Origin of the sequence: Prevotella sp. P6B4 (assembly GCF_000619985.1) — a bacterium.
Lineage (GTDB): Bacteria > Bacteroidota > Bacteroidia > Bacteroidales > Bacteroidaceae > Prevotella.
On sequence record NZ_JHVE01000011.1, the window covers coordinates 1 to 56,819 of the forward strand.

At 46.8% G+C, this 56,819-nt stretch carries 56 protein-coding genes and 2 pseudogenes (1 of these 58 running past the window's edge); 38 read left to right on the forward strand and 20 right to left on the reverse strand.

Annotated elements, in window-relative coordinates; genetic code table 11:
• Window positions 1–733 precede the first annotated feature (733 nt).
• The 4 genes from T491_RS0108440 to T491_RS0108455 are packed head-to-tail and all read left to right on the forward strand — an operon-like array spanning window position 734 to window position 6,315.
• Entirely contained in the window at window positions 734–2,668 is a 1,935-nt protein-coding gene (locus tag T491_RS0108440; protein ID WP_028903505.1) for a PAS domain-containing sensor histidine kinase, read from the forward strand.
• 19 nt (window positions 2,669–2,687) lie between these two features.
• Window positions 2,688–4,607, forward strand: a complete 1,920-nt coding sequence (locus T491_RS17030; RefSeq protein ID WP_051523061.1) for a PAS domain-containing sensor histidine kinase — start codon at window positions 2,688–2,690, stop codon at window positions 4,605–4,607.
• Between the two features lie 38 nt (window positions 4,608–4,645).
• Window positions 4,646–5,566, forward strand: coding sequence for a bile acid:sodium symporter family protein (locus T491_RS0108450; RefSeq protein WP_028903506.1), 921 nt, complete (start codon window positions 4,646–4,648; stop codon window positions 5,564–5,566).
• A gap of 14 nt (window positions 5,567–5,580) precedes the next feature.
• On the forward strand, window positions 5,581–6,315 hold the full coding sequence (locus T491_RS0108455; RefSeq protein WP_028903507.1) for a peptidylprolyl isomerase: 735 nt from the start codon (window positions 5,581–5,583) through the stop codon (window positions 6,313–6,315).
• A gap of 16 nt (window positions 6,316–6,331) precedes the next feature.
• Here T491_RS0108455 and T491_RS0108460 read toward each other — a convergent pair whose 3' ends face one another.
• A complete protein-coding gene (locus T491_RS0108460) occupies window positions 6,332–7,228 on the reverse strand; it encodes an AraC family transcriptional regulator (protein WP_028903508.1) in 897 nt (298 codons plus the stop codon).
• A gap of 161 nt (window positions 7,229–7,389) precedes the next feature.
• Between T491_RS0108460 and T491_RS0108465 the strand changes: the two genes are divergently transcribed.
• The 4 genes from T491_RS0108465 to T491_RS0108480 all read left to right on the forward strand — a co-directional run bounded on the left by T491_RS0108465 (window position 7,390) and on the right by T491_RS0108480 (window position 15,325).
• Window positions 7,390–8,412 (forward strand): efflux RND transporter periplasmic adaptor subunit, encoded by a 1,023-nt coding sequence (locus tag T491_RS0108465; protein ID WP_028903509.1) that lies wholly within the window; start codon window positions 7,390–7,392, stop codon window positions 8,410–8,412.
• Window positions 8,413–8,440: 28 nt separating this feature from the next.
• Complete coding sequence (locus T491_RS0108470; protein WP_028903510.1) at window positions 8,441–11,518, forward strand: efflux RND transporter permease subunit; 3,078 nt, start codon at window positions 8,441–8,443, stop codon at window positions 11,516–11,518.
• Between the two features lie 20 nt (window positions 11,519–11,538).
• Complete coding sequence (locus tag T491_RS0108475; RefSeq protein WP_231480220.1) at window positions 11,539–12,945, forward strand: TolC family protein; 1,407 nt, start codon at window positions 11,539–11,541, stop codon at window positions 12,943–12,945.
• 94 nt (window positions 12,946–13,039) lie between these two features.
• Complete coding sequence (locus T491_RS0108480) at window positions 13,040–15,325, forward strand: glycoside hydrolase family 2 TIM barrel-domain containing protein (RefSeq protein WP_051523073.1); 2,286 nt, start codon at window positions 13,040–13,042, stop codon at window positions 15,323–15,325.
• A gap of 414 nt (window positions 15,326–15,739) precedes the next feature.
• On the opposite strand, the gene T491_RS0108485 is transcribed toward T491_RS0108480, so the two are convergent.
• The 4 genes and pseudogenes from T491_RS0108485 to T491_RS18070 all read right to left on the reverse strand — a co-directional run bounded on the left by T491_RS0108485 (window position 15,740) and on the right by T491_RS18070 (window position 17,342).
• Window positions 15,740–16,078 (reverse strand): hypothetical protein, encoded by a 339-nt coding sequence (locus T491_RS0108485; RefSeq protein WP_028903513.1) that lies wholly within the window; start codon window positions 16,076–16,078, stop codon window positions 15,740–15,742.
• Window positions 16,075–16,629 carry a sugar O-acetyltransferase gene (locus tag T491_RS0108490; RefSeq protein WP_028903514.1) on the reverse strand — a complete coding sequence of 185 codons (555 nt, stop codon included), beginning with the start codon at window positions 16,627–16,629 and terminating at the stop codon, window positions 16,075–16,077. Before T491_RS0108490 ends, T491_RS0108485 begins: the two co-directional genes overlap by 4 nt.
• Window positions 16,626–16,736, reverse strand: a pseudogene (locus T491_RS17650) (nitroimidazole resistance protein NimJ); the annotation flags it as partial. The gene T491_RS0108490 and the pseudogene T491_RS17650, both read right to left, overlap by 4 nt.
• Entirely contained in the window at window positions 16,737–17,342 is a 606-nt protein-coding gene (locus T491_RS18070) for a GNAT family N-acetyltransferase (protein ID WP_028903515.1), read from the reverse strand.
• Window positions 17,343–17,432: 90 nt separating this feature from the next.
• Here T491_RS18070 and T491_RS17395 point away from each other — a divergent pair, with 90 nt between their 5' ends.
• From T491_RS17395 to T491_RS0108525, 6 genes are all read left to right on the forward strand, one after another.
• Window positions 17,433–17,573: a nitroreductase family protein gene (locus tag T491_RS17395; RefSeq protein ID WP_081773315.1), complete on the forward strand. Its 141-nt coding sequence runs from the start codon at window positions 17,433–17,435 to the stop codon at window positions 17,571–17,573.
• A 248-nt stretch (window positions 17,574–17,821) separates the two neighbouring features.
• Window positions 17,822–18,400, forward strand: a complete 579-nt coding sequence (locus T491_RS0108505) for a DapH/DapD/GlmU-related protein (protein WP_028903516.1) — start codon at window positions 17,822–17,824, stop codon at window positions 18,398–18,400.
• 10 nt (window positions 18,401–18,410) lie between these two features.
• Complete coding sequence (locus T491_RS0108510) at window positions 18,411–19,178, forward strand: GIY-YIG catalytic domain protein (RefSeq protein ID WP_028903517.1); 768 nt, start codon at window positions 18,411–18,413, stop codon at window positions 19,176–19,178.
• 25 nt (window positions 19,179–19,203) lie between these two features.
• On the forward strand, window positions 19,204–19,905 hold the full coding sequence (locus T491_RS0108515) for an acyl-[acyl-carrier-protein] thioesterase (RefSeq protein ID WP_028903518.1): 702 nt from the start codon (window positions 19,204–19,206) through the stop codon (window positions 19,903–19,905).
• A gap of 3 nt (window positions 19,906–19,908) precedes the next feature.
• Window positions 19,909–20,229 (forward strand): SEL1-like repeat protein, encoded by a 321-nt coding sequence (locus T491_RS0108520; RefSeq protein WP_028903519.1) that lies wholly within the window; start codon window positions 19,909–19,911, stop codon window positions 20,227–20,229.
• Between the two features lie 15 nt (window positions 20,230–20,244).
• Window positions 20,245–21,990 carry an alpha-L-fucosidase gene (locus T491_RS0108525; RefSeq protein ID WP_028903520.1) on the forward strand — a complete coding sequence of 582 codons (1,746 nt, stop codon included), beginning with the start codon at window positions 20,245–20,247 and terminating at the stop codon, window positions 21,988–21,990.
• On the opposite strand, the gene T491_RS16080 is transcribed toward T491_RS0108525, so the two are convergent.
• Genes T491_RS16080 through T491_RS0108540 form a run of 3 tightly spaced genes read right to left on the reverse strand, consistent with a single transcriptional unit; the run spans window position 21,987 to window position 24,685 of the window.
• Window positions 21,987–22,586 carry an N-acetyltransferase gene (locus T491_RS16080; RefSeq protein ID WP_051523063.1) on the reverse strand — a complete coding sequence of 200 codons (600 nt, stop codon included), beginning with the start codon at window positions 22,584–22,586 and terminating at the stop codon, window positions 21,987–21,989. The two genes, T491_RS0108525 and T491_RS16080, sit on opposite strands and share 4 nt — an antisense overlap.
• A 6-nt stretch (window positions 22,587–22,592) precedes the next feature.
• Window positions 22,593–23,375 (reverse strand): ZIP family metal transporter, encoded by a 783-nt coding sequence (locus tag T491_RS0108535; RefSeq protein WP_028903521.1) that lies wholly within the window; start codon window positions 23,373–23,375, stop codon window positions 22,593–22,595.
• A 23-nt stretch (window positions 23,376–23,398) separates the two neighbouring features.
• The gene (locus T491_RS0108540; RefSeq protein ID WP_028903522.1) at window positions 23,399–24,685 is read right to left on the reverse strand and encodes a M18 family aminopeptidase; all 1,287 of its coding nucleotides are present in this window, start codon (window positions 24,683–24,685) and stop codon (window positions 23,399–23,401) included.
• 161 nt (window positions 24,686–24,846) lie between these two features.
• Here T491_RS0108540 and T491_RS0108545 point away from each other — a divergent pair, with 161 nt between their 5' ends.
• Window positions 24,847–25,947 (forward strand): Fic family protein, encoded by a 1,101-nt coding sequence (locus T491_RS0108545; RefSeq protein WP_028903523.1) that lies wholly within the window; start codon window positions 24,847–24,849, stop codon window positions 25,945–25,947.
• Between the two features lie 118 nt (window positions 25,948–26,065).
• Here the strand turns inward: T491_RS0108545 and T491_RS17660 are convergent, their stop codons facing one another.
• Together T491_RS17660 and T491_RS0108550 are read right to left on the reverse strand one after the other, a co-directional pair.
• Window positions 26,066–26,167: a smalltalk protein gene (locus T491_RS17660; protein ID WP_155950080.1), complete on the reverse strand. Its 102-nt coding sequence runs from the start codon at window positions 26,165–26,167 to the stop codon at window positions 26,066–26,068.
• A gap of 57 nt (window positions 26,168–26,224) precedes the next feature.
• Window positions 26,225–26,791, reverse strand: a complete 567-nt coding sequence (locus T491_RS0108550; protein WP_028903524.1) for a DNA-binding protein — start codon at window positions 26,789–26,791, stop codon at window positions 26,225–26,227.
• 955 nt (window positions 26,792–27,746) lie between these two features.
• Here T491_RS0108550 and T491_RS0108560 point away from each other — a divergent pair.
• From T491_RS0108560 to T491_RS0108575, 4 genes are all read left to right on the forward strand, one after another.
• A complete protein-coding gene (locus T491_RS0108560) occupies window positions 27,747–31,049 on the forward strand; it encodes a helicase-related protein (protein WP_028903525.1) in 3,303 nt (1,100 codons plus the stop codon).
• A 9-nt stretch (window positions 31,050–31,058) separates the two neighbouring features.
• Window positions 31,059–34,121: an N-6 DNA methylase gene (locus tag T491_RS16085; protein WP_051523064.1), complete on the forward strand. Its 3,063-nt coding sequence runs from the start codon at window positions 31,059–31,061 to the stop codon at window positions 34,119–34,121.
• A gap of 3 nt (window positions 34,122–34,124) precedes the next feature.
• A complete protein-coding gene (locus T491_RS0108570) occupies window positions 34,125–34,460 on the forward strand; it encodes a hypothetical protein (protein ID WP_028903526.1) in 336 nt (111 codons plus the stop codon).
• Window positions 34,461–34,527: 67 nt separating this feature from the next.
• Window positions 34,528–35,136: a hypothetical protein gene (locus T491_RS0108575; RefSeq protein ID WP_231480221.1), complete on the forward strand. Its 609-nt coding sequence runs from the start codon at window positions 34,528–34,530 to the stop codon at window positions 35,134–35,136.
• Window positions 35,137–35,141: 5 nt separating this feature from the next.
• On the opposite strand, the gene T491_RS0108580 is transcribed toward T491_RS0108575, so the two are convergent.
• Window positions 35,142–35,549 (reverse strand): putative toxin-antitoxin system toxin component, PIN family, encoded by a 408-nt coding sequence (locus T491_RS0108580; protein WP_028903528.1) that lies wholly within the window; start codon window positions 35,547–35,549, stop codon window positions 35,142–35,144.
• Window positions 35,546–35,782, reverse strand: a complete 237-nt coding sequence (locus T491_RS0108585; protein WP_028903529.1) for a hypothetical protein — start codon at window positions 35,780–35,782, stop codon at window positions 35,546–35,548. Before T491_RS0108585 ends, T491_RS0108580 begins: the two co-directional genes overlap by 4 nt.
• Window positions 35,783–35,992: 210 nt before the next feature.
• Here T491_RS0108585 and T491_RS0108590 point away from each other — a divergent pair, with 210 nt between their 5' ends.
• The 8 genes from T491_RS0108590 (at window position 35,993) to T491_RS0108630 (ending at window position 42,623) form a co-directional block, all read left to right on the forward strand.
• On the forward strand, window positions 35,993–36,211 hold the full coding sequence (locus T491_RS0108590) for a hypothetical protein (RefSeq protein ID WP_028903530.1): 219 nt from the start codon (window positions 35,993–35,995) through the stop codon (window positions 36,209–36,211).
• A gap of 307 nt (window positions 36,212–36,518) precedes the next feature.
• Window positions 36,519–37,697 carry a hypothetical protein gene (locus tag T491_RS0108595; protein WP_155950081.1) on the forward strand — a complete coding sequence of 393 codons (1,179 nt, stop codon included), beginning with the start codon at window positions 36,519–36,521 and terminating at the stop codon, window positions 37,695–37,697.
• Window positions 37,698–37,928: 231 nt separating this feature from the next.
• The gene (locus T491_RS0108600) at window positions 37,929–38,204 is read left to right on the forward strand and encodes a hypothetical protein (RefSeq protein ID WP_028903532.1); all 276 of its coding nucleotides are present in this window, start codon (window positions 37,929–37,931) and stop codon (window positions 38,202–38,204) included.
• Window positions 38,205–38,291: 87 nt separating this feature from the next.
• The gene (locus T491_RS0108605; RefSeq protein ID WP_155950082.1) at window positions 38,292–38,678 is read left to right on the forward strand and encodes a hypothetical protein; all 387 of its coding nucleotides are present in this window, start codon (window positions 38,292–38,294) and stop codon (window positions 38,676–38,678) included.
• On the forward strand, window positions 38,675–41,050 hold the full coding sequence (locus tag T491_RS0108610) for a DUF3987 domain-containing protein (protein WP_028903534.1): 2,376 nt from the start codon (window positions 38,675–38,677) through the stop codon (window positions 41,048–41,050). Before T491_RS0108605 ends, T491_RS0108610 begins: the two co-directional genes overlap by 4 nt.
• A 40-nt stretch (window positions 41,051–41,090) precedes the next feature.
• Window positions 41,091–41,468 carry a hypothetical protein gene (locus tag T491_RS17035; protein WP_231480222.1) on the forward strand — a complete coding sequence of 126 codons (378 nt, stop codon included), beginning with the start codon at window positions 41,091–41,093 and terminating at the stop codon, window positions 41,466–41,468.
• A complete protein-coding gene (locus T491_RS0108620) occupies window positions 41,440–41,859 on the forward strand; it encodes a hypothetical protein (RefSeq protein WP_051523065.1) in 420 nt (139 codons plus the stop codon). Before T491_RS17035 ends, T491_RS0108620 begins: the two co-directional genes overlap by 29 nt.
• A 290-nt stretch (window positions 41,860–42,149) precedes the next feature.
• Entirely contained in the window at window positions 42,150–42,623 is a 474-nt protein-coding gene (locus T491_RS0108630; protein ID WP_051523066.1) for a methylglyoxal synthase, read from the forward strand.
• Between the two features lie 107 nt (window positions 42,624–42,730).
• Here the strand turns inward: T491_RS0108630 and T491_RS17665 are convergent, their stop codons facing one another.
• On the reverse strand, window positions 42,731–42,889 hold the full coding sequence (locus tag T491_RS17665) for a hypothetical protein (RefSeq protein WP_155993448.1): 159 nt from the start codon (window positions 42,887–42,889) through the stop codon (window positions 42,731–42,733).
• A gap of 216 nt (window positions 42,890–43,105) precedes the next feature.
• Here T491_RS17665 and T491_RS16095 point away from each other — a divergent pair, with 216 nt between their 5' ends.
• On the forward strand, window positions 43,106–43,579 hold the full coding sequence (locus T491_RS16095) for a thioredoxin family protein (RefSeq protein WP_231480223.1): 474 nt from the start codon (window positions 43,106–43,108) through the stop codon (window positions 43,577–43,579).
• A gap of 275 nt (window positions 43,580–43,854) precedes the next feature.
• Here T491_RS16095 and T491_RS0108645 read toward each other — a convergent pair whose 3' ends face one another.
• Window positions 43,855–44,061, reverse strand: coding sequence for a hypothetical protein (locus T491_RS0108645; protein ID WP_028903538.1), 207 nt, complete (start codon window positions 44,059–44,061; stop codon window positions 43,855–43,857).
• 46 nt (window positions 44,062–44,107) lie between these two features.
• The gene (locus T491_RS0108650) at window positions 44,108–44,842 is read right to left on the reverse strand and encodes a DUF1349 domain-containing protein (RefSeq protein WP_231480224.1); all 735 of its coding nucleotides are present in this window, start codon (window positions 44,840–44,842) and stop codon (window positions 44,108–44,110) included.
• A gap of 136 nt (window positions 44,843–44,978) precedes the next feature.
• Here T491_RS0108650 and T491_RS17670 point away from each other — a divergent pair.
• The 6 genes and pseudogenes from T491_RS17670 to T491_RS0108680 all read left to right on the forward strand — a co-directional run.
• Window positions 44,979–45,047 (forward strand): annotated as a pseudogene (locus tag T491_RS17670) (DUF4113 domain-containing protein); the annotation flags it as partial.
• Window positions 45,048–45,461: 414 nt separating this feature from the next.
• Window positions 45,462–46,136 (forward strand): hypothetical protein, encoded by a 675-nt coding sequence (locus T491_RS0108660; protein ID WP_028903541.1) that lies wholly within the window; start codon window positions 45,462–45,464, stop codon window positions 46,134–46,136.
• 27 nt (window positions 46,137–46,163) lie between these two features.
• Window positions 46,164–46,733, forward strand: a complete 570-nt coding sequence (locus tag T491_RS0108665; protein WP_155950084.1) for a DUF4468 domain-containing protein — start codon at window positions 46,164–46,166, stop codon at window positions 46,731–46,733.
• 159 nt (window positions 46,734–46,892) lie between these two features.
• A complete protein-coding gene (locus T491_RS18175) occupies window positions 46,893–47,021 on the forward strand; it encodes a hypothetical protein (RefSeq protein ID WP_255327033.1) in 129 nt (42 codons plus the stop codon).
• 2 nt (window positions 47,022–47,023) lie between these two features.
• Complete coding sequence (locus T491_RS0108675) at window positions 47,024–47,365, forward strand: cupin domain-containing protein (RefSeq protein WP_028903543.1); 342 nt, start codon at window positions 47,024–47,026, stop codon at window positions 47,363–47,365.
• 123 nt (window positions 47,366–47,488) lie between these two features.
• Window positions 47,489–47,782: a hypothetical protein gene (locus T491_RS0108680; protein WP_028903544.1), complete on the forward strand. Its 294-nt coding sequence runs from the start codon at window positions 47,489–47,491 to the stop codon at window positions 47,780–47,782.
• A gap of 218 nt (window positions 47,783–48,000) precedes the next feature.
• Here T491_RS0108680 and T491_RS0108685 read toward each other — a convergent pair whose 3' ends face one another.
• Complete coding sequence (locus T491_RS0108685) at window positions 48,001–48,531, reverse strand: FHA domain-containing protein (RefSeq protein ID WP_028903545.1); 531 nt, start codon at window positions 48,529–48,531, stop codon at window positions 48,001–48,003.
• Entirely contained in the window at window positions 48,532–49,626 is a 1,095-nt protein-coding gene (locus T491_RS0108690) for an SPOR domain-containing protein (protein WP_028903546.1), read from the reverse strand.
• Window positions 49,627–49,735: 109 nt separating this feature from the next.
• Between T491_RS0108690 and T491_RS0108695 the strand changes: the two genes are divergently transcribed.
• On the forward strand, window positions 49,736–51,055 hold the full coding sequence (locus T491_RS0108695) for a UDP-glucose/GDP-mannose dehydrogenase family protein (protein WP_028903547.1): 1,320 nt from the start codon (window positions 49,736–49,738) through the stop codon (window positions 51,053–51,055).
• Window positions 51,056–51,832 carry a DUF4738 domain-containing protein gene (locus T491_RS0108700; RefSeq protein WP_028903548.1) on the forward strand — a complete coding sequence of 259 codons (777 nt, stop codon included), beginning with the start codon at window positions 51,056–51,058 and terminating at the stop codon, window positions 51,830–51,832. It begins immediately after the preceding gene.
• On the opposite strand, the gene nudC is transcribed toward T491_RS0108700, so the two are convergent.
• Window positions 51,829–52,602, reverse strand: a complete 774-nt coding sequence (gene nudC, locus T491_RS0108705) for an NAD(+) diphosphatase (RefSeq protein WP_028903549.1) — start codon at window positions 52,600–52,602, stop codon at window positions 51,829–51,831. The two genes, T491_RS0108700 and nudC, sit on opposite strands and share 4 nt — an antisense overlap.
• Complete coding sequence (locus T491_RS0108710; RefSeq protein WP_028903550.1) at window positions 52,599–54,365, reverse strand: bifunctional UDP-sugar hydrolase/5'-nucleotidase; 1,767 nt, start codon at window positions 54,363–54,365, stop codon at window positions 52,599–52,601. Before T491_RS0108710 ends, nudC begins: the two co-directional genes overlap by 4 nt.
• A 132-nt stretch (window positions 54,366–54,497) precedes the next feature.
• Here T491_RS0108710 and T491_RS0108715 point away from each other — a divergent pair, with 132 nt between their 5' ends.
• Window positions 54,498–55,178, forward strand: a complete 681-nt coding sequence (locus T491_RS0108715) for a DnaJ domain-containing protein (protein WP_028903551.1) — start codon at window positions 54,498–54,500, stop codon at window positions 55,176–55,178.
• Here the strand turns inward: T491_RS0108715 and kdsB are convergent.
• The gene (gene kdsB / locus T491_RS0108720) at window positions 55,158–55,904 is read right to left on the reverse strand and encodes a 3-deoxy-manno-octulosonate cytidylyltransferase (protein WP_028903552.1); all 747 of its coding nucleotides are present in this window, start codon (window positions 55,902–55,904) and stop codon (window positions 55,158–55,160) included. The two genes, T491_RS0108715 and kdsB, sit on opposite strands and share 21 nt — an antisense overlap.
• Window positions 55,905–56,041: 137 nt before the next feature.
• On the opposite strand from kdsB, the gene T491_RS0108725 reads away from it, so the two are divergent.
• Window positions 56,042–56,819: the 5' portion of a phosphatidylinositol-4-phosphate 5-kinase gene (locus tag T491_RS0108725; RefSeq protein ID WP_028903553.1), read on the forward strand. Its footprint extends 341 nt past the window's final position; the window shows 778 of its 1,119 coding nt (coding positions 1–778); the start codon lies at window positions 56,042–56,044; its stop codon lies beyond the right edge, outside the window.

Below are 56,819 nucleotides of genomic sequence, written 5' to 3' on the forward strand. Positions count from 1 at the left end.
CATGTGTAGATACTTGCTTACACGATGCCTGTCGATACCCAAATTACGAGAAATTTGGCTATAACTTTGGCCCTTTGAAAATAATTCCTTAATTTTGTACCACATTATTAGTTTCTTTGTGGAACCGATAGTGCTGGGAGTATTCATTCTACACTTTGTTTTATTTGTCAACTACAAAGATAGTGAATACTTCCTTTTTTTGCGCTACCTAATCCCGATTTTATTACTTACCATAGTTGGTTATTTAACTTTGCCAATTTCTGGTGGTTTTAAATTACGAAAATTTGGCGGTACAAAGTTACGTATTACAAAATCGGAATCTATAGATTTAACATTCGTTCACAAATACAAGTGCTTTAAATCCCACAAATTATCACCATTAACCATAAAAATAACCATCTGCCCCCTCAAAGTGCTATCCCAAATCCCAGTATCCCAGTTATTCAGGGGCGGGGGGAGGAACTAGAAAATCGCTGCGATCTTGCGAATTTTTTCCAAGCGCGACATGAATGATTTGTCCTGCTTCATCTTCTGCATGTTCTGTTTTTATCTGTCATACAACGATGTTTGTTTGTTCTGCTGCAAAAATAGACAAAAATACTCCAAACATCCAAATGTTTTGAAAATAGGAAATGCAAATAAAACTTAAAAATGAACTCAACTTGGCAATATGTGCAGAAATTGAGCTATATTTGCAGTAAATGTAAGACTAAAAACTGCTATTACATAGCTAATGAGTGAAGAAATTGGCAATATGAAACAGAAGGCCCGTCTGGCTCTTATCATGAAAACCAGTAAGCTGCGTCTGTGGTTTTACGATACTGCGTCGCGTCATCTTTGTTACCTGTCGGAAGCAGGTAACTATGAGCGTGAATATAACCCTGCCGATTTTGCGCTGTTTTTCCATCGTGACGACGTGGATCATATGCGTGATGTGGTCTTCGCCATTTGTGAAGGCAAGATGGATACGGGCAAGGTGAGTGCACGCAGTAGGGCGGATAAGGAATCGGACTGCAGACATTACGAGATATCTTTCTCGGTGATGAGCCGAGGCGACGACGGACTGCCTACCTCGTTGATGGCTATTCAGCACGATGTGACTGAGGAGTATCTGCGACAGCAGAAAATCAATGAGTTGCTGGCGCGTTACCACACAATATTCAACTCGTCGCTGCTCGATATGCTGTACTACGACAAGAACGGCGTGCTGACCGACCTGAACGAGCGTGCTTGTAAGTCTTTTAACGTGAAAAGCCGTGAGCAGGTGCTCGATGGCAGCTTCCTCCTGAAGAACAACCCCTTCTACAGTCAGATACCGCTGAATGAGATGACGAATACGCTGACAGGCAGTATTATTGATTTTCGCGACTTCGGTCTGCCAGAATACCGTTTGGAGGAGTTCGGACTGACAGGTAAGATGTATTATGAATCGACCATCAACCCCATCCGCAACGACGAGGGGGAGCTGGAGGGTGTCTATATGTCGGGACACGACATCTCGGAGATGGTGAACTCATACCATCGCCTGCAGAACGGTCTGAAGCAACTCCAGCAGGGTACCGACAGTATCAAGCAGTATATCGCCAACATCGACTATGCCCTGAGCGTGAGCGGTGTGCAACTGGTGAACTATTATCCTCACTCTTATACGTTCGAACTCATTAACCGTGAGTCGAAAAAGAGGCTATGTATGTCGCAGTTGCGCTGTATCCGTCTGGCTACACCACGTTTCCGCAGAACGGTAAACAGTGTGCTGAACAGGATGGACCACCTGACTACACGCGGCATTGTGCAGGCCATTGAGATTGAGATACGCGACAAGAAGGGCCGACAGATATGGCTGCTCTTCAATATGGTGCCTATGCTGAATGAAAAGGGAGAGGTGGAGCGTTACTTCGGCACGTATCGTGACATTACCGATGTGGTGGAGACGGAGCAGCGATTGGTTGTTGAGACGAAGAAGGCGCAGGAGACTGAGGTGGTGAAGCAGGCCTTCCTGACAAATATGAGCTATGAGATACGTACACCGCTGAATAACATTATCGGCTATGCAGGACTCTTTACCGGCGATCATGACGAGAGCGATGAGCCTTTCTTCATCGACCAGATTAAGACTAGTACCAACGAGTTGCTACTGGTGGTGAACGATATCCTTTACATCTCGCGACTGGAAGCTAATATGGAGGAATATAAGAAGGAACCTGTAGATTTCGCCTTTGCCTTCGAGGGGTATTGCAAGAATGCTCTGGCAAGCATCAAACCTGGTGTGCAGCCTGTCATTGTGCAGCCCTACAACAAGTTGGTGGTGGACATCGACGGCAGTCATCTCGCGATGGTCATCCAGCGCCTGTGCTATTTCTCCTGCGTCATGACTGAGCACGGCTCGATTACTGTCAGCTACGAGTATCATCGTGGCGAACTGACCATCCGCATCGAAGATACAGGCTTTGGATTTACCGAAGAGGTAGCGCCCCACATCTTCGATCACAACTTCGCACGTAGTGCGAGTGGCAAGTTGATTGGCTCTGGCCTCGACCTGCCTATCGCTCAGTTGCTGACCAAGCAGATGGGTGGTACTATCGAGATACAGTCCGACTATGGTAAGGGCACGAGTGGATGGGTGTCGATACCTTGCACAGCCTCAGAGATTGATAAGAAAAGGGTATAGGAACAAAGTAATTTAAGGTATGAAGATGAATATCATGTTTGACGAGCAGCAGGTCATGATGATGGCGCTTACTATCAGCGGCAACCACGTGATGTGTCTTGACTTGAAGGACAATATTGTGTACGACCTGCATGGTAAGGCGATGTTCGGCAATAATGTGGGTATAGAGGAATGTTATACTTATATCCATCCTGACGACCGTGACAAGTTCCGTACCTTCATAGAACGCCTGAGCAACGGCACCGATAAGGTGGCCGATTGTCATTATCGCTGGGACTACAACTATACAGGAAAAGGTAAGCCTGACTGGCACGATATGTATGGTCGTGCTATTGCCGAATATGAAGACGGAAAGCCTGTGAACATCATTGCCACGCTGACGGATGAAACGGAGGTGAAGCAGAAGGAACGCGAGGTGGAGCAGCTGTCGGAGCGATACAAATCGATCTTCGAGAATTCCATCATCGGCATGTCGTTCTATTCGCCCGAAGGCTGGCTTATCGATGCCAACCGGATCATGCGTAAAATCTGTCATTTCGATAGCGATACGAGCGATGAGTTCTTCTCGAAGGTGAACCTCTTTGATATGATGCCTTTCAACGAGGTGCTGGATCGTGTGCATCCAGAAGACTATTGGGCCTGCTCGTTGAGTATCGTTCCTGAGCGCAATATGCGTGTTTTTCTGGAAATAAGTGTTCACCCCATCTATGATGAGAACGATAAACTGATGTATATCTCCGTGACGGCCAACGACGTGACTGAGGAACGTAACATGTATCTCAACGTGATGGAGAACGATGCCAGAATGAAGAAGATGAACGAGGCCATCAAGAACTACGAGGCCGAGTTGCGCTATATGCTCGAGGCATCGAAGATGCAGACGTGGCGCATCAGTCTGGAGCGTGATACCCTGGAGTTCTATAATGGTCTGAACACTGTGGCGCGTTCGTTCAACCTGCGACAGATGCAGAAGATATTCGTGGATCAGGAGCATGAGTTTGTCAAGGCCCTGTCGAACCCCTCGGAGGTCCTGAAGAAACCATTGGTATATGTAGGTCAGATGTATCCTGTAGTGACGCAGAGCTCCACTGAGAATCAGTGGGTGCAGATTAACTGTATCCCGGAATTCGACGAGCATGGAAAGCTGTTGGGAGCATTCGGCGTGTGGCGAAACATCAACGATCTGATGCGCAAGCAGGATCAGTTGCGTAGCGAGACGAATCGTGCCAGAGAGTCTGGACAGATGAAGACGCTGTTCCTGGCGAATATGACGCACGAGATACGTACTCCTATCAATGCGATTGTGGGATTTACAGAAATATTGTCGTCGCTGACAGGGGAGGAGGAGAAAAAGGAAGTCATCCAGATTGTCAAGAATAACTGCGACATGCTGCTGCGATTGATCAACGATATACTGACAGCCTCTTCGCTGGAGTCGGGACAGATGGATATCAAGCCTGTTGAGGTGGATTTCTCCAAGGCGTTTAATGAGTTGTTTGAGTCGTTGCACCCCAGAGTGCAGGAGCCTGGTGTGGAGTTCGTTAAGGATAATCCTTATGCCGCACTTCCTATCAAGGTCGATGTCGACCGTGTGTCGCAGGTCATCACCAACTTTGTGACCAATGCCGTGAAATATACCCATCAGGGGCATATCAAGTTGGGCTACCGTACGGAGACCAGAACCGTCGGGGGCAAACAGCTTGAGGGTTTGTATGTGTACTGTGAGGATACGGGTGATGGTATTGCACCAGAGTCTCAGCCCAGGATATTTGATCGTTTCTTCAAAGTCGATGATTTTGTGCAGGGTACAGGTCTCGGTCTTTCTATCTGTAAGGCCTTCACAGATGCCTGTCACGGCGATATCGGCGTGATTTCTGAAGGAAAGGGAAAAGGCTCTGTGTTCTGGATGTGGATTCCGCTTTCAGCCTCTTCGCAGTAATTGAAAAATAATATGTAATGGAAATACAGTCAGGAGAACTGAGAAAAATATGTGATTTTATAGCCCGATGGATGGGAGTGATGGTGCTGCTTGTGGCAGCAGTGGCGCTGATGGCACCAGTTTCGCTCTCATGGATCGGCACGTGGGTCATTAATCCTATGTTGGGTGTCATCATGTTTGGAATGGGATTGACACTTACTATGCAGGATTTTAAGGTAGTGTTGAGTCGCCCCAGGGATATACTCATCGGCTGTTTGACACAGTTCACGGTGATGCCTCTGCTGGCTCTCGCACTTACGTGGGCTTTCTCGCTGCCCGAGGAGTTGGCTATCGGTGTCATTCTGGTAGGCTGTTGCCCTGGTGGCACAGCATCCAATGTCATTACCTTTCTGGCAAAAGGCGACTTGGCGCTCTCTGTAGGCATGACTGCTGCCTCAACGCTGCTGGCACCCCTGTTGACGCCGCTTCTGGTTTGGGTGATGGCAGGAACGATGGTCGATGTGGATACACTGGGCATGCTTATGAGTATCGTCTATGTAGTCATTGCTCCCATCGTGTGTGGACTGCTTTGCCAGCGTTTCCTTCCTGATCTGACCAGACGTGTGAAACCTTATCTGCCTGCGTTTTCGTCGATAGTGATAGCGCTGCTGGTGGGTATTATCGTATCGCATAATGCCGACCGTCTGCTGGTGGCTGGACTGCTGGTGATGGCGGTGGTGATGATTCATAATCTCCTGGGGCTTTGCATCGGCTTCCTGACTGGTCGTCTGCTGCATCTGGCGAAACCCAAGTGTGTGGCGCTCAGCGTCGAGGTGGGTATGCAGAACTCCGGACTTGCATCATCATTGGCAGTATTGCATTTCGCAGCCTATCCTTTAGCCACCATCCCTGGCGCCGTGTTCAGCGTATGGCATAACATCAGTGGTGCCTTGGTTGCCAAATTGTATTCATCAAAGTAATTATAAGATAGTTAATGACAAAAGTAAAGATTCAGACCTCGCTGGGCGACATCGTGGTTCGCCTGTACGACGAGACTCCCATCCATCGCGACAATTTCATGAAGTTGGCGAAGGATGGTTATTATGATGGTACTTTGTTCCATCGTGTGATTAAGAACTTTATGATTCAGGGTGGTGATCCTGATTCCAAAGGCGCACCTGCAGGCAAGATGCTGGGCGTTGGTGGTCCTGACTACACCCTCGAAGCAGAGATAAAGGATGGCTTATTGCATAAGCGTGGGGCATTGGCTGCAGCACGTCAGGGCGACGAGGTGAATCCGGAGCGCCGTAGTAGCGGTTCGCAGTTCTATATTGTCTGGGGCGATGTGTACAACGAGGGCCAGCTCCGTCAGTTCGCCAAGCAGCTGAGAATGCAGAAAGTGCAGGATGTCTTTAATGCGCTGGCTGCCGAGCATCGTGCAGAGATTATGCAGATGCGCCGTGACAGGAATCGTGAAGGACTTCAGGAACTGCAGGACAAACTGGTTGCAGAAGCAGAAAGCAAAGTAGGGAAGTCGGGGTTGACTGATGAACAGATGAAAATCTACTCTACTGTTGGCGGCACGCCCCATCTTGACGGGCAATATACCGTATTTGGCGAGGTAGAGGAAGGTCTCGATGTGGTTGAAATGATTCAAAGTGCAGCTACAGGACGTGCCGACAGACCTGTAGATGATATTGAAATGAGAATGTCGGTTATTGAACAATAGTTTATCAAGGACTGCTTCAGCTATTCCTGAACATGATAGGAGTCATGCCGAAGTGGTCCTTGACATATTTGCCGAAGAACGATGGGTTGGGGAATCCCAACTGGTCGCAAATCTGCTTGATGCTGAGATCGGTCTGCTTGAGGTAATAGCGTATGTCCTCTAATACCTGTTCCGTAATCCAGTCGTTGGCTGTTTTTCCAGAATTCTTTTTGCAGATAGCGGTGAGGTATTTGGGTGAGATGCAGAGCTCGTTGGCATAGGCCTCTACCGTGCGACGTTTTACGTCGGTAGATTGTAGCAAGTCGAGAAATCGCTGGAAGTGACTTTTCCCAGTTGATAATTGATTATCGGCAATTGATAATTGGTTATCGGCTGATAGCATCCACTTCATGGCACCGCAAAGACCGAGGATGGCCGAACGGAGCAAGGCCTGGATGATTTCAGTGTGATACGGATTCTCCTTGCCTCGTTCGATGGCCAATATTATCATGTCGTAGAAGTGGGTGTAGAAGAGTATCTCATCCTCGTCCATCGTTACGATATGCTGGCGATGGATATACATCATGTCGTTCCAAACGCTGATTTTCTCGTTCAGAAAACTGCGTAGGATACGATTGGTAAGAAACAAGCCTTTCAAATCGAAGTCGGGACTGATCATCACATCGGTCACCGTCACGTTCTGCGGTATGATGCCCACCTGGTTCCTATGCAGCTCCATCTGCCTGCCGTTCATCTGCGCCTGTGCTTTGCCGCTGGTGCAGATAACAATGGCATTCATGGCCACATGAGCAGCGTTTAATTGTGTGAATTGCTGAATACCGTCAACAATGACTATCTCGTTGTCCGAATAGCCAATCTGTATGTCCTCATTGTTAGCCAATGACTGAAAGGTAATTTCTTCTTGCTGTTTCATGTGGCAAAAATAGTCATTATTTCGCATAGTTGGTGTTTTATTTAGCGTTTTTTATGTTCTATTTGGACGTTGAAGGCTGATTTGATAATAAATGTAGTGAAATAGAACATAGATAATGGTTGATTTTGCACTATCTTTGCCCCCAAATTTTACATGTTGTTATGAAGAAGAGTATTTTGATGCTGCTTTCGGTGATTGTGGTAAGCAGCTGCACAAGTAAGAAGGAGCAGAGTGCAAAGGCTCCTACGAGAGTGATGACAGAAGTGGTGTCGACAGCCCGAAGTCTGGGCGGTCAGACATACGTGGGTATGGTAGAAGAGCGCGAGGCTACCGCTGTTAGTTTTACAGGCATGGGCGTTATCAAGCGTATGCTGGTGAACGAAGGCCAGTCGGTAGCTAAGGGGCAGTTGATAGCCGAGATGGACGATACGCAGGCGCGTAACCTATTAAATGGTGCTGAGGCACAGATGACGCAGGCCAACGATGCCTTGGAGCGTTACAAGATGCTGCACGACAACGGATCGCTGCCCGAGGTGCAGTGGGTTGAGATACAGAGCAAGGTGGCTCAGGCCAAGTCGCAATTAGAGGTGGCACGTAAGAACCTCGCCGATTGCCGACTGGTGGCTCCTGTGAGTGGTATCGTAGGCAAGCGCTTGGTTGGTGCTGGCGAGACGGCATTGCCTTCGCAGGCGGTAGTCAGCATTCTCGACATATCGTCCGTAAAGGTTAAGGTAGCCATCCCCGAGGCCGAAATCAGTGGCATTGGTGCCAACACCTCTTCTAAGATTAAGGTCGAGGCTGTGAATGGCAGTTTTACTGGTGGCCGCATAGAGAAAGGTGTGCAGGCCGATGCGCTTACGCATACCTATGATATCCGTATTCTGGTGGCTAATGGCGAACGTAAGCTGCTGCCAGGTATGGTGGCTTCGGTTTCTTTTGGAAGTGAGAAGAGCGAAGTGCAGAGCGAGAAGCTTTCGGTACCTGTAACGGCTGTGCAGCGCAAGGCCGACGGCACGCTGTTCGTATGGACGGTAGCTGGCGATAGTACGGCTCATCGCACGACGGTAACTACTGGTGAGACAGCTGGCAATCGCATCGTGGTGACTACTGGCATCAGCGATGGTAATCGTGTGGTGACCGAGGGCTATCAGAAACTGAGTGAAAACACCAAGGTGGTGTACTAATGGTAAATGGTAAATTGTTAAATTGTAAATGAAGAACGTGAACTGGCTCCGATGGCCTTTGGAGCATTACTCGATATCATTGCTCATCGTGGGTATCCTGTTTGTGATGGGCATCTACGGCATGTACATCATGCCGAAGGACGAATTCCCCCATGCCACCATCCGTCAAGGGGTGGTTGTGGCTGTGTATCCTGGTGCCACCAGCGAGGAGGTTGAACAGCAGGTAGCCCGTCCGCTGGAACGCTATCTGTTTACTTATGGCGAGGTGAACCGTGTTAAAACCACCACGCAGAGTCAGAATGGCATGTGTATCGTGATGGTGAAACTGAACGATGATGTGAACAACAAGGACGAGGTGTGGAGCAAAATCAAACACGGATTGAACGGCTTTAAGGCACAGCTGCCCAGTGGTGTGCTGGCCATCGTGGTGAACGATGACTTTGGTAACACTTCGGCACTGCTCATCGCCATTGAGAGCGACCAGCGCAGCTACCGCGAACTGAAACAGTACAGCGACGACCTGAGCGATCGTCTGCGCCGTATCCCCTCGGTAGCCAACGTGAAACTGTTTGGCGAACAGAAAGAGCAGATATCGCTCTATATCGATCGCCAGCGCCTGCAGGCCTATGGCATTGGTCAGCAGATGCTCTTCTCACGCTTACAGGCCCAAGGCATCACCACCATGAGCGGCGCTATCAGCGACGACGACCAGCAGATACCTATTCACGTTGAGGTTCAGGAGAATAGCGAGGAGGAGATTGCCAACCAGATTATCTTCAGCGACCCGGCAACGGGCAAGGTGGCGCGTGTTCGCGATGTGGCGCGTGTGGTGCGCGAGTACGAACCCATGTCGAGTCGTATCGAACAGGACGGCCATCCTTGCGTGCTGCTGTCGATGGAGATGACGCCTGGCAATAATGTGGTGCAGTATGGCGAGCAGGTTGATAAAGTACTGAAGGAGTTCAGTCAGAACGAACTGCCTGAGGATGTAAAGGTGACTCGTATTGCTGATAAACCCAAAGTGGTAGCTATGAGTGTGAGCGATTTCCTACGCGACCTGCTCATCTCTATGGCTATCATTATCCTGGTCATGATGGTGCTGTTCCCCTTGCGTTCGGCCGTTGTGTCGGCTATCACCATCCCGCTGAGTACCTTCGTCAGTGTGGCTATCATGTATATGATGGGCATCGAGCTCAACATCGTAACGCTGGCTGCACTCATTGTGGTATTGGGAATGATTGTCGATAACTCGATTGTGGTCATCGATGGCTATCTGGAGTACTTGGGTAAAGGCTTTAAACCTCACGATGCTGCCATCGAGTCGGCACGTCAGTACTTTATGCCCATGCTGCTGGCCACTATCTGTATCTGCGCCATTTTCTATCCGTTCCTGATAACGATGAAGGGCATGTTCCACGACTGTCTGGAGGACTTCCCCGTTACCATCACCATCAACCTCATGGTGTCGCTGGTGCTGGCTGTGACGGTGATTCCGTTCTTAGAGACACGTATTATCAAACCGGATAAAGTGAGCGTTAATGGGAATGCGATAACTAATTGGGTTCAAAGCACTTATAATAAGGTTCTTGATTTTACTTTCGCCCATCCGTGGTTGACGATTTGGGGTGGTATTGGTGTGATTCTGCTCTCTACGTTGATAGCTCCCACGCTGAAGATTCGTCTGTTCCCATACGCCGATCGCGATCAGTTTGCCGTAGAGATATTCCTGCCCGAAGGCAATGGTTTGGCCGAGACTGAGGTTATAGCCGATTCAGTACAACATGTGCTTGAAAAGGATGAACGCATCACGAGTATCACAGGTTTCATCGGCTGCTCGTCACCACGATTCATGGATGCCTATGCTCCCCAGATGGCTGGTAATAACTATGCCCAGTTCATTGTCAATACCAAGAGTGATAAGGCTACGCTCGCCCTCTTGGCGCAATATCAGCCACAGCTGAGCGAGGCGTTCCCCAATGCCTACGTCAAGTTCAAGCGTCTGGACTATCTGGAGGTGAACGAACTGGAGTATCGCTTCTATGGCGACAATCTCGACTCGTTGCATGTGGTAGCAGAACGACTGATGGAACGCATGCGAAAGATGCCTGAACTGGAGTGGGTACATACCGACTATCTGCAGCCGTACCCCATCATCAACGTCGAACTCGATCCCGTAACTTCGGCGCAGTTGGGCATCACCCGTACTACCGCCCAGTTGGCATTGAGTGCCACTTCAAGCGACTTGCGTGTGGGGCAGATCTGGGAGGGCAACTACGAACTGCCTATCATCGTAAAAGACGATACCGATATGACCTTCTCGGATGTGGCTAACCTGGGCATCGCTTCGCCGGCTTCGCTGGTGTCGGGCGGCCTGCATAGCTCCAATTCCACAGTACCTCTGCGCCAAATAGCCAAGGTACAGCCCAAGTGGAGCGAGAGTCGCATCATGCATCGTGGTGGCGAGCGTTGTATCACCGTTACTGCCCAGTTTGCGCAGGGGGTGTTTACGGCATCTGTAGAGAAGGAGATTGCCCGTATTATGAACGAGGATATTAAGCTGCCACAGGGCGTCCGTGCCGAGGTGGGTGGCGAGATAGAATATGGCGACGAGGCTATGCCGCAGATCTATGGTGGCATCATCATTGCGATGGTCATCGTGTTTTTCTTCCTGTTGTTCAACTTCAAGAAGTACGGCATCACCACCGTTTGTATGGCAGCCTTGGGACTGATGACGCCTGGCGCGCTGATTGGGCTTGGACTGATGGACCGTGCTTTGGGACTGACCTCCATCTTCGGACTTATCACGCTGATGGGAATGATTATGCGTAATGAGATTCTTATCTTCGAGCATGCCAACGACCTGGTTAAGAAAGGTGTGCCTGTTAAGCAGGCGGCCTACGATGCTGGTAAGCGTCGCATGGTGCCTATCTTCCTCACCACGGCAACCACTGCCGTTGGTGTGGTGCCGATGATTATCGCCCAGAGTTCGTTCTGGATGCCCGTGGGTGTCACCATCTTTGCGGGTGGCATCGGCTCGCTCATCATGGTAGTCACCATGTTGCCGGTAGTTTATTGGAAGGTAAGTTTGAAAAAGGAAAAAAAGTAAAAGACTAAAAAGGTAAAAATATGAGACAGATGATTAAAATAGAAGCAAGGTGCAAATGTAAGGTATTAGGTGTTTTACTTTTTAACCTTTTTACCTTTTTGCCTTTATCTGCTCAGCGTGTATTCACGCTGCAGCAGATAAAGGATTCTGCTCTGCAAAACAACTTTGCCGTGCGCAGTGCCCGCTACGGAGTTGAGGCTGCCAAGCAGCAGCGTAAGGAAGCGTTTACCAAGTATTTCCCCAGCGTGAGTGGCACAGGCCTGTGGTTTAATGCCAATAAGGGTATGGCGCAAACCACCATGAATCCCTCTGAATTCATTCCGTCTTCATTAGCCACCTCGTTGGCTGCATCTTTGCCTGCTGAAGCACTCGCAGCCTTGGGCAATCCCGTCAGTATCTCGATGATGAAAAATGGTACCATCGGCTCGCTGATGGCTGTACAGCCGGTATTTGCTGGCGGACAGATTATCAATGGCAACAAACTTGCCAAGGTGGGCGAGGATGTCAGCCGTTTGCAGTTACAGCTCTCGGAGAACGAGGTTGAGAAGACTGCCGAACAGTATTTCTGGCAGTTGGTCTCGCTACAGGAGAAGATGAAGACTGTTGAGGCTGTCGATACCCTGTTGCGCGATATCTATAAAGATGTGGATGTAGCTGTGCGTGCTGGTGTGGCTATGCGCAACGATCTGCTGCAGGTACAGTTGCGCCAGAACGATATCCAGAGCCAGCGCCTGAAGTTGCAGAATGGCATCTCTATCGTGCGTCTGCTGTTGTCGCAATACTGCGGGCTTCGCGACACGTCGTTCACCATTTCCTTCCAAACAGGCTTGTCTGAAAAAGTTCAAAGTTCCGCTCGGTCGAAGGACGCTTGCTACCAACGGGACGCAAGAATGTTCAATGTTCAATGTTTGCAGGAGTATCAACTCCTGCAAAAGCAGGTCGAGGCTGCCAATCTGCAGAAGAAACTGGCTGTAGGTCAGAATCTGCCGACCGTTGCTGTGGGTGCTGGCTACAACTACCATAATCTGTTGGAAAACAACCACTCATTCGGGATGGTGTTCGCCACCGTTAGTGTGCCCATCAGCGATTGGTGGGGCGGCTCGCATGCCGTCAAGCGCAAGAAGATAGAGCACCAGAAAGCCGTTGAGCAACTGGAGGATCATACTCAACTGCTCATGATCCGTATGCAGAACGCGTGGAATGGGGTAGAGGAGAGCTTTCAGCAGCTGCTGTTGGCGGAACGTAGCATCGAACAAGCCACCGAGAATCTGCGACTGAACCGCAATTACTATCGTGCCGGCACCTCGAAGATGAGCGACCTGCTTGAAGCCCAGCTGCTCTACCAGCAGTCGCTTGACAAGCATACTGATGCCTTCGCCGACTACCAGAATAAGCTTCTGGAATACAGGCAGGCTACTGGTCAGTAAAGAATTTTGGGTACATTTTTCTCTTATATGTCGTTTTTATCAATTAAAAAACGTATCTTTGTGCCCAAAATTAGTAACAATGACCATAAAATATATGAAAAGGAACATTTTTCTTGCCTTGGGGCTTTGGCTCATGGCTTTTGGTGCTTCGGCACAAACACAGCGCCAGCTGTTCGATAATGGATGGAAGTTTACCCACGAGGGTAAGACCATCAGTGTAGATTTGCCCCACGATTGGGCTATATCGTATGCTTCTGATCCCACTGCCGAAGCAACCAATGGTACCGATGGCGGTTGGTATCCAGGTGGTAAGGGCGAGTATCGCAAGATGTTTGCCACCCCCAAGGGCGAGACGGTAGAACTGCACTTTGAGGGTGTGTATCAGAAGGCCGAGGTGTTTATCAACGGACACAAGGCTGCGATTGAGCGAGAGCAGAGCGATGATCACATCAGCTCAGCCGAGTGTGAGCAGGCTCGACCGAAGGTCAAAGCTGGTCAGCATGCCTATGGCTACACGCCATTCACCGTCGATATTACACCTTACTTGCACAAAGACAAGCGCCAGAATGAGGTGCTGGTAAAGGTTGATAACTCAGAGCTGCCCAACTGTCGTTGGTACACTGGCTCGGGCATCTATCGCCACGTGTGGCTGGTGACAAAAGGAAAGCAGTACATCGACGGAGAGAGCCTATGCGTTACAACGCCCGATATCCATACCGTAAACATCAAGGCCGAGGTGGTCATGAAAGATGGTTCGCGTAAACCTGTTTCGAAGACGCTGCATGTAGAGAACCCTCACCTGTGGTCGCCTGATGATCCTTACTTATATCATACTACTATCGAGGCCGAGGGCGATGTGCTGCCCGTTACATATGGCATCCGTACCATTGAGTATTCTGCCGAAAAGGGTTTTGTGCTCAATGGCAAGCCTCTGCTCCTCAATGGTGCCTGCGTGCATCACGACGATGGTGTGCTGGGTGCTATGGCCTTCGATGCTGCAGAGATACGAAAGGTGCGCCAGATGAAGGATGCTGGATTTAATCTCATCCGTACTTCGCACAATCCTACCACGCGGGCCTTCTTAGATGCCTGCGATTCTATTGGTATGCTGGTCATTGGCGAGGCTTTCGATGGCTGGCGCACAGCCAAGAAACCCTACGACTATTCTACGCTGATTGATTCTTGCTATCAGGAGGATATCCGTGCGATGGTAGTGCGCGACCGCAACCATCCCAGCATCATTTGTTGGAGCATCGGCAACGAGGTAATAGAGCGCAAGGATATCCGCGTGATACATACTGCAAAACTGTTGAAGCAGGCTATACTGAAATACGATTCTACACGTCCAGTAACTGAGGCTTTGTGTGCTTGGGACAGTGATTGGGAAATATACGATCCACACTTCGATGTACTCGATATCGGTGGTTATAATTATATGATTCATAAGCATGCCAGCGATCATCAGCGCAATCCCAAACGTGTGATGTGGCAGACCGAGAGCTTTCCGCGCGATGCTTTCAAGAACTGGAAAGTGGTTCGCGACAATCCATACGTTATGGGCGACATGGTATGGACAGGTCTCGACTACCTTGGCGAGTCGGGTATCGGTCGTAACTATTACGATGGCGAGACACCTGGCGAAAGCTGGCGCGAAGGTGGTGTGCCCGAGTGGCATGGAGCCTATTGTGGCGATGTGGATATCACTGGTTGGCGCAAACCCATCAGTCATTATCGCGAGATGTTGTGGAGCGATTCTAAGGATTTGTACATGGCCGTAAAAGAGCCCGATGGCTACCGTGGCAAGATAAACATGACATCCTGGAGCGTATGGCCCACTTGGGAGAGTTGGACATGGCAGGGATGGGAAGGTAAGCCCATCGAGGTCGAAGTTTACACCAAGGCGCCAGAAGTGAAACTGTATCTCAACGATAAACTGATTGGTACTAAGGCAGTGAGCGAGGAAACAGAGTATAAGGCAGTCTTTACAGTGCCTTACGAACCAGGGGCGCTGCGTGCTGAGGCCAGCGGAAAGGAAACTATACTTTGCACCGCCGGCGAGCCAGCCCGCTTGCGACTTACTGCCGATAAGCCTGTACTCAAGGCCGATGGTCAGGATCTTGTTTATATCACTGTCGAGGTGGTTGATGCCCAAGGCCGTGTATGTCCTGATGCCGCTATCCCCTGCGAGGCTATCGTTCAGGGTCAGGGCCGCTTGATGGCCTTCGCCACAGCCGATCTCACAGATCGCGAGCCTAAGACCTCTGCCCGTGTCACTACCTGGAAGGGCCGCGCCCTGCTGGTAGTGCGCAGTACCATCAAGAAAGGTAAAACGAAGGTTACTATTAAGAGCGATCTGCCTACGGCAACGCTGTCGATTTAGTAAATACTTTTAGTATATAGAAGCGTAACTTCTGATGCCCAGAAGTTACGCTTTTGCCATTCAGAAGTTATACTTCTGTTTTGATCAGTCTGAGCTGTTTATTCACACTATTCATTTATTCACATGTACAAGAAGGTTTTTGTAATCTGTTTGTTGAAGAATGAAGAATTATATATATTATATATTATATTATAATATAATATATAATATATATAATTTAATACTAACTACTCTTCCTACAAAGCTTATTTTGACAAATCCTTCCTGTACATGTGAATAAATGAATAACGTGAATAGTTTTTTCTATTGTTGGCCAGATAAGTTCTTAGCCTTGCTAAGCGACAAAGGTCAATGACTTCGATTATTTAGGCATTCAAATCTCATCTTGCGTGCGCCATATGGAATCGTAGTCAGTCATCTTACGATCTTTGCTTTTTGCAGGTTATCGAAGTCATCCCAGAACTCTGCCTGTTCTTCATCGCTGAAGGTGTTCGAAGCCATCTCTTTGAGGATTTCATCCAACAGTTGCATCTTCGTAACCTGCAGGTCTGGAGCCACATCAATCTGGTAAGTAAGAATATCGCCCAACGAGCCGACGTGAACGTTGGTAATAGCGACCTCACCATTTACCAACTTAACCTGAATACGTCTATTGGAACCATACTCAGGCTTCGTCTCACGTAGCTTCTGGTACAACGTTGATTCGCTGTACTGCTCAGAATCTACTGAATTTATGAGTTCACGTAGTGTCATATAGTCTTTACTACTTTGCAGGGGTTGCCTACTGCAATGGAGTTCGAAGGAATATCTTTCGTCACTACACTACCTGCACCTATGGTCACGTTGTCACCAATTGTCACACCAGGCAGGATGGTCACACTGCCACCAATCCATACATTATTGCCAATGGTGACTGGTTCTGCCCACTCTCTACGGCTGTTGCGCTCCACGGGGTCTGTACTATGGCTGGCCGTGTAGATGCTTACATTAGGGCCGATAAAACAGTCATCTCCAATGGTGACACGTGCTTCGTCGAGCACGGTGAAGTTGAAGTTGGCAAAGAACCGCTTGCCCACACTAATCTGCTTGCCATAGTCGCAATAGAAGGGCTGGTTAATCAGAATATTGTCATCAGCGATGTGTCCCAAGAGACCTTTCAGGATCTCCCTTGCCTCCTCCTTCTCCGACGGGCGCAACAGGTTATAGTCATGGATTATCTCCTTAACTTCCGTCAGTTCTTCTATCAGTTGCGGGTCAACAGCGGAATAAATTTCGCCCGCCAACATCTTCTCTTTTTCTGTCATATATTTCTTTGTCTTACCAATTCAATTGCCTCCTTGCCCGTCAAATGCTCGATGTCAAAGCGTATCATTAGCATACGGGCGAAGCCACTCTCTATTTCCTTTTGCAGTTAATCCTTATTTTTATCCCATGTCCAATATTTCCTTAATTCTCCAACAATCTCCTCCCAATCCTGTAGGGTGAACGTTCCTGGCCCTATCATCATAATGGTCATCTCCAAGTCGTCCCAACAGCGATAGACACTAGTATCGCGGAACCCGTTACGGAGATAGAACTCATGGCGGCGCTGCCTTTGCTCCTTGTTGTCACACTCCTGACGAGGTGACTCCATGTCCAGGACACATGACTGTCCCTTATAACGTTCTATCAGTTGATTAAGAATCTTCTGACCAAGACCTTTCCCTCGCAGTTCTTCCTTAACGGCGAAATACCAGTACCAGTTGAGCGGACGGAGCAGCGAAGGCCGTCCGAGCTCGCTCGAGCACGGCTGAGTCGCGACGGACGAAGACGAAGTCAACGAGGGTCTGGGATAGACAATCGTAAAGCCGATAAACTCTTCTCCCTCGTAATAGGCTGTGAAGTCAAGATGCATCTCACCAATTAGTCGCACCAAGTCATCCCAGGGAATCTGTTCTTCCTTGGGGAATGCCGTTTCGTAGAGCTGTTTCAATTGCCCATCGTTAGCATTCTCTGTAGATATCTGTTTCTGAATCAAATCCTAATAATTCTCAAATCTTGGCACAAAGATAGCAATAATTCTTCATTTTTTCGTATCTTTACACCCAGATTTAATATGTTTTGTGAAATGACCCTAGAAGAAGCTATTGAAGCCCGTCACAGTGTAAGGGCATATAAGGAACAGCCGTTGGCAGAGAATGTAGTCAAGGTGCTAGAAGAGAAAATCGCGGTACTGAACCGTGAGGGTAAGTTGCATATACAGCTTTGAGATTGGTGCTGGAGAAGTCAACTTTGATTGGGTATGAATATAGAAGAGGTCAGAGAGTACACGTTGTCACTTCCAGAAGTGACCGAAGACCAGGCGTTTTGTGAGGATATAAATGGACGAAGCAACAGTAAAGGGGTTGATTAAAGAGTCCTACCAACTCATTGCATCGAAACTTCCAAAGGCTATTCGCTCAAAGTATGTGCCTGTATAAGAATGATTTAGATGTGGTAAAATGGAAATAAAGAACAATGACAATACAAGAATTTCGTGATTACATGGCATCGGGCAAACCCGTCGTTGGCGGTGGTGATGTCCACATGATGTTTCATCAGTTGTCGCAGGAGGCACTGAAGATTACGGCTGAGATTAACGGAAAGTATCATACTCCAGAGCAGCTGCACGATTTGCTGGAACAGCTTTGGGGACGTGAAGTGCCCAAGACGGTAGGCATGTTTCCTCCGTTTCATACCGATTGCGGTAAGAATACCATTGTTGGTGAGCGGGTGTTCATCAATATGGGTTGCAAATTCCAGGATCAGGGCGGCATCACCATTGACGAGGGTGCACTCATAGGCCATAATGTCGTGCTGGCAACCATCAACCATGACCTTGACCCAGCCAACCGCCAGAGCATGAGCTATGCACCTATCCACATTGGCAAGAACGTCTGGATTGGAGCCAATGCAACAGTACTTGCAGGTGTGACCATCGGCGATGGAGCCGTAGTAGCTGCTGGTGCTGTGGTGACAAAGGATGTAGAACCGAATACGATTGTTGGCGGTGTTCCAGCCAAGATGATAAAAAAGATAGAGATAAAAGACAGATAAATCGGAATTTATGAGTAAGATAAATGGGTTCAACCAACGGACGATAGAATCTTTGGCATATTATGTTTATGCCTTAATTGATCCGAGAGATAATAGAATCTTCTATATAGGAAAGGGAAAAGGGAACAGAATTTTTCAACATGCGAAAGACGCTTTAGACGATAGCGACCAAAGTCTTAAACTTGATATTATAAGAAGTATTTTAAGGGATGGTAGAGAGGTAGGTCTCTACATTTTACGACACAATCTGACTGAAGAAACTGCATATGTTGTAGAGTCTGTACTTATTGACTTGCTGACATATAGCAAGTTTAACAAGACAAGCATATTGGCAAATATTGCTGCTGGTCATCATCAGTGGGACGAGGGTATTAAAGATGTCGATGAAATAGATTCAATATACAATTGCATGAAAATAGACATAAATCAAAAGGAAACATTGCTTTTAGTTAGTCTAAACAAAAGTTTTGACCAAGCAAAAGCCAATGGAGTATATCGCAGAATTGATATTTATGAGTCGACCCGCAAGTACTGGAAAATCAGCAAGAATTCTCCCCAAGAGATTAAATATGTGCTTGGTGTATACAAAGGGGTTGTCCGAAGCGTAATAGAAGTCTCATCGTGGGAATGGACGGATGTTGCGGAAGATGGTACGAAGTTCAAGTCTGACCGTTGCATCTTTGAAGGTAAGCTACTCAATGATTCCGCATACCTTAACAAAGATGTTTCTGACTATCCTTTTGGCAGTGGAGGAGCCGTAAGGTACATAAGAAGGTAAATACCAATTTAACTGCATAAAAAATATGTACAGTTTAAAATACAAAGTAACAACAAGCACCTGCGACAGCGAAGGACGGCTGAAACTCTATTCAGCTCTCCAGATGATGCAGGACTGCTCAGAGATGTGGATCGACAGTGAGCCGGAGGTCAAGGACTACTTCTTGCAGCAAAATATGGCGCAGCTCTTGGCAACACGACAGGTTGAGATTATCCGTGTGCCTGACTACAAAGAGGAACTGACAGTAACAACCTCTGTCTATGGCATGAAGCCCATGTTCGGATTCCGCAACACGTTCATCTATGATGCACAAGGGAATCCTTGCTACAAGACATGGAGCATGGGAGCATTCGTTGACAAGGTGGCTGGCAAGTTGAAACGTGTGGACGATGCGACCATTCAATCAACGAAGTTGGAGCCACAACTGGAGATGAACTACAAAGACCGCCGAATCATCCTGCCTAAGACGGAAGGTGAAGTGCTGGAGCCGATCAAGGTGCTACGTGCCGACATCGACTACAACAAGCATCTGAACAATGCCAACTATGTCCGCATGGCGATGGAATTGTTGCCAGAGGATTTCGTGGTTCAAGGTCTTCGTGTGGAATATCGCGTAGCAGCCAAGCTTGGCGATTGTCTGACTCCTACTATTTACAAAACAACTGACGGCATCATCGTTTCCCTGTCTATAGGGAGTGAGGTGAGTGCCATCATTGAGTTTACATAAACTATGCCCAAGGAACGAAACAAGGCTGATGGCTATCGTGAGAAGGCTTACGAGGGTGACACCAAGGCGATGAACAACCTTGGGGTCTGCTACGAGCGTGGCACTGGCGTGAAGGTCAGCCTTGAACTGGCTTTCGAGTGGTATATGAGAGCCGCAGCCACTTGGGGAGGTCCTGCTACAGGTATAAATAGGGTAGTAGTAAGTCAAGGGGATAAATCGAGTGCCCCTGTGATTTACGACCTTCAAGGGCGAAGAGTGAAAAATGTTCGTGGTGGATTGTATATTATTGACAAAAAAATAGTATATTTGCAACCAAAAAGTTAAATAGCAGATACGATAATGAATTTACACAGCAAAAAGTTCTTTGCATGGATAGTGGCCTGCCTATTGGTGGCTGATGTGAGTGCCCAGAAGGCAAATTCAAGGTCTATAGTTGGTCCGCTGCCCAATGCCAACCAGTTGCGCTGGCAGGATATGGAGATGTATGCCTTTATCCATTACTCGCTCAATACCTATACCGACCAGGAGTGGGGCTTTGGTAATGAGGACCCAAAGCTATTTAATCCTTCGCAACTCGATTGTCGGCAGTGGGCACGCGTATGTAAACAGGCTGGTATGCGTGGTATTATCTTTACGGCTAAGCACCATTGCGGATTCTGTATGTGGCCGTCAAAGTATACAGAATACAGTGTGAAGAATTCGCCCTGGAAGGATGGAAAGGGTGATGTGGTACGTGAACTGGCTGATGCTTGTCGCGAAGAAGGACTGGAGTTTGCTGTGTATCTGTCGCCCTGGGATCGTAATCATCCTGAGTACGGACGACCTGCTTATGTGGCGTATTTCCGCAACCAACTGCGCGAGTTGCTCACCAACTATGGCGACATCTTCGAGGTGTGGTTCGATGGCGCCAATGGTGGCGATGGCTGGTATGGCGGCGCCAACGAGACACGCAAGATTGACCGTACCACCTATTATGAGTGGCCTGAGACGTATAAGATGATTCGCCAGCTGCAGCCCAAATGTCTGATCTGGAATGACGGCAGCGATCGCGGCGACCTGCGCTGGGTGGGTACCGAGGCGGGTAATGTGGGCGAAACCAACTGGAGTCTGCTGTACCGCGATGGGGATGTGCCTTACCAGATGCTGCACTATGGTGTGGAGGATGGTAATGTGTGGTGCCCAGGCGAGACCAATACCAGCATCCGCCCAGGTTGGTTCTATCACGATGCTGAGAACGAGCATGTAAAGAGTCTGTCGAAGTTGATGGACACCTATTATAAATCGGTAGGTCGCAACTCTACGTTGTTACTCAACTTTCCCATAGCTCCTAATGGCCGTATCCATCCTAACGACAGCCTGCGTGGCATCGCCTTCAAACAGATGATAGATGAGGTGTTTAAAGATAACCTTGCAGACAATGCTAAGACCACGCATCAAGGTGACGCCTATACCATAGACTTTAAGCGTCCTACTGCTTTCAATCGTTTCCTGGCTGAGGAAGACATCGCCAAGGGGCAGCGTGTGCGTAAGTTCTCGCTTGAAGCTTTGGTGGATGGCAAGTGGCAACCATTAAAGGATGAGTTAGTAGATGATGGCGACGGACTTACCACCATCGGTCACCGCCGCATCATCTGTTTCCCTACAGTGAAAGCCACGAAACTGCGCTTCACCATCAATAGCTATAAACAGGAACCTATCATTAAGAAAATTGGTGTTTATCTGGCACCAGAGCTCACCGCCGATATCCCCAATAGTGGCGAGAAGAAATCATCATCGCTCCATATCTTCTTTGGCTCACCCCAACAGATGTTCATCGACTGGGACGCAGAGCAGACCATTTCCACCTTCCGTTACCTGCCGCCGCAGGACACGAAGGATGGTATCGTGACCCATTACACCCTGTGGGGATCGACCGATTGGAACAACTGGCAGAAACTTGCCACTGGCGAGTTCTCAAATATCGTCAATAATCCCATCTGGCAAACCATCAAGTTCCCTTCAACAAAGGTGCGTGTCCTTCGCTTCGAAGCCGATTGCCTGAGCAGTGGTACCCGCATGGGATATAGCGACATAGATGTGTTCTAAGCATCCTTAGCGCATGTATTGGTCATGCCTGCGTTGATGATTAGGTGTTTCATGGGGTGTCCACCCCATAGATTGTCGTCCAGGTGCACGAATCCCACTTTGGTATAGAGTGCCTCGCCATCGGGATTGCCTTTATCAACCAGCAATCCCACTCTGGGCAGATGTAACTGGCGGGCTCGCTCCCTGGTAGCTATCAGTAGCCTCTGGGCTATACCTTGCCGACGATAGGCTGGGAGCACAGCCAGCGAGTCGAGATAGAGTTCGCCAGCTTGTGTTTCATCATCCATACCTGTATGATCCTTACCGATGTACGTTTTGGCAGCCTCGATAAAAGCGCAGCGCAACTCATGCAGGCGGCTGCCATCGTAGCTTACCGATACACCCACCACCAGCTGGCCGTCCATAGCCACAAGCGTGTTCTTGTAACTGTACTGCGAGTCCTCATGTTCCACCAGATAGCACATCATCCGGTAGAAGTCGTCCAAACTGTAGCCATCACCACAGAAATACTGACAACACTCGTCCGTCATTGCCATCATAATCAGACGGGCAATCTCCTTATTCTGTCCCTTTGTCGCGTTCTTAATTTCTATCATCTTTTTTTATCCCATCACCACATCGAGCACCATCATCAGCACAAAACCAATGGCAAAGCCAATGGTGCTGAAGTTGGAGTGCTGACCGCTTGAGGCTTCGGGTATAAGCTCCTCAACTACTACATAGAACATGGCGCCAGCGGCAAAGGCCAGCATATAGGGCATCATGGGCATGATTAGCGATGCCAACAACAATACGGCAATGGCACCGATGGGCTCAACGGCTCCACTCAACGAGCCTATCAGGAACGATCGCCACTTACTGTTGCCTGCTGCACGCATCGGCATTGAGATGATGGCACCTTCGGGCACATTCTGGATGGCGATACCCAATGATACGGCTACCGCACTGGCCAGCGAGATACTGGTGGTGCCACTGTCGGCTCCTGCAAACACCACGCCCACAGCCATGCCTTCAGGCAGGTTGTGTATGGTTACTGCCAGAGCCAGCATCGCCGTTTTCGACAGATGCGAGCGCATACCCTCGGGCTTGTCGGTGCCTATGTGCAGGTGTGGCGTCAGTTCGTCGATGAGCAGCAGGAATCCCATACCCAATAGGAATCCTACAGCTGCAGGCATCACACTCCACTTGCCGCTATCAGCTCCCATCTCCATCGCCGGAATCAGCAGCGACCATACCGATGCTGCTACCATCACGCCCGAAGCAAATCCCAACAACGACTTCTGCAGTCTGTCCGACATGTCGCCCTTCATAAAGAACACAAAAGCCGAGCCGAGCATGGTGCCCAGCAGCGGAATCAGCAATCCTATGATCAATGTTGTAGTCATAACGCCGGCTTTTTGCGATGGATTTATTCGAAGAACTGCGTAAAAGCCTTGAGTGCATAGAGGTGGTCGGCCACGCTGCCTGTTTCGCGGCAACTGTGCATCGCCAGGATGGCATTACCCATATCCACACCACGCAGGGGGATGGATGAGGCCAGGATATTTCCTAATGTGCTGCCGCCAGCCACATCCGAGTGGTTCACAAAGTACTGACAGGGCACGCCCGCCTCGCGACAGATCTCGGCAAACACCGCTGCCGAAACAGCATCGCTGGCATACTTCTGCGACGCATTGAACTTGATGACCGGACCGCCGCCCAGCACAGGATGGTTGGTGGGGTCGTACTTCTCGCTGTAGTTGGGGTGCCAGGCGTGCGCATTATCGGCCGAAACCATAAACGCCCGCTCTATGGCCTGATACCATGCCTCCTCGCTGCCGCTCTGAGCCAGGGCTATGCGCTGCAGCATCATGGCTAAGAACGGACTGGCGGCACCCTGCTTGGTCTGCGAGCCCGTCTCCTCGTTGTCAAAGATAGCCAGCACCTTCGTGGCATCCGTCGTATCGGTATCCACCATCGCCTCCAGTCCGGCAAAGCACATCGAGAGGTCGTCGAGTCGCCCTGACGACAGGAACTCGTCGTGCGCACCAAACGTGCAGGCTGGGGTAGCGTCGGCCAGATAGAGGTCGAAGTCGAGCACCTCCTCGGGCTTGATGCTGAGTTCGCTGCAGATGATGTTCATCAGCAGATTCCCCTTTTCCAGCTCATCGTTGATAATGCCTAAGATAGGCAGCATATCCTTCTGTTTGCTCAGCTTCACGCCGTCGTTCACCTGACGGTTGAAGTGGATGGCGAGATTGCTGATCTGCAGCAGCGGACGTTTTACGTGCAGCAGCAGTGTCTTGGGGTTGAGAGCATTCTCGCCACGCACAATCACACGTCCTGCGATGGTGAGCGGACGGTCGAACCATGTCGACATGATAGGCCCGCCATACACCTCGGTATTCAGTTTCACGATGCCCCCTTCGCACAGCATCTCGGCATGGGGCTTGATGCGGAAGGTAGGCGAGTCGCAGTGGGCGCAGATCATGCGGAAGCCCGCTTCGGCCATTGTTTGTCGTCCGATATGGAAGGCATAGACCGACGAGTCGTTTTTGGTTACATACAGTTTGTCGCCCGCCTTCACTGGGCCTATAGGCTCGCGAGGGTCCAGTTTGCGATAGCCAGCCTTCTCCAGTTCGCTGGCGATATTTCGTGCAGCCAGGAAGTTCACTGGCGAAGCATCCAAGAAATCTAATAATCTTTTTACGCGCATAATCTTAAAGTTTTGCGCAAAGATAGTCAATTCCCCGCAATTATCGCCATCTTTGCCATTGGTTTTAGAATCTTATAACAAAAAAGGAAACCAACATTTCTGCTGAAAACTTTGGTGCTTATAAATATTTTTGCTATCTTTGCATAATAATTAGCAAAGTGATGACAAAAGATAATAAGTATATCGACTTTGATGAGTATATCCGCCAAGGAGAGCCTGGAAAAAAGGAAAAGGCTGAGTATTGGCAGACTGCTATCGGACTTCAAGCTGTTGATGGTTTAAAGACGTCTGATTATCTTAAAGAAACGGCTCGCAAGCATATTGAGGGCGATATAGATATCGATCAGGCACGTGAGTTGATAAAGTCTTATTATCAGTCGAAATCGGTTCGTGAGCCAGATGACAATGAGAAACAGGAGGCAGATAAGGTGTCTGCTAATATCACCAAGATTCTCTCGTCGGAAACATTTGATTTTAGTTCGAATGGCATCATATCGCTGCATCGCAGAATTTTTGAGGGTGTGTTTAATCATGCCGGCAAAGTGCGCGATTATAATATCACCAAGAAAGAGTGGGTGCTTGAGGGCGATACCGTGAACTACCTGAATTGGGAAGACTTGCAGCGTGCATTAGATTACGATCTTGAGCAGGAACGCAAGTTTAGTTATAAAGGCATTTCGCATGATGTGATGATTGCGCATATTGCCAGCTTTGTATCGGGCATTTGGCAGATTCATGCCTTTGGCGAAGGTAATACCCGTACCACGGCTGTGTTTACTATTCTTTATCTGCGACATATTGGCTTTAAGGTAAATAACGAAATGTTTGCCAATCACTCTTGGTACTTCCGTAATGCTTTGGTACGTGCCAATTATAAAAATGCTGTAAAGGGTATCGATTATTCGCCTGTATATCTGGAGCGATTCTTCCGAAATTTGTTGCTTGGCGAACAATGGGATTTGCGTAATCGCTATCTTCATATAAACCCCACCCAGGAATGGAGTGTACAGCCCAACTTGGGACGAATTAATGCTGATGACGGAATAAATGACGGAATAAATGACGGAATAAATCTTTCGGAAAACGAAAGAAAAATTCTGTCTCACATCTCAAAGATACCTGCAGCCACAGCCGTACAAATGGCTGAAATGTTGGGAGTTAAGGCTCGTCAATGTGAACGTATCCTGGCAGCTATGAAGAAAAAGGGGCTTATTGAGCGTGTGGGTGCAAATAAGAATGGCTTCTGGAAAATTTGCAAATAAAACATGGACGATTATAAAATCAAATCAAAGGGGACGGTTCTGTTGATCAATAATGATCGCAGGAACCGTCTCCTTTGATTTAGATTTCCACTATTACTACTTTGTGTCGAGCCGTTTTCTAATACCCCATGCACGAGGTAGCTCCCAGTGCCGTCACGATCGCAGTCGCAATCGATGCAATCAGCTGCACGATAAACTTAATGCTTTCTTTCTTACTCATAACTTTGAACTTTGAACTTTGAACTTTCTTTAAAGTGGGGGGCTTTCGCCCCAACCACTAATCTTCAGTGCTTCCGTCGGGGTTAGGCTCACCGCCTCCGTTTCCGCCTGTGTTGCCACCCTGGCCGCCGCCATTCTGCGAACCACCATTCTGGCTCTCACCGCCTGAGGTATCCTCAGGATCCTCAACCTCACCGCTGGTAGAGGTAACACGCTTCACCTCCTTGCCATCGCGGTCGTAGCAGGTAATCTGCACGGCGGTCTTAGCCAGCTCGCTCTTCAGGTCGGTATCTGGGGTGAAGATGATGCGGCGGCTGGAGATGAGTCCGCTCTTTACCTCGTCCACCTTCTCGACCGACTTGGCGCGCAGACCGAATCGCATGGTGCCCAGACCTGGCAGCGCTACCGAGTGGCCCTCAGTGGCCCATGCCTTGATCACCTCGCCGGCTGCATCCCAGCATGCCTGCATTACTCCCTTGCTCACGCCGCTGCGCAGGGCAGCCTCCTTAATCACCTTCTCCTGGGTCAGTGCGGTGTACAACTCCGGCATCATGATGTAGCGGTAAGTGCCCGCATAGGTGCCAATCTTCTGCAATTTCTCTTGTGCTTTAACTTTAAGTGCCATAATTCTAATTTTGTTTTTGTGTTGTTGTTAAAATTTTTACCGTTTTACATTTTTACTCTTTTATTGTCTCAACTTCGATGTTGGTTTGCGGTCACGTGTGGCAGAATTTCTTAGTGCACGTGGGAGATTCTTTTCTCGCGTGAGAGCGCCTCCTCTTATCTTTATTTTGACGTTGCAAAGGTACGAATATTTGATTGCGGTTTTCGAATGTTTTTCCAACTTTTTTTGAAAAATTTTAGTGATTGTCACGATTGTCACGATTGTCAAATGTCATTAAGCTTTTCGACTTTCATTTTTAGTCCTATATTAAATATATTATAAATAATATATTTAATATAGAGCATATTTCCCCCTTCCAACTTCAAAATCCTTAATGACAATCATGACAATGACAATCATGACACTCTGGTGAATAAAAAAAGCTGAACTGATTTGCTAAACCGATTACGGTGCTACTCTTTCATTTCAGCGGGAGGAAATCGTTTCCTTTCACCCTGCAAAGATACGAAATCTATCAATACCTTCCAAGCTTTTTCGCAAAAATCTGTCTTTTTCTTGGATTTTTGCTTGCAATTCCAAAACTTTTTGTACCTTTGCAAATGATCACTGGCTGATTGTACTATAAGTACAACCTAACTCCTTAAGAAAGAGCATGGTAGCCCAAGGGTGGGCGTCGGTGAGACTTTATAGGAAAAAATAACATAGCGTTTGTGCTATATTCGGTAATGTCCCTGAACCTAGGAAATTCAATAGACATTTACGAAACGAATAAGTGCCAGCGTCTACGCTTTGGCGTGGACTGGACTTATCTTCGTAAATAGGTTATCCTAGGACCTGGGGACATTGATAAGCGCCAATCCGCGCTTTTTCATGTCCTATGGTTCTTAGTGCCTATTCTAATCCGAACAGAGTCCTTTCGCTCTAAAACTATAGCGTAGATATGGCTGACGTACCTATGTCTTCTCGTTTCTTTACTAACAGAGACGGGAATACTTTGATGAAGGAATTTGAGGGTATTCTTGAGAATAATCCTCAGGTTAAGAATCTTGATGCAGTTGTGGGTTTTCTGCGTGCATCAGGCTATTTCACTTTGCGTCCGTTTCTTGATGGTATTAACAAGGTCCGCATATTGATTGGTATCGATGTAGACAAATATATAGCCAGAGCCCACCAGAAAGGTGAACTCTTTTTTGGTGCAGAAGATGAGGTGAAAGAAGAATGTCTCCGCATGTTGAGACAAGATATCGAACAGTCACACTATACCAAGAAGGTAGAAGATGGTATGCTTCAGATGGTTCAAGACATGATTGATGGAAAACTTGAACTACGTGCTCATCCTTCTAAGAAGATTCATGCTAAGCTGTATATACTTTACCCAGACAACTTTAATCAACATACACTAGGTACTGCCATAACTGGTAGTAGTAACCTTAGTGGCAATGGATTGGGTATTGGCGATGATAAACAATATGAGTTTAATGTAAAGTTAACCCAGTACGAGGATGTGGCTTTTGCCAAACATGAATTTGAACTACTCTGGGAGGAAGCTAAGAATGTACCCATTAATGCCGAAGACTATCAGGCTGCACTTGATAAGACCTATCTTAAAGGCGATGTAACTCCATACGAGTTATATATCAAGATGCTGATGGAATACTTCTCCGACCGCGTGTTAGCTGTAGACCAGGATGATCCATTCGATATGCCAGAAGGATACGATAAGTTTGAATATCAGATGGACGCCGTAGTCGAAGGCTATCAAAAGTTGATTCGCTATGATGGTTTCTTCTTGGCAGATGTTGTGGGACTTGGTAAGACGGTGATTGCCACCATGATAGCTAAGAAGTTCTTGATAGAGAATGGTCGTGATAATACCAAGATTCTGGTGGTATACCCACCTGCAGTAGAGCAGAACTGGATAACCACATTTAAAGACTTTGGTATTGAGAAGTATGCTTGTTTTGTTTCAAATGGTAGTCTGAACAAGGTGTTGGACGATGATTACTATAAGATTTGGAATGCCGACGAGTACGACCTTGTGCTTGTAGACGAAGCGCATAAATTCCGTAATCACACTACGGGTGCTTTCCAGCAACTACAGGAGATATGTAAAATGCCGCGCGTAGAAACGGGCAACATACCAGGCTATAAGAAGAAGGTGATGCTGATTTCGGCTACCCCTATGAACAATACGCCTGCTGATATCTATTATCAGATCCTGATGTTCCAAGACCCACGCCATTGTACCATAGATGGTGTACCAAATCTTACGGCATTCTTCTCACCATTGGTTGTAGAATTCCGCAAGTTCCGCAAACAAGAGAATTTTGATATCAGGCAGTTTAAGAAGTTGGCTGAACGAGTAAGAGATAGGGTAATAAAACCTCTGACCGTGCGCCGTACCCGTACTGATATTGAGAGTGTGGTTCGTTACAACAAAGATATTAGTGGATTCCCTAAGGTGGCGAATCCAATCAAGAAAGAGTATGAGCTTAACGACCATCTGGCTAACCTCTTTGAGGATGCCATGAAGACGCTTGATAAGGGACTTCATTATGCACGTTACCAAGCAATTGCCTACTTGAAGCCCGAGGTTTCGAATGGCCTTTATGACAATGCAGAAGTGATAAGCCGCAGTTTGGCAGGTATCCGTAAGAATGGATTGGTAAAACGACTGGAAAGCAGTTTCTATGCTTTTAGAAAATCGCTCGACAATTTCCGCCAAGCAAATCAGAATATGCTAACCATGTGGGAGAATGATAAGATATTTATAGCTCCCGATATGGATATTAACCAGTTGATTGATAAGGGACTCAGCGAAGATGAAATAGAAGAGAAACTGAACGAGAAGGCTGAAATAAACCCAAAGAACGCTGTGTTTAAGCGTGATGACTTTAAGCCAGAATATATCGACATGCTTCGTGATGATCAGAAACTACTCGATGATATGTGGTTGGAGTGGGAGTGTATCAGCGATGATGACGATTCAAAGTTTGCCAAGTTCGAAGACTTGTTGAAACACGAACTCTTTAAGAGCGACAAGAATATCGAGGGAAAGCTTGTAGTATTCTCCGAGTCGGTTGATACTGTAGAATATCTGGCTAAACGCATAGGGCGTGATGATGTACTGGTAATATCAGCCCAGAACCGCAGCCAGTTGTTTAAGACTATCCGCGAGAATTTTGATGCCAACTGGAAAACTAAAAAGAATGATTATAACATCATCCTTACATCAGATGTACTTGCTGAAGGTGTAAACCTGCATCGTTCAAACATTATTATTAATTATGATACCCCTTGGAATTCGACTCGACTGATGCAACGTATTGGTCGTGTTAATCGAATCGGATCTAAGTCGGACACTATATATAATTATGTGTTCTATCCATCGCGGCAGGGTAATAAGCAAATTAAGCTGAACCAGATTGCGCTTAGTAAGATACAAACCTTTCACACTACTTTTGGCGAGGACAACCAGATTTACTCCACTGAAGAGATTATTGATCGCGACTTGGATAAACTCTTTAAAGAAGGAATTAAGCGCGAGCAGGAAGATCGTAATCTTGAACTTCCATATTACGAGGAATTGCGCAGTCTGTATCAGCAAAACCGCAGAGAATATCGACGCATAGAACGCTTGTCACTTCGTAGTAGAACTGGTCGTGAACCACGTGAAATAGATGGAGTAACGCTTACTAATGATACGCTGGTATTCCTGAAAACTAATTTCCGCAAGCTGTTCTATCTTGTAAACGATGAACAAACCAGGGAGCTTTCTGTACTTGATGCTTTGAGCTATTTCAAGGCCACGCCCGAGGAGAAGGCTGTGCCAAGAATAGCCCAACACCACGACCATGTAGATAAGGCAGTCATAAAATTCAAAGCTGCAAAGGAAGAGGAACTTCAGGAGGAAGAGTCGAATCAAGGTCAGCGCAGTAATCTTGGTGCCCAGGTAACAACAGCTGTTAGCTTGATTAACAGCATGTTACCCCACATAGAAGATGGTGATACACGCCTGAAACTTGTCCAACTGAAGGAACTTGCTGAGCGAGGTACCATTACCTACATAGCTAAACGCTTGCAGCGAATACAGAAAGACTTGATGCGACAAGGTGGTAGCAAAGCAAAGATGACTTTCGATGACGCCTTGAAACAAGTCCTGGAAATGGCTAATCACTATAACGCTTATTATCGCGACACCCAAAAGGCAGAAGAGGAATCGGATGCTACTATCATTTTATCAGAATCGTTTAAATAACCTCAAGATATGGATTACAGACCTATTATTGAATCGAGATATAATCGTGAGAGTTGGCAGAAACTGCTGCATGACATATTCAACGGAAAAGAAAAGTTCTGGGCTACACCATCAGTTGTACCCACAAGCAGCCCGTTTGCCAAACAAGCACTCTGGCTTGGTACAATCACGTTGAGCGATGAACAGACCATTGCTATTTATGAGGTTGAACTATCTGATAGTGTTGATATAGAGCGTAATCGTCGTGGTATACGTGATATGCTGTTGAGCTCGTGGCGCAATAACGGCAATGCTGGAGCGTTTATGTTCTGCTATCGTAAGAACGAGAGCGTTCTTCGATTCTCTTACGTCAGCGAATCGTGGAAATTTGCCGATGATGGTAGTTATCAGAAGGAGTCTACCGATACCCGCCGTTTCACTTATCTTCTTGGCGAAGGGCATCGTAGCCGTACAGCTATTCAGCAGTTCGAGAAATTGCGTGATAGTTCACTATCACTAAAAGACCTTACCAAAGCCTTCTCGGTAGATGCAGTGAGCGATATGTTCTTTGATGGCTACAAAAAGCAATACGAAGACATTATCCAGTATGTTACAGGTAAGCGAATGGTTAAGGTGGCCAATAAGTGGGAAGAGCAGATTAAGAACGATCCTTGCGAGGAGATTATGCAGGAGTTTGCCCGATTCCAGAATCCCGAAAAAGCCGTTCGCGACTATGTTAAGAAGTTGATGGGACGCATCGTGTTCCTTCAGTTCCTACAGAAGAAAGGCTGGATGGGTGTGCCCGTCAATAAAGAGTGGGGTGAGGGAGATACTGAGTTTATCCAGACTCTATTCGAGAATTCTACTGACAAGGACCACTTTGTGGATGAAGTTCTCGAACCACTATTTGACGATTTGAACTCAGAGCGTGCCAATGATTTGGTATCGCCAAAAGTTGGCAGAAACATACGCGTACCATATCTTAATGGAGGATTGTTTGAACGTGAGGCTACTGATGAGACAGCCTTCCCGTTGCCGGCTAAGTATATGAAGAGTATGCTCGACTTCTTCGCATCTTACAACTTCACTATCGACGAGAACGATCCTGACGATGCAGAGGTTGGCGTAGACCCAGAAATGCTTGGTCGTATCTTCGAGAATCTGCTTGAGGATAATAAGGATAAAGGTGCTTTCTATACGCCAAAGGAGATTGTTAGTTACATGTGTCGTGAAAGTCTGATAGCCTATTTGCAGACAGACATTGAAAACGAACAGCAGAAAGAGGCTATTCGCGAATTTGTTACAAACCACAAGGTGCAAGAGCATTTGCCTGAGAATGTAGATCAACGACTGAAAGATGTGAAGATTTGCGACCCAGCCATTGGATCGGGTGCATTCCCCATGGGATTACTGAAAGAGTTGTTTTTATGTCGTACAGCTCTTGAAGGCATTACTCAAAGCAAAGCCGCAGAAATCAAGAAACACATCATCCAGCAGAATATATATGGTGTAGATATTGAACGTGGTGCAGTAGACATTGCTCGCCTCCGTTTCTGGCTATCGCTGATTGTTGACGAAGAAACTCCACAAGCGTTGCCAAACCTCGACTTCAAGATTATGCAAGGTAACTCGTTGCTGGAGCAATATAAAGGAATTGATTTGTCAACAATGACAGAAGCAAAATGGAACAAAAATGAGTCTCTTTCGCTTTTTGAGGATATGCTTGACGTTTATAGACGAGAGATGCGTATTATGATAACTCAATATTATGATTGTACTAATAGAGATGATAAGAAGAAACTAAAAGCAGAAATACTGGAAAATGTTGAGAACCAATTAATAGAACAACATGTAAATGTTAATGCTATTAATGTTAATTTGAACGGTAATGATCAGTTCTTTTTATGGCATACATGGTTCTTTGATGTGTTCTCGCAAGGCGGTTTTGATATAGTTATTGGTAATCCACCTTATTTCGTTTATCAAGAGAATCATGTTGGTGAAATAAAAGAATTACGAAACATAAAGGAATATAAAATCGCTTTTGGAGGGAAATTAAATGCCTATAAACTTTTTATAGCTAATGCTTTAAATGTTTTGTGTAGAGAAGACGGAATTATGTGTGTAATATGTCAGAATTCGCTTTTGGCGGATCGACAGGCAACATGTTTAAGAAAGCACATATTTGAGAATGCACAATTCATATCTATTGATTCTTTTCCAGAAAGAGATAGCAAAAAGAAACGGGTGTTTGAGAGTGTTAAAATGAGTGTCTGCATCCCAATTGTTAGGAAAAGAAAAACTAAGGATTATTTTCAAGTATATATATGGGATGACAAATATAAAAAATCAGGATTAGAGACAAAGTTTAACAATATTGAGATAAAATCTATGGATGCTGTTGATTACGCTATTCCTAGATTAAAGTCAGAATATACTCCTATTGTTATTAAGATAATCAATTGTAAACATTTTGGTTTGAAATGCATCGAAGGAGAACTAAATATGACGTTTCACAAGAAGTATTTTACTGATAAAAGAACTAATCCAACAATATTAAAAGGTGCGGCTATTCAGAGATATTATTATACATTACAGATGAGTCAGGGTGAGATAGAATACCTAGATGAGAAGATGTATCTTAGAGATTATGGTAATACTGAGAAATCCAAACATCACAATTATCAACGTATTGCAATGCAAGGTATGACTGGTGCAAACGATAAGGTTCGTATTGTTATGGCATTGGTTCCAGAAGGGTATTATCTTGCTAATTCTTGTAATTATCTTTCTGCCCCAGAAGGAATTGATATTTATGCATTATTAGGTATTTTGAATTCAAAATTGATAAATTGGTTCTTTAGATGTTTTAGCACCAATAGTAATGTCAATGGATATGAAATAGATAATTTACCAATTCCTGATATACAGGATGACGTTCAACTTGACTTAAGGAAACTTGTAATTTCCGTAATGGAAAATAAAAAACAAAATAATTATGCAGATACGCAAGATGAGGAATCAAGGATAGATGAAATTGTATATAAGTTGTATGATTTGACTAAAGATGAAATTAAAATAATAGAAGAATAAGCAATGGAAGAAATTATTGTTAGAAAAAGAAAATCGCCAGCAAAGACTCTTAAAGTTAAAATAGAGGGTAAGGTTATAGCTGGCTCAAAGGCAACAGAGATCTTTGTTAGTGCCATAAAAAGAATTGGGCCTGAAAAGATTGCAGAATCTACTAATTTTAAAGTAGATGGATTGCCATTCATTGTGAAAGAGAGAGATAATCGTAAACAAATGAATTTCCTTGGGAATGATTGGTATGTTTGTACACATATGTCTACTAATGCTAAAAAACTATTTTTAAGTAGAATCGCTCGTTCATTAAATATAAGAATGTCTGTAGAGTTAGTTACCCCAGAATAAACAAAAACAACATAACAATCATTTAACAAGAAGAATTATGTCACGTCTGAGCGATTTATACAAGGCAATGGAAACATTGCGAAAAGAGGGAGTCTCGACTGATGACCTCGAGAAGAAAGTTGGTAAACTGGAGGAGGAAATCATAAAGAAGGAAATCCTCCCTGTGGTAACAGAAACCATTGCTCCTGCATTAAAACCTGTTCAACGCGAGCTGGTGTTGGTGGTTGACTATCATCCTGACGAGCCAGTACGTGTATCGTTGTCTCGTAAGAAGAACATTGCTGAACTGATAGACGCGAAACTCTTGGAAATTGATCCTGAGGTAGAACACAAGGAGTTGGGACCAAGAAAAAACAAGTCGGGTAAGATAGCTCCCAAGACGGGACTCTGCATATACAGAAAAGATAAGTCTGTTTTGCAAGAGCATGATGCTGCAACCACATTCACCGCAGCTATCGTTGAGGCTGGATTGGTTAAGGTTCGTGAACTAGGACTTAAATTCTGTCGCGTTAATCTTGTATCTACCACAAAAGACAAGAAGTATGGGCATGCTCAGCGTGAAGCAGCTCCAGGATTATATGTGCTGACTCATAGCAGCACCAAGGACAAAAAGAAGATGCTGGATAAAATCAACGAAGTTCTGAAAATGGGATGGAAGATTGAAATCGTAAAATAGTGAAGCTATCGCAGAATACTCAGAAACTCGTCGATATCAATAACCTCGATTTTGGGGAATGGAGTGTTGCGGAGAACATCGTAATGATGGTCTTGGGTTACGATGTATTTTGCGTTGGCTTTAAAGGCACAATCCACGAACTTGTCATCGTCAGGATCGGCTGTGATAAGGCGAAGATGATAATACACCTGAACCATTCTAGTATTTGGGAGGTCGAGAAGGGCTTGAATGATATTGGATGCAATCTGAGGACCAACCTTTTGGGTAAGAATCTCTTCGTATTCGGCCAAGATCTCATTGGTAACGCAAAGAGTATATTTGCCATCTACGAAATCTCGCCAGACGGGATAGTATTGGCTGCGACGCGAGAGAGACATCAGCAGACAATTGGTATCAAGAACGATGTTCATCATTGGTTATATGGCGTGCGCATGTGTTCGTTCTTCCATTCTTCAATGACGGTATCATTGATTTTGCCTTCGTCCCAAAGACGATCCATGGCATCTTCTGCCTGCTTGGCGAAATACTGTCCGAGCAAGCGGCGAATGTCTTTCATCTCCTCTTCAGATTTGACTCTGGAAATAAGTTCCAGCATCTCAATCTGGAATGGGGTGAATGGCGATGATTGTAAATTTGGTGCATCCATATTCAATCTCCTTTTATGTTATGTTTGGGTGCAAATGTACGATAAATATGCGAAATATGCAAATAATTAGCTAAAAACTTGAAAATATCGCAATTGATGAAGAAAAAAAGAACTGTTATTTCTCTTTTTTCTATACTATATATTTGAGAGCAGCAGAAATATTTGGCTGTTTCAGATAAATATAGTAAATTTGCAAAATAAAAGGTAATTATGGCAAAAGATCTAACGACATCTGCTATTGAGAGGCAGAACATTCTGAATAACACTGTGGCATTGCCCAGGATTCAGAACGAACTTGGGGTGAAAGTCCTTGAGTTCGAAGGAAGGTATGTTTTGACCAAGCAAATGGTCGCTGATTACTATGGTGTTGATGAAAGAACCATTGAGCGTTTTTTGGCAGCTAACGAGGAGGAATTAACCCACGTATGAAACGGACGCTATTAAGTTCTATAAATATCTGATAGGAGAGTATGAATTGACGGAGGATGAAGCTATAATGTATTTAGATACATGAATATTTGTGATTAGTCAACATGTTAAACTTATGATCTATAGGAGGGCAAAGATATGATAACATAAGATTTTTCCGTATAAATTTGGGCGGATAAAAGATTTGCACTATCTTTGCACACAGAAAATCTTATTTTGCTCCGTCTCTGCTTTCTTTAATAAGATTTCATTTCTGCCCGTCTTTTTCTTTAGAATAACTAACCAAATTTAATCACCTAATTCCACTATGAACAATGTTACTAACGAGATTGTAAGATCTCAACTTGGGGGCGCTCTGCTTACTGGCTACAGTGCTACTCCTGAATATCTAACCAAACTTAAAAAGAACATAAGCCTTGTTAGAGAAATAGCCAGACAGTATTGCGATTTGACTATCACCGATGTTGATAGCAGAATCTACTTTGTGCGTTACTTCGTGATGATTATTAAAGATGTAATCAAATTCTTGCCAACCTATATCGACGAGCTGCGTCCGGGACGGCGTTTGGAGGCTTTCTGTATTTCGTCGGGCGTACATCGCGATGACGTGTTCTGGAAGTGGTGCGATACAGTGTGCTGCGATATGGAAGGGCAGGTGGTGTATCACCATCTGAAAGAGAGTCTTGACGAGCTGCGTGAACTGTTGGCTGAGGTTGAGAACGCGATGATGCATTGCGATCCTGCGATATTCGAGCGATTTTTCTATATCGAGGAGCAACACTATAGCAGCTCAGGTGTGGCGAGACGATTCGAAACGTGGCTGTATGATAACGGCTATCCCGACATCGACAAGCTGCGTGAGCTGCAGGCGCAGGTGGTAGCTGAGACATTGAAGATGGGAGTGCTGGACTTTGCTAAAACACCATCGCAAAAGGAGATTGACGAGGTGAATCGCGACACGCTGAAAGGACTGCTTCCCTACGATTTTGAGATGACAGCGGATTTCATAGTGGCTTGTGCCAAATGGCGCCGCTTTATGCATTGGGATGGCTACACACTCATTGTGAACTATAAGAAATACGGGAAATACATACAGGCGCATTTCTACGACTTTAGCGACAAGCAGCTTCAGGCCATATTTGAATTGGATATGATGGTGCATCTCATCAATGAAGAGCTGGCGAGATTGAATCAGGTAACTACGATTACTATCACTAATCACGTGCCGGAGGAAGAGCTCTTTAAGTTTATCCACCCCTCGATAAGTGGCGAAGAGGAGTGGCAGATTCATGAAGAGGTGAAACGCCTGGTAACTCACCACGGTATACAGGAGATTTGCCAGTATCTTTATCAGATGGCCAAGGATAAGAGAATTCTCCTGCCACAAATGCCATCGGCAGCCTATGCAGAGCTGGTGCGTATGGGCATGCCAACAACAGCAGGATTTAGCGAGAAATACTTTAAAAACCACTATAGAATCATATAGTATAAGGGATATCAAGGGATATTAAGGGATATCCGGGGATATTAGGGGATAGTAAGGGACGGTATCGTTCAATACTATCCCTTGTTCATATATTGTACTTAACTTTGCATCGTCGAAAGATGAAAACATCGAGTAGACGGTGTTGATTGACATTTTGATACACAGATGAATTTGAGAATAGTTAACGCGCGTTTTTACGCGTACATTATTAATATTAAATTTTTAAACAAAATGGAAAGTAAAATTTTTAGAGTTAAGAAGTGCGGAGTGATGACCTCCGTACAGAGTGAGAAAAGCGAGATCGGCGTGCTGCAGAAGCGTACGCTGGTTCTGCAAGAGCTGGGTGGCAAGTATGCCAACTGCTATGTGGTGATAGCGCTGGGGAATCTGGCGACTATCGAATGGGCAGAGAATCAGCTTGTGGCTGCTGATCTGCGATTCCAGACGCACGAGTACAACGGACAAGTGTTTATGGATGTGATAGCAAACGAGATTGTAAAACTGTAATTAATTTCTGAGTTGGAGTGAGGAGGATGTTCTCGAGTAAATGGCCAAAGAATCCGATCTTCTTCTCGCTTAAAACTTAGAAAAAAAATGAAAACAAGAAATTCAAACTTATTAGGAGAACAGGTAATGGTTGAGGGCTTGATGGCCTTTGGCAAGTTGGAAACAGGTGAGCGCACACTCGACTTTGAGTGTTGCGAGGATGTGGCGGCAGAGCCATTCCAAGGCATCTTCAAGGTGCAAGGGATGCGCGATGGCAACGTCTACATGAGCGAAAAGCCGCGACGGCACAAAAACAAACCGATATTCCGCGATGATAACTGCTCGTTATCACACGGACAGAACCATAAATATTACTTCGTGTTTACTATGGACGATGACTGCCTTCGCGAGTTGCCGCAGAAGCTGGTGCAGCAGGCTGGCAACATATCGCGGAAGGTGCTGAAGATGATATTTGAAAAGGAGGCATTAGGATGAGTTGCCACTTTGTTTACCAGAAGGATGGGGGCGCAAAGTTTATGCGCCCCATCCATAACAGAGAGGAATACTTGCAGCTGCGCGATTCGGAGAGGCAGCCCCTGGTGCTGCAGGCCGTGCGCAAGGGTAGCGAGGAGCAGAAACACCAGCTGGTGCAGTTTAATTACAGCTGTCTGCCCAATGATGATGGCTCGCTGAAGGGTTCGAAAACGGCTTCTAAGTCGGTTGGTATGGATATCGACTTCAAAGCGCCTAAAGATCTTTCTGCCCAAGAGCAGCAGGCTTGGCTGGCGAAGCAGATGGCCGGAGTGCCCGAGTTGGTATTGTCGAAGCGTGATGAGCTTGGCTTGCTGATGCTAGAGCGTTCGGCCACCAAAGGCTTTCATCTGGTGTTTCGTCGCCACGAAGACCTCTCGCAGGAGGAAAACCTGCAGTGGGCGAGTGAACTGCTGGGTGTGAAATTTGATGACAAAGCTAAGGATATTACCCGTGTGTTCTTTACAACAACTGCTGATGCGGATGAGCTGCTTTTTCTGGACGATGAGTTGTTTGATATGACCGCAGCTAATCAAACCACCCCTGACCCCTCCTTACTCATTCTTGGACAAGCCAAGCGGCAGAGCCGAGCGAAGGAGGGGAATTCGGCTGAACCTAATGAACAACGGAAGCAGTATCCCACGGCGTACCACGGGATTCCATTTGAGGCAATTATCCACAAATACTGGGAGGTGAACAACAAGGGGTTTGAGCCTACCGAGGGCGATAGGGATACACTCACGTTTCAGCTGGCCAGCGACCTGCGGCACATCTGCGGTAAAAACTTTGACTGGCTCGACCAGGTCATCCCCTGTTACGACGGGTTCCCCATCGAGGAGAAGCGCCAGAAGATTCGTAACGCCTTAGCATCGAAGTACGAGGGATTTCCACAACGCCTGCGCGACACGCTAAATGCGTTTAAAGAGGTTGAAGAGTTTGATGAGACCACACCTGACCCCTCCTCATCAGGTGGGGAGTTGAGCCTCAAGCGCCTGCCGCAGGGCATTAAGGACTCCATTGCGGCAGCGGGACCGGCGTTGGCTATGCCGATAGTAACGGCTATCTGTCCCTGTATCGGTGCGCTGGCCACGGGCGTAAAGCTCGATGTTCACGGTCAGATGCGCGGACTCAATCTGATAGCCTATATCACTGGTGAGTTCGCCAGCGGTAAGGGCTCTATCGACCCTGTGATTGGTGCCTGGATGAGCGAAGTGCAGGCGCTCGACGATATGTATATCCAGCAGGAGGACGAATTCCGACGCAAGAAAAATGCGGCCAAGAACCAGAAGAATCAGCCCGAAGAACCCAAGCTGCCTGTGCGCTACATTACCTTTAATACGACGGTGGCCAACCTGGCCGAGCGATTGGCTAATGTTGAGGGTAAGCACGCCTTCTCGTTTACACCCGAAGCTGATATCGTGGCGCAGAAGTGGAAGTCGAGCATGAGTGATTTTTCTGTGATGCTGCGCCAGAGCTACGATGGCTCGCGTTACGACCGCGAGGCCCGCAGCGCCGAGGCGGTGAATGTGCATATCAAGCATCTGCTTTGGAACGTCACGATGTGCGGCACGCCCGATGCACTATACCGCGTGGTGACCAACTACACCGACGGATTTCAGAGTCGTATAGCCTTGGCTCAGACGCCCGACAATACCTATACGCCGTTAGGGGATAAACCCGATATACTCTCTTCGCGACAAGCGGAGCGTATTCAGCAGATAGCGCATTTGCTGCCACTAATGACGGGCGAGGTAGTGCTGCCCAAACTCGAAGCCAGAGGTCGCGAGTGGCTGGAGCGCATTCGTCTGGAGTCGATGATGAACGACGATCGTGTAAAGGCTCGCGAGCGATTCCGTACCTGTGTCACCACCCAGCGCATGGTGTGCTGCATTATGCTCTGCAAGGTGTGCGAACAGCTGATACAGAAGCACGGCCTCGTGGGCGCAGAAACTCAGCTGAAACAGCATCCCGACTTGTGGCGCAATATGCTGCTCAAGGTGCAGACACCGGCCATGCTCGATATCTATGATGTGATTGCCGATTCGCTGCTGGATAACGCGCTCTACTTTTTCCGTGAACGAATAGAAAACGCTTTTCGCAGTCGTAACTACATTGGAGGTAACGAGCGCCGCCGTCAAGGGAAAAACGATTCGATTTACGAGCGGTTGGATTTGGACTTTAGTTTCGATATAGCTCTACAGCATAGTGTGAGTGTGAATGGGGCAGGAGTGTCGCGCAATCAAGTACACCAGATGCTGAAAAACTGGAGAAAGCAGGGACTGATAACCCAGACCGGCCCTGCCCAGTACAGAAAGTTGCTTGGAAGCGTGTCATGATTGTCATGATTGTCATGAATGTCAAATGTCACTAAGGATTATGGAGATTCAAAATAACCAAGCATGCTTTGTGCAGCTCTGGCGGATGCTGGAGCGCACAAGGCGCCTCTTGCGAGGTCAGTATAAGCGATTCTGCATCCGCAGTGTGATGAAGTTGTGGTTCGGTGTTGAAGCCACCGATGACTTTATTTGGCATGTGTGTATTGAGTGCGAACAAGCAGGCTGGGATGAGCTCCCGCCGCCCAAGTTCTATCCTCGCAAGCATCGTGACTTCCTGAAAGCCCTGATAACCCTCAGGGTAGGCAAGCCCAAACTCTCTGAACTCGATGCTGCTTATAGCATCGCATTCCCACATAGTACACCGATTAATGTTAATAAAAAGAAAAGAAATGATACCAAGAGGAATAAGAAACAATAACCCGCTGAATATCCGACGTAGTAAGGATAAGTGGAAGGGCCTCAGGGCCCAGCAGACTGACGCAAGTTTCTGTCAGTTTGAATCGATGGAGTACGGCTGGCGAGCAGCTTTCTGGCTGCTTACGCGTACCTACTACCACACGTACCGACTCTTCACCATCAGAGCGATTATCCAGAAGTGGGCCCCGCCGAATGAAAACAACACGCGGGCGTATATAGATAATGTGAGCCGATTAACCGGCATCGGCCCTGATGAGCCCATCGGCATCCCATCGGATAAGCCCGCCCGCTGGATGGCTGTAGCTGCCGCCATGGCGATACAAGAAACCGGCACCACCGCCCTAGATTACTTCGCCATGTTGCGCGGATGGGATTGGAGCCGCCAACATTAACTTTCAATAGGCCTGTCGCGATGACAGGCCTTTTTCAGTTTTCTATGAAATCATTTGGCCATCAACATAAAATAATGTATCATCGTAGGGAGCAGCATCATTCCAGTGATGCCGCTCCCTTGCTTTATATCAAACCTTTGACTTAAACCAAGAAATTCCTGTTTCCTGCTTAGAAAGATTGTCATTTCGTTATCATACTAAGCAGAAATACCTACTTTTGCAGCGGATAACATACCGAAAAGGTATTAGATAAGGTAAGAAGATTGTTTAATTTTAAGAAAGGAGTTATTATGAAAGAAACACTTAACATTGCACTCGTTGCACACGATTCACGTAAGAATGAACTGCTGGATTGGGTCCGCTTCAATGCCGACCTACTTTCAAAGCATCATCTTTACGCTACAGGCACTACAGGTAAACTGATTAGCGAACTTAAATTCGGTACAGAAGAAGGTACAGAACACCCGTTCGAGGGTAAGGTGACACGACTGCTGAGCGGCCCATTAGGAGGCGACCAGCAGATTGGTGCTATGCTGGCTGAGGGTAAGATTGACATGCTGATATTCTTCTGCGATAACCTCGCTGTACAGGGACATCAGAACGATGTATCAGCCCTTAGTCGACTGGCATCGCTTTACAATATTGCATTTGCTACTAATCGTACTACTGCGGATATGTTGCTGACGTCAACACTACTGGGCGACGAGACATATACCCGCATCGTACCTGAGTGCATACAGCAATATGCCAACAGAAAGCTATAGGAAGTCTGAAACCACAGGGAATCTCATAGTAATATATGATTCCTTTTTTTTGCACAAAAAAAACAGGCAGCGTTTCGGCTGCCTTTCATACGGGTTGTGGAACTGCGTTAATTGTACCAGAGCTCTCCACCGAGCACCTGAACGCCTATCTTAGCATTTCTGCCTTCTTCTTGACCTGTGTACTCCTTGTACTGACGGCCATAATTGGATTCTTTCGTTCTTCGACTAGCGAAGCGAGTAAACTCGTGTTCCATAGATCTTTCCATTCAATAATTTATTCAAACAGCAAAAGTAATTGCTGCAAAGGTACGCCGAAATTTGGATATATGAAATACCATGCCGATAGTATTTCGCATCGCACAAATATGGTATTCTGGGAAATTCCTACTCAAGTTTAGGGATTTCCCATGCCCAGTTTAGGATTGTTCACGATTATTTTGTTATCTTTGCAGCAGAAATTAAACATAACTAAAAAGATTCATATGAAAAGAACGTTTTTAAGCCTATTGGCCGCTATCTGCATGACGATGACATTGAATGCACAGACGGCTTTGAAGAAAGTATACGACGAGAGTATTAATCCGCTTGACCAGATTGATCAGGCTGTAGTGAAAGCAAAGTCTGAGGGAAAGTATGTTATTTGCCAGGTGGGCGGTAACTGGTGTCCTTGGTGCTTACGTTTTGCAGACTTTATCACAAACGACTCCACAATCAGTAAGGTGATAGGCGAGAATTTTGTGTATATCCATGTCAACTACAATCCTCGTAAGTCCGAGGGTGTTGAAAAGGCCGAACAAGCTAAGGCACTGATGCAAAGACTCAATAATGCCGGACGTTTCGGCTTCCCCGTGTTTGTAGTACTTAATCATGAAGGCCAGGTTATCCATCTTCAAGATTCAAGTTTCCTTGAAGAAGGTAAGGGCTATAAACCAGGAAAAAGTGCTACGTTTCTTTAACAATTGGACTCCAAAAGCAGTTAATTGATAAACTATTATCGTCGCTACTTGGCGACGAGACATATTTAGGGAATTACAGGGAATCTCATGGTGATTCTATTAACGGCGACATCGGCCGCGAAAAGAAAAGAGTAGCCAAGCCATGGTTCAGCAAGAAATATTACGCCTCAGTCCTAAACCTCCGCGATTTCCTAGCCGATAACATCGGCCAAGAATTCACCGGCCTTGTAGCCAAATCCCTCGATGACAACTACCGCTGCTACCATCATTGAAAATCAAAGCATCTCACAAAGTTTATCTTCCCTGATAATCTTTGGCGCAGCTTTGCCAGCCAGCACCAACACCTTCTTGCCATTACGATAGATATGAAGCTGACGTGAACGGACAACTGCCGTCACCTCAGCATCGTCCTGCATGACCACCCACAACGGATGATAGACACCATCCACCTCAAACAACTTCTGCTGCAAGTGCGAACACATATTGGTTGTATCAAGTGTTCGTCATATTTCCACACCAATTTGGAACTTACTTGTCTGGTTGCTGACCATCGTGGGCTTTCCATGCACACTCAGTTATCTTCATGTCGGTGAACTTTGCCGTAAACGAGGACTCCTCTGGCGAGCAGGCATAAACACCGAAACTGATTTCGTCTGCACCGGCATACATGTGGCAGATGCGCATCTGACTGAAAGTCACACCGTCGGTTGAACACTCGATGCAGTAATCATCTTCACGGCGTGAAAAGCGATACCACATGGTTTTTACATCGGCAGGGATTGCCTGAGTTGCCCAATCGCTGTAGCCCTTATTGGTAACTACGCTGCCCAAGTGCTGGTACTCGTCATTCTCATATTCCACAGAGCCCTTCAGCCAGTTTTCTGAGTCAAGGTACATCACGACACCGCACTGATCAAAACGATGATGACTTTCCGTAAAGTCGGTCTTGACCACAAAGCTGAAAAACTTCTCGCGGGTTTTCATCTGTAGCACAGGGGCATTGTCATTCTGAAAATGATAGTAGGTGCGCTGCCATAGGTCAGTCTTGGGGGTTGTGGTGATAATGATAGTATCACTCTTCACCTCAAAAGCCTTAGGCTTTCTGGTCCACTGAAGGCTATCCAACGCTATGCAACCATTGTTGGCAAAAGCCTCTTTTACTTGGTCTGTAAACTCCATTGACGTTTCATTTTGTTTTGTCTGCTGTCCACAAGCCACGAGCATCATGGCGAGGCAAAGCATAGTTACATTTTTTATTCGCATATAAACTCCTTCTTTACGGTCTATATTATTAAACTTTGTTGCAAAAATAGGAAATTCTGAAGATTTATGATGATTTATGAGTAACTTTGCACAAAAAATTGAGAATATTTAAGGAAAGGCAAACGTCTTCGCCAACGCCATCAAGCACGATTTCAAAAGTCCGAACCCCACCACACGCTGGTCGGACATCATCAAATTGAAGTAGAGATTAAATCACCGCTGAACGCCGCCAATGCTCACGTATCCATTCACTGGCAGTTTTACCTGACTGTCGTTTACAGTCCGTCATCGCCACCGATTTGAAGGACAGCGTGGCCATAGCCACCCAGTCCCAGAATCTCAAATCGGCCACCAAGCAGAAATCTGCCCCCGCCACAAGCCCAAATCACTACGTGTTCTTCATATATATTGTTGTTACGTGTCTTATAATTATTTATCTGAAAAAGCGTTTTCAGTAAAATCTCGTGCTTATTAGTTAGAAATATTGGGTCAGCCGTGAGGTTCACCCAATTTTTTTCAATCCATACTTATCTTTTGCGTTAAATATATATAAGAAAATTAGATTTTTAGAAATTTATTGTATATTTGCAGAATAAAGTCTAACTAAATCTACTTTTGTATGAGAAATCTATTGATCCTTTTATTGACAATTCTTCTGCCCGCTGGCGTCATGTCCCAAACTGCTCAGAAACAGTCTAATAATACCACAAAAAAGCCAGTAATTACAGTTACTATGGGGCAAAAGTTAGCCAAGGCTTGTAGAAAATATCCCAAAACAATGGGAATGTCATTGGTAAGATGTAATAATATCCAAAACGACAATCAATATAATGCTAGTCTTTTTTTATTGGAAAAGGGTAGTGATAAAACCTGTGATAAATTTGTTGTATATCTTAGTGATGTGCATGGAAAAAACTTCTCGAACAAATTATTAGAAATCGGTTTCAATAACAATGAAATTTCCATAGCAAAGAGATTAGTAGATTATAAATCAAAAATCCCTGTAGCGACAGTCCTAATGTCTCAAAAACTTGCTATAGCATGTAAAAGATATCCTCAAACAATGGGGATGGCACTTGCTATGAGTTCAAAAGCAGAAACTACAGGTGCATTAAAATGGAATATTGCACTGATGGAAGAAGGCAACGAAGAGCTATGCGAGAAGTTATTGGTATGGCTTGAAGATATAACAGAAGAAGATTTTGCAGAAAATCTCATAGCTATAGGGTTCACTACCAAAGAAGTTGAATTAGCTCAAAGCATAGTTGCCTATGCCAAAAACATAAAGAAATAATTGATAATAATCATAAAACGTATAAGTATGAAGCATATTTTAATTACCACAGTGTTGTTTCTTGCGGCCATCTCCGCTAGTCCACAAGACATCGAACTGAACGATAAAGGTGAATACGAACGTAAAGAAGTTGTAGAAGTATCTGGAGCTACAGCAGCAACACTTTATGATCGTGCTATGATTGCCTTGTCAGAATGGAGCGGCCCAGACGGTAAAGCAAAGGCTGGTTTAGATTACCAAAACCAAGAGACTCATACAATCATCTACAAAGGAACCTATTATTTAGGCTTTAAGAAATTTATGATGAGTGGTTGGGAAAGATATGCAAACTTCTCCCTAAAAGTGAGATGCAAAGACGGTAAAGCACAAATAACAGTAAATGTGCCAACCATTACAGGCATTTATTTGCATAACGGAGTGAAAAAGACATATAATATTAATGAAGTTCTAGATGTAAAAGAGAAGTCTGGTAAAAAAAGAGCTGACCGAATAGAAGATCTAATTAACAATCTTCGCAAGAACGCTGATGCTCTCATAGCTGCCATGTCTGACAGACTTAAAGGAAGTGCAGCAGCCGAAGAAGATGATGATTTTTGAATAATGTTGTTTACCGGACATTTGATTCATTTGAAAATGTGTTTTAAGTAAACCTCGTGCTTTTAATTAAAAATGTTGGGTAATTCAGTGTGGGGGTTACCCATTTTTTTGTACCTTTGCCCCCGATAAGAATAATGTATAATAAATAGCACGAGATATATGAATCAAGAATATGCAAGGGTATCAGTTGAAATGCCCGAAAACGAAAATAAGAACACTCTCAGTCAGAATCTGACTTACGAAGTTGAGAACAAAGACATCAAGGATGAATTCACGCTAAAGTTTTAATCATGAAGAAGAATAGCGATTCCTACCAGATAGCCTCTGATATCCAATGGGAAAATGTCGGTGAGGGCGTTGTCCGTCAGATTATGGCATACGACGAACATTTGATGATGGTTAAAGTGAAGTGCGAGAAGGGAGCAGTAGGCCCTCTCCATCAGCATCCCCATACCCAGAGTACCTACGTGGCAAGCGGATGCTTCGAAGTATCTATCGGCGACGAAAAGAAGACTCTCAAAGCTGGCGATGGTTATTATGTAGCTCCCAACCTGCCACATGGCTGTGTCTGTTTGGAAGCAGGCATTCTTATCGACACCTTCACACCGATGCGAAAGGATTTCCTCAAATAGAAATACCAATCGCAAGGTTGGGACTTTTTTTGTATTTAACAAAAAAAATAACGTTCGGTTAACCCTTTTTGCCATCGAAAGTAGTTATCTTTGCACCGTCAATCAATAAATAAGAGATATAAAATGATGAAAGCAACGGATAAACAATCGATTATTATTGCATGCGTATTCCTTAGTGTGCCATTCCTCAATATGCTTCGTAACCTCCAGTTTATGGGGTGGGGCTATATGGTAGGCAGCGCATTCTATGTAGCATTGTTGTTCACTATGGCAGTTGTCTTAATTCAGTATGCCACATCCAACGAGCAGATGCATTTTTCGACCGCATTGCTAAAGTGCGCCAGTAAATATTGGGCTTTCGCCTTTTCCTTCATGATGCTGATACTGGTGTTTATCAAATATGTTATTATGAGTTAGAAGCGAGAGGACCGTGGCGCCGTCTGGCTGCACTTCGCAGTCAGGCCTTCAGGCAACAGGCGTAAGATAAGATTTCTGCTTACTTGATGAACTTCACCTTTTCGGCGTTGCGGGGCTTGGCGTTGGGCTGCTCTGCTGCTGATCCTCAACCACGCATACTATCCAGGGCTGGCGGTTGACGGCGCTGGGGGCATTATGTGAAAAAAAAGGGGTTTCTGCTATTCGTCCTCGTTGGAAGTGCGGAGGATGATAGAGGTGGCGCCGAGGGTGAAGAGGGTGCCATCGCTGATGATGCGCCGCTCCTTGGGGGTGAGCTCTACATTGTCGATAAAGGTGCCGGTATTGCTGTTGTTGTCCTTCAGCGTGTAGCGCAGACCGCCTTTCTTATCGCGGCTCACGGTGATGGTGCAGTGATTGAGATCGACGCTGGGATCGACTGTCTCGAAGGCGGTGTTGGCGGGATTGCCCTTCTGATAGCGACCTATCACATTGTCGCCCATCTTCAGGGGGATGACCTGCTTGTAGTGGAACACATTCTCGATGACCACAATCGAACCGCAGCCCTGCTCGTTGGCCTGCTCGTCGGGGTTCTCGTCCTTCTGGCGCTCACGGAGCTTGCTCACACCGATACGGATGCCGAACTCCTTGCCACAATCGGGGCACTTGAATACCAACGACTGACCTGCTTCGTACTTGGTCTCGTCGAACGTGATGTACTGGTCGCACTTGGGGCAGCGTACTCTCTTCATTTATTCGCTCTTCTCGTTATATTTGTAAACCCATGACTCCTCCAGCTCCTTCTCCTTGGTTAGCTTGTGGAGCTGGTTGTAGGCATCGGCCTGATTCATGAAGTGACCATAGACGATGCGGGTTACGTTCTTATGGACATAGATTTCAGCTCCCTTGTAGCCGCGTTTGGCCAGACGGTTGATGAAATCCTCGGCATTGTGCTTGTTGACATGGCTCGCCAGTACGATGCAATAGCCTTCGCGGGCGCTATCGGCCTTGACGGCAACGGGCTTGGCTGCCTGGGCCGACGTGGCGGGCTTGATGGTATCGAGTATGGCCTCGGCAGTCTTGACGGCTGGCTTCTGGGCATCCTTGCGCTTGAAGTCGATGGCGCTGGTGTTGGTGTCCTTCGAGGTCATCATGCCAAACAGCAGCTGATTGTTCAGATTGTTGATGGTGCTCTTCATCAGATCGGTCTTGCCGGTAGGCATGGCGATGAAGAATACCGCCAGCAGGATGGCTGCTACGGCTACGGCATTGCGGATCCAGGTGAACTTGATGCGAACCACATCGTTGTCGTCCTCGTTGATATCGACCAGATTCTGCTGGAGCACGCTGTTAACCTCCGACTCGGGCTTAACGGCCTTCTCTTCGGCTACTACTTCTTGCTCCTGAGGCTGGGGCTTGCTGAGGTTGCTCAGCAGCTTCATCTCGAACGAGTTGAGACCATAGAGGCTGGGGGTGAGGATACCGGCCTCGCAGGGGGTGAACACATAGTTGCCATCCTCGTTCAGCTCTAATATACCTATATTATTAAGTTCGTAGCGACCTTCGCTCTGCAGTATCTGCTGCATCTCGTTCACCTCTTCCTCGATGCGCTGGATGGCTTCGGGGTAGCTGATGTCGTAAGCCTCGATGTACGACTGGGCCAGGAGTGAATCGTTGATCTTAAGCTGAGGGTTGAAACCTAATGTACGGAGAGGGGGGAGGAAGACCTGCTCGTCTTCCACGTATCTTGCTTCAACATGGTGCGCCATGAAGCCACCCAAGCCGGGAACTATCACGCAGTCGTTGTTGAGCAACAGTATTTCAATATGTCTGTTCAATTCAATCACGGGTGCAAAATTACTGTATTTTTTCGACATAAACAAATAAAAGATACTTAAAATGCTTGGAAAATTAAAATTTTAATGTACCTTTGCACAAAATTTTCTAGTTAACGTTATGAATATTGCTATTGTAGGAACCGGATATGTAGGTTTAGTATCAGGAACATGTTTTGCTGATACGGGTGCAAATGTCACTTGTGTAGATGTAGATGAGAACAAGATTGAGCGTCTGAAAAACGGTGAGATACCCATCTATGAACCAGGACTTGACGAACTTGTTAAGAAGAATGTGGCTGCTGGCCGACTGAAGTTTACAACTGATCTGGCCTCTGTGCTGGATGATGTGGAGATTGTATTCTCGGCTGTGGGCACTCCTCCCGATGAGGATGGCTCGGCCGATCTGAAATATGTGCTCCAGGTGGCTAAGACCATCGGACAGAACCTGAAGAAGTATGTAGTGGTGGTTACCAAGAGTACGGTGCCCGTGGGTACTGCCAAGAAGGTGCGCAAGGCCATCGAGGAAGAGCTGGAGAAGCGTGGCGTGGACATTGAGTTCGACGTGGCTTCGAACCCGGAGTTCCTGAAGGAGGGTAACGCCATCAAGGACTTTATGAGTCCTGACCGCGTAGTGGTTGGCGTGGAGAGCGAGAAGGCCAGAAAGGTGATGACCAAGCTCTATAAGCCCTTTATGATCAATAACTTCCGTGTGATCTTCATGGATATCCCATCGGCCGAGATGACTAAATATGCCGCTAACTCGATGCTGGCTACACGTATCTCGTTTATGAACGATATCGCCAACCTGTGTGAACGCGTGGGTGCCGACGTGAATATGGTGCGTGCTGGTATCGGATCGGATACGCGTATCGGACGTAAGTTCCTCTATGCTGGTTGCGGTTATGGCGGATCGTGCTTCCCCAAGGACGTGAAGGCGCTGATTAAGACTGCCGACCAGAACGGCTACTCGATGGAGGTGCTGAAGGCTGTGGAGCGTGTGAACGAAAAGCAGAAGAGCGTGCTCTTTGAGAAGCTGGTGAAGGCATTCGGCAGCGAAGAGGCCCTGAAGGGCAAGACCATTGCCATGTGGGGACTCTCGTTCAAGCCTGAGACTGACGATATGCGTGAATCGACTGCCCTCGTGATGATCGGTAAGCTGCTCGAGGCTGGCTGTAACGTGCGCGTGTACGACCCTATTGCCATGAACGAGTGTAAGCGTCGTATCGGCGAGACTGTGACTTACTGCCGCGACATGTACGATGTGGTGCTCGACGCTGATGCCCTGCTGCTGCTCACTGAGTGGAAGGAATTCCGCCTGCCAGGCTGGGGCGTGATCAAGAAGGCAATGAAGCGTCCGCTGGTTATCGATGGCCGTAACATCTTCGACATCGAGGAGCTCGACGAGAACGGCTTTGAGTATCATTGCATAGGTAAGTAAATGAAGAAACTGTTAACGATATCGATGATGATGGGTGTTCTGGTGGCTTGTAACCAGAACAACTCATCGTCGTTGCTTGATGACAAGGAGGCCAAGGCGATGCTGCAGGGTACCTGGATCGACGAGGAGAGTGGCGATGCGACCTTCCGTGTGAAGGGCGATACCATCTACTATGCCGATGCTACCAGTATGCCTTCCTATTTCCGTATCCACGGCGACTCGCTCTATCTGGCATCGGGCACTGCCTATGGTATCGTTAAGCGCACAGAGCATCTGTTCTGGTTTCACAATCAGAACGGCGACTTGCTGAAGCTGCAGAAGAGTGAGAATAGCGATGATGATGTGGAAACAGAGGCGCCCAGTGTCCTGACATACACGCATCAGGTGAAGATCGACTCGGTGGTAAGCTATAACGGCAATCGCTATCATTGGTATATCGCCATCAACCCCACCAAGTATAAGGTCACCAAACGTACGTTTAATGAAGACGGACTTGAGGTGGAAAACGTGTATTACGACAATATCATGAATGTGAGCGTTTTCCAGGGCTCGCGCAAGTTGTTCTCGAGCGATTTCCGTAAGCAGCAGTATAAAGGAATGGTGCCCGAATCGTTCCTCCAGGATGCCATCTTTGCCAATATGGCGTTCAGCCATATCGACGCCGATGGCTTACATTTCAATGCCACACTGTGCATGCCTGATGGCGCAAGCTGCTACATAGTAGAGTCGGCCATCAGTTATACGGGTGTTGCGTCGATGAAGTTGTTAGAGTACTAAGCTTTTTCGTCTAACCACGCATCGAGCAGCATTCTTGCAATCGATAATTTTTCGGGAATAGTAGGCAGGTTGTCCTTACGGAACCAGCCGCCCTTGGCTATTTCGCTGGCCTGTAGGTGGATGTCGCCTGATACATAGTCGGCATTGAATCCTACCATCAGTCCGCAGGGGTAGGGCCAGGGCTGAGAGCCGAAGTAGCGGATGTTGGTAATCCTGACGCCTGTTTCTTCGAATGCCTCGCGGGCTACTGCCTCTTCGAGGGTCTCGCCTGTCTCTACAAAGCCCGCCACCAGACCGTAGAAATCCGTGCGGAAGTTCTTGGCGCGTACCAGCAACACCTCGTCGCCCCTATGTATCAGCACAATGACTGCTGTGGCTAACTGGGGCCATACCTCCTTGCCGCACTCTGTGCATTTCTTTGAGATATCTGTCGACATCTTCATAGGGGCACCGCAAACACCACAGAACTTGGTGTTGGCATCCCAGTAAAGCAGCTCCTGGCATTTGCCTGCCTTCTGGTAGAGCGACTTCTCGAGCTTATAGTACGATTGGCGCAGGCCGCACATCTCGTAGCGGGGATTGTCGCATACGGGGCTGTCAATTTTATAGGTCTTTACCTCGATACCGTCCAGTGGCGTCACGCTCATCACGTTGGTCCATGGTTTTACCTCGGTGGGTGGTTCTTCCTGAAAGGGGATGGTATAGTTGCCATCAGCGGTTTTTTCTAACAATAAGTCTTCTTTGCAGAATACGAAATAATGTTGTTTCATTTTCCAAACAGTTGTTTACGGTCTCGCTCAAGGGCGGGTTTTACCCATGCCTCGGGCACGAATTTCCAGTTGTTGTTCTTTTGGGGGTTGATTGTTCCCAGACGTTTAATCTCTTCTGTCAGATAGTGGCGCTGGTCCAGATCGGTATGGAAGAGCACGCGGCTCTCGAGCGAATCCTGGGGGATGCCGGCACCACGTGTCAGCAACTCACCACCACCGTTGGCACGATAGCTGTTCATCACTACCTTATACCATTTCTTCTCATCAAACGGCTCGCCGTTCGACATGCGGAGTATCCTTACTTTCTGTCCGTCGGGCTTGGTCAGGTCAACCTCGTAATCGATACCGCAAGCTGAGTCGAAGTTAAATGTATAATATTGGAAACCAGTACGTTGCTGGTCTTCCTTTGAGTCGTCGTTCAGGCGCAGGGCGTGGTCGTTGGGCGAGGTCATGGTGTTGCTCCACATGTCGTACGAGAACTCCAGATGCTTCCTTACTTCCTCGCCAGTCATCTTGAGTACGAACAGCAGATTCTCAAAGCGATAGAGCTTGAACATGTCGGCCTGGGTCACCTCGCCAGCATCGATAGTGGTATCGAAAGCCAAGGGGGCGTTAAACGAGATGTCGGCCTTCGAGATGCTCATCTGCAGGTTGTGAATCAGATCGGTAAAGGCTGAATTGCCAAAGAAACTCTCGCGGGTGTAGATAGGGTTCTTGAAGTAGCCGATCTTCTGGTTGACATAGTTCTTCACCTCGTCGATGGTGGGCTGGAAGTCCTTCAGCATCTGCTTGTCAATCTTCTCGTCGAGCACGCTGACAATGTTGCCCTTGATGTCTTTCTTTACCAGGCGGCCTTCCTCGTAGGTCAGCTTAATCTCGGCTTCGGCTACATTGGCCACGTAGCACGAAGGGTCGATGCACAGCACTTTCTCGCCTGCCTTGTTGGTAATCCACATGTTGTGGACCTGATGGTCGTGGCCAAAGAAGATGATATCGAAGCCTGGTACCTCGCGGGCTACCGACTCGGTGGCGTCTTCCTCGTATTCGGCAGTCTTGATACCGCCATTCAGACCCGAGTGGAACAGACCGAAAATCAGGTCGGGCTTCTCCGTCTCTTTCACGTACTTCACCCATTTCTTGGCGCAGGCTGTCATCTCTTCAAACTCTAATCCCTTCCAGATCGACTTGTTCAGCCAGTTGGGAATGGCAGGGGTGATCATGCCGATCACCACAATCTTGACACCGTCCTTGTAGTGCACCGAGTAGGGCTTCAGGCCGTTGTAGATATGCTCTGGCCGTGCCTCTGCATTTTTATATTCCTCTTTGACGATGTTGGCACCTAACAGCGGACAGCGCACCTCGCGAATCCACTTGTCGTAAACCTTGTGGCCTGGTTCAATGTCATGATTGCCCACGGTCTCGGCATCGTACTTCATGTAATTGATGACTGTAGCTGCGATGTTCTCATTCTCAGGCATCACGTAGTTCGACCAATAGACACAAGGCTGGCCTTGCAGGATGTCGCCGTTGTCGATCAGCAGGAAGTGGTCGCTGCCGTACTTCTTGCGCTGTTGCTTGATATATGAATTGGCGCGGGTGAGTGTGCCCCTGATGGGCTTCTTCTCCATGAAGTCGTAGGGGAAGAAATGACCATGAACATCACTTGTCTCAATGACCTTGAGCTTGATGGTTTTTGTGTTCTTTGCCTCGATGGGCATTACTGCAAATAGTGCAGAAATCAGTATAACTGGAATACTTTTCATGAAAATGCTTTTAATTTTGTGTGCAAAATTACATAATTTAGTTGATATGTCCAAATATTTAACTGTTTATTTGGTGTTTGTCTGGCACATTTTTTGCAGGAAACCCGGAAAAAGAAAGAGGAGGATTTGATTATGGCATTTATTGATTATTACAAGATTTTAGGCGTTGATAAGACGATTCAGCAGAAGGATGTAAAGAAGGCTTACTTGAAACGTGCCAAGCAGTTTCATCCTGATTTGCACCCTGACGACCCCAAGGCTCAGGCTAAGTTCCAGGCCTTGCAGGAGGCGTATGATGTGATTGGTGACCCCGAAAAGCGTAAGAAGTACGACCAGTACGGTGAGAAATGGCGTGAAGCTGAACAGTTCCAGGGCTTTGGCGGTGGTCAGGGCGGCGGTAACCCGTTTGGTGGGTTCGACTTCAGTAGCTTCCAGGGGGGCGGCGGATTCTCGTCGTTCTTCGAAGACCTGTTCGGACGTAAAGGCAGGCAGGGTGGCGGCTTTGGCGGTTTCCAGGGTTTTGGTGGCACGCATCAGGCGCGCACCCATAGTGGCGAGATGAATGCAAACGTGACGATAGATCTTTACACGGCCATGCTGGGTGGAGAGGTGATTGTGACGCTGTCGAACGGGCAGAAACTGAAGTTGAAGATTAAACCGGAAACGCAGCCAGGCACTAAGGTCCGACTGCGTGGTAAGGGGTATGACAGAGGCGATGGGACTTTTGGCGATCTCATCATTACCTATCAAGTAAAACTTCCGACAAATCTGACTGAGCGTCAGAAGGATCTGTTACGCCAGATGCTCCAGTAGGAATGCTTCGGCTCTCGCTAAATCCTCGGGGGTGTCGATACCTACTGTTTCGATATCGGTCATACCTACACGGATGCGATAGCCATTCTGTAACCATCTTAACTGCTCCAGGCTCTCTGCTTTTTCCAGACTGCTCTGGGGCAGTTTCGTTACCTCGGCCAGTACTTCACGACGGTAAGCGTAGATACCTAAGTGCTTCAGGAAGGGGTATTCGCCAAACCACTCGTTGCGCTCCTTGCCTCGGATATAAGGAATGACGCTGCGACTGAAGTAGAGGGCAAATCCACGATTGTCGGTTACAATCTTGGGTGAGTTGGGGTTCTCAATGGCTTCAATCGACTCGAACTGCTTGCCTAATGTGCCAATCTGAGTCTCGGGGGCATCGAAGAGGTGCATCAGCGTCTCTATCTGTGAGGGCTGGATGAAAGGCTCATCGCCCTGCACATTGATAATGACATCGGCGGTGGAACCTATTTTCTCGGCTGCCTCTTCAATGCGGTCGGTACCACTCTTGTGGTCGGCACGTGTCATCACGGCTTTTCCACCGAAAGCTGTCACAGCATCGAAAATACGCTGGTCGTCGGTAGCTACATAAACCTCGTCAAGCACGTTGCTAACCTGCTCGTAAACTCTCTGAATCACTGTTTTTCCGCCCAGTATTGCAAGCGGTTTGCCCGGATATCTTGTAGAAGCATAACGGGCAGGAATAATAGCCATAAACTTCATAACGGGTGCAAAGGTACGAATAAAAAGTGAAAAGTGAAAAGTGAAAAGTGAAAAATTATATTAATATATAGGTAAGTAATTTGCGCACCTCGATTATTTTATTTAAATTTGCACTCTAAAATAGGATGATTTTACAAATGAATATAAATAGAATTTCGATTATTGCACTTTTATTGATTCTGCCATTTACAGCAGATGCACAGAAGATAACACTCGGTTCGGCCGCAACAAAGGACGGCGGAGATTATCAGGGAGAAATGGTGATGGGTAAACCTCATGGTAAGGGTAAGACCGTGTATAAGAACGGTAACTGGTATGAGGGCGAATATGTGAAAGGCAAGCGCCAGGGATTTGGTATTTACTCTTTTTTTGATGGCGAGAAGTACGAAGGCGAATGGTTTCAGGATCAGCAGCATGGTAAGGGAACCTATTATTTCCAGAATAATAACCGCTATGATGGCCTCTGGTTCCGCGATTATCAGCAGGGGCACGGCATTATGTACTATTATAATGGTGATAAGTACGATGGCGAATGGAAACAGGACCGCCGTTCGGGCTATGGCGTCTATACATTCGCAAGTGGCGCTTTCTATAAAGGCTACTGGCTGAACGACAAGAAGAACGGTAAGGGCATGTACGATTGGGGCGACGGCTCTGTTTACGATGGCGATTGGAAAGAGAATATGCGCTCGGGTAAGGGTACTTTCAAGTACGCTGGTGGCGATGTGTATATTGGTCCTTGGACTGATGACGAGATGAACGGACGTGGCATCTATAAGTTCCAGAACGGCGATGTCTATGAAGGCGATTATGTGAAAGGTGAACGTACTGGTCAGGGCATCTTCAAGTATGCGAATGGCGATCAGTACACCGGACAGTTCTTCAAGGGCGACAAGCAGGGGCAGGGCACCTTTG

What these genes read in the sequence shown, in the direction of transcription:
- T491_RS0108515 (WP_028903518.1), top strand. Translation starts at nt 19,204, where the DNA reads ATGTACAGTTTAAAATACAAAGTAACAACAAGCACCTGCGACAGCGAA.
- T491_RS17660 (WP_155950080.1), bottom strand. Translation starts at nt 26,167, where the DNA reads ATGAGTAAGAAAGAAAGCATTAAGTTTATCGTGCAGCTGATTGCATCG.
- T491_RS0108575 (WP_231480221.1), top strand. Translation starts at nt 34,528, where the DNA reads ATGGAAACATTGCGAAAAGAGGGAGTCTCGACTGATGACCTCGAGAAG.
- T491_RS16080 (WP_051523063.1), bottom strand. Translation starts at nt 22,586, where the DNA reads ATGATAGAAATTAAGAACGCGACAAAGGGACAGAATAAGGAGATTGCC.
- T491_RS0108560 (WP_028903525.1), top strand. Translation starts at nt 27,747, where the DNA reads ATGTCTTCTCGTTTCTTTACTAACAGAGACGGGAATACTTTGATGAAG.
- T491_RS0108510 (WP_028903517.1), top strand. Translation starts at nt 18,411, where the DNA reads ATGAGTAAGATAAATGGGTTCAACCAACGGACGATAGAATCTTTGGCA.
- T491_RS0108505 (WP_028903516.1), top strand. Translation starts at nt 17,822, where the DNA reads ATGACAATACAAGAATTTCGTGATTACATGGCATCGGGCAAACCCGTC.
- T491_RS0108620 (WP_051523065.1), top strand. Translation starts at nt 41,440, where the DNA reads ATGATACCAAGAGGAATAAGAAACAATAACCCGCTGAATATCCGACGT.
- T491_RS17665 (WP_155993448.1), bottom strand. Translation starts at nt 42,889, where the DNA reads ATGGAAAGATCTATGGAACACGAGTTTACTCGCTTCGCTAGTCGAAGA.
- T491_RS0108465 (WP_028903509.1), top strand. Translation starts at nt 7,390, where the DNA reads ATGAAGAAGAGTATTTTGATGCTGCTTTCGGTGATTGTGGTAAGCAGC.
- T491_RS0108580 (WP_028903528.1), bottom strand. Translation starts at nt 35,549, where the DNA reads ATGATGAACATCGTTCTTGATACCAATTGTCTGCTGATGTCTCTCTCG.
- T491_RS0108590 (WP_028903530.1), top strand. Translation starts at nt 35,993, where the DNA reads ATGGCAAAAGATCTAACGACATCTGCTATTGAGAGGCAGAACATTCTG.
- T491_RS0108585 (WP_028903529.1), bottom strand. Translation starts at nt 35,782, where the DNA reads ATGGATGCACCAAATTTACAATCATCGCCATTCACCCCATTCCAGATT.
- T491_RS0108595 (WP_155950081.1), top strand. Translation starts at nt 36,519, where the DNA reads ATGAACAATGTTACTAACGAGATTGTAAGATCTCAACTTGGGGGCGCT.
- kdsB (WP_028903552.1), bottom strand. Translation starts at nt 55,904, where the DNA reads ATGAAGTTTATGGCTATTATTCCTGCCCGTTATGCTTCTACAAGATAT.
- T491_RS0108550 (WP_028903524.1), bottom strand. Translation starts at nt 26,791, where the DNA reads ATGGCACTTAAAGTTAAAGCACAAGAGAAATTGCAGAAGATTGGCACC.
- T491_RS0108645 (WP_028903538.1), bottom strand. Translation starts at nt 44,061, where the DNA reads ATGTGTTCGCACTTGCAGCAGAAGTTGTTTGAGGTGGATGGTGTCTAT.
- T491_RS0108715 (WP_028903551.1), top strand. Translation starts at nt 54,498, where the DNA reads ATGGCATTTATTGATTATTACAAGATTTTAGGCGTTGATAAGACGATT.
- T491_RS0108490 (WP_028903514.1), bottom strand. Translation starts at nt 16,629, where the DNA reads ATGACAGAAAAAGAGAAGATGTTGGCGGGCGAAATTTATTCCGCTGTT.
- T491_RS17395 (WP_081773315.1), top strand. Translation starts at nt 17,433, where the DNA reads ATGACCCTAGAAGAAGCTATTGAAGCCCGTCACAGTGTAAGGGCATAT.
- T491_RS0108440 (WP_028903505.1), top strand. Translation starts at nt 734, where the DNA reads ATGAGTGAAGAAATTGGCAATATGAAACAGAAGGCCCGTCTGGCTCTT.
- T491_RS0108605 (WP_155950082.1), top strand. Translation starts at nt 38,292, where the DNA reads ATGAAAACAAGAAATTCAAACTTATTAGGAGAACAGGTAATGGTTGAG.
- T491_RS0108540 (WP_028903522.1), bottom strand. Translation starts at nt 24,685, where the DNA reads ATGCGCGTAAAAAGATTATTAGATTTCTTGGATGCTTCGCCAGTGAAC.
- T491_RS0108710 (WP_028903550.1), bottom strand. Translation starts at nt 54,365, where the DNA reads ATGAAAAGTATTCCAGTTATACTGATTTCTGCACTATTTGCAGTAATG.
- T491_RS0108485 (WP_028903513.1), bottom strand. Translation starts at nt 16,078, where the DNA reads ATGACACTACGTGAACTCATAAATTCAGTAGATTCTGAGCAGTACAGC.
- T491_RS0108460 (WP_028903508.1), bottom strand. Translation starts at nt 7,228, where the DNA reads ATGAAACAGCAAGAAGAAATTACCTTTCAGTCATTGGCTAACAATGAG.
- T491_RS17030 (WP_051523061.1), top strand. Translation starts at nt 2,688, where the DNA reads ATGAAGATGAATATCATGTTTGACGAGCAGCAGGTCATGATGATGGCG.
- T491_RS0108455 (WP_028903507.1), top strand. Translation starts at nt 5,581, where the DNA reads ATGACAAAAGTAAAGATTCAGACCTCGCTGGGCGACATCGTGGTTCGC.
- T491_RS0108520 (WP_028903519.1), top strand. Translation starts at nt 19,909, where the DNA reads ATGCCCAAGGAACGAAACAAGGCTGATGGCTATCGTGAGAAGGCTTAC.
- T491_RS0108630 (WP_051523066.1), top strand. Translation starts at nt 42,150, where the DNA reads ATGAAAGAAACACTTAACATTGCACTCGTTGCACACGATTCACGTAAG.
- T491_RS16095 (WP_231480223.1), top strand. Translation starts at nt 43,106, where the DNA reads ATGAAAAGAACGTTTTTAAGCCTATTGGCCGCTATCTGCATGACGATG.
- T491_RS0108610 (WP_028903534.1), top strand. Translation starts at nt 38,675, where the DNA reads ATGAGTTGCCACTTTGTTTACCAGAAGGATGGGGGCGCAAAGTTTATG.
- T491_RS0108660 (WP_028903541.1), top strand. Translation starts at nt 45,462, where the DNA reads ATGAGAAATCTATTGATCCTTTTATTGACAATTCTTCTGCCCGCTGGC.
- T491_RS0108480 (WP_051523073.1), top strand. Translation starts at nt 13,040, where the DNA reads ATGAAAAGGAACATTTTTCTTGCCTTGGGGCTTTGGCTCATGGCTTTT.
- T491_RS0108475 (WP_231480220.1), top strand. Translation starts at nt 11,539, where the DNA reads ATGAGACAGATGATTAAAATAGAAGCAAGGTGCAAATGTAAGGTATTA.
- T491_RS0108685 (WP_028903545.1), bottom strand. Translation starts at nt 48,531, where the DNA reads ATGAAGAGAGTACGCTGCCCCAAGTGCGACCAGTACATCACGTTCGAC.
- T491_RS0108665 (WP_155950084.1), top strand. Translation starts at nt 46,164, where the DNA reads ATGAAGCATATTTTAATTACCACAGTGTTGTTTCTTGCGGCCATCTCC.
- T491_RS0108695 (WP_028903547.1), top strand. Translation starts at nt 49,736, where the DNA reads ATGAATATTGCTATTGTAGGAACCGGATATGTAGGTTTAGTATCAGGA.
- T491_RS0108650 (WP_231480224.1), bottom strand. Translation starts at nt 44,842, where the DNA reads ATGCGAATAAAAAATGTAACTATGCTTTGCCTCGCCATGATGCTCGTG.
- T491_RS0108600 (WP_028903532.1), top strand. Translation starts at nt 37,929, where the DNA reads ATGGAAAGTAAAATTTTTAGAGTTAAGAAGTGCGGAGTGATGACCTCC.
- T491_RS0108570 (WP_028903526.1), top strand. Translation starts at nt 34,125, where the DNA reads ATGGAAGAAATTATTGTTAGAAAAAGAAAATCGCCAGCAAAGACTCTT.
- T491_RS0108545 (WP_028903523.1), top strand. Translation starts at nt 24,847, where the DNA reads ATGACAAAAGATAATAAGTATATCGACTTTGATGAGTATATCCGCCAA.
- nudC (WP_028903549.1), bottom strand. Translation starts at nt 52,602, where the DNA reads ATGAAACAACATTATTTCGTATTCTGCAAAGAAGACTTATTGTTAGAA.
- T491_RS0108535 (WP_028903521.1), bottom strand. Translation starts at nt 23,375, where the DNA reads ATGACTACAACATTGATCATAGGATTGCTGATTCCGCTGCTGGGCACC.
- T491_RS0108680 (WP_028903544.1), top strand. Translation starts at nt 47,489, where the DNA reads ATGATGAAAGCAACGGATAAACAATCGATTATTATTGCATGCGTATTC.
- T491_RS0108525 (WP_028903520.1), top strand. Translation starts at nt 20,245, where the DNA reads ATGAATTTACACAGCAAAAAGTTCTTTGCATGGATAGTGGCCTGCCTA.
- T491_RS18175 (WP_255327033.1), top strand. Translation starts at nt 46,893, where the DNA reads ATGAATCAAGAATATGCAAGGGTATCAGTTGAAATGCCCGAAAACGAA.
- T491_RS0108675 (WP_028903543.1), top strand. Translation starts at nt 47,024, where the DNA reads ATGAAGAAGAATAGCGATTCCTACCAGATAGCCTCTGATATCCAATGG.
- T491_RS0108700 (WP_028903548.1), top strand. Translation starts at nt 51,056, where the DNA reads ATGAAGAAACTGTTAACGATATCGATGATGATGGGTGTTCTGGTGGCT.
- T491_RS17035 (WP_231480222.1), top strand. Translation starts at nt 41,091, where the DNA reads ATGGAGATTCAAAATAACCAAGCATGCTTTGTGCAGCTCTGGCGGATG.
- T491_RS0108470 (WP_028903510.1), top strand. Translation starts at nt 8,441, where the DNA reads ATGAAGAACGTGAACTGGCTCCGATGGCCTTTGGAGCATTACTCGATA.
- T491_RS16085 (WP_051523064.1), top strand. Translation starts at nt 31,059, where the DNA reads ATGGATTACAGACCTATTATTGAATCGAGATATAATCGTGAGAGTTGG.